This is a genomic window from Phenylobacterium sp. Root1290 (genome assembly GCF_001425305.1).
Lineage (GTDB): Bacteria > Pseudomonadota > Alphaproteobacteria > Caulobacterales > Caulobacteraceae > Phenylobacterium.
Map to the genome: position 1 here is coordinate 1 of NZ_LMEE01000003.1, position 52,854 is coordinate 52,854.

Below are 52,854 nucleotides of genomic sequence, written 5' to 3' on the forward strand. Positions count from 1 at the left end.
ATACACAATCAACACCCTGACGCGGGGTGGAGCAGCCCGGTAGCTCGTCAGGCTCATAACCTGAAGGTCACAGGTTCAAATCCTGTCCCCGCACCCAAACATCAAGCCCCCTGGCGTCAGCTCGGGGGCTTTCTTTATGCCTGCGTCGGTCCTGAGGGCGCCGTCACGCCGCAAGCGCCGCCGAAGTGATTGGCGGGCGCTCGCTCCGACGGACGTCTTGAGCGCCTAGGACGCGGCCGGCTCCATGCTTGGCCAATCGGGCATGGCGAGCTTGACCGGCCGGCCCGCGAGGGCTCCATCCAGGTGCTGCAGGAAACTGGCGATGCCAGCCGCACCCTGCATGTAGCCCGTCTGCGCCTGAAGGAAATCGGGCCGGTCGCGGTGTTCGGCCTGCCGCCAGAGACGCTGGCCGTCTTGGGCTTCGCTGGCGTCGAGGATCACTTCCGCGCAGCGTTTGGCCAGGTCGAGATAGCCGGCCTCGCCGGTTCGTCGGGCCAGCAGCAGCGCGAACTCGCCGACGCCGGCGTCGCCGCAGCACTGACCGTGATTGTTCCAGAAGCCGGCCGACCTCGCTTCCGGCGCGCCCGCGCCTTCGATACCGGCGACCAGCTGGTCCAGGCCCTCGCGCCAGAGCGCGTCGCCGGTGACAGCGTGCAACTCGAGCAGCAGGCGGCCGGTGCCGGCTGGACCATGGCAGGCGCCGAGATAGAAGATCGGCTTGCGGGTGTCTTCGTTATGGCAGACCAGCCGCCCGCCCTTGTCCCCGACCGGATGGCTGCGGCTCATCGCGTAGCGCGCCGCGTCCTTGGCCGCCTCCAGGTATCGCGGCTCGCCGGTGGCGCGGTGCAATTGCAGCAGGGCGTAACCGACGCCCGCGCCGCCATGCGCGAAGTTGGGCGCCGTGAACTGGAACGGCATGTCGGCCATCATGCGCCAGCGCAGACCGTCGGCAGTCGGCTCGGCCACCTCGAGCAGGCGCTCTCCCGCCGCGATCGCCAGCGGCAGCGCGCCGGCGTCGAGTCCTTCCTGATGCGCATAGAGCAGCGTCAGGATCACGCCCGCCGCGCCGACGGACTGATCGTAGATTTCCCGATCGCCAGTGAAGCCGGTGATGTCGGAAAAGGGCATCGGCTCGATCCAGCCGACCCCGCCGCCCAGTTTCACGGCGCTGTCGGCGATCTTGGCCAGGCAAGCGGCCGCGCCCTCGCGGAAACGTTTCGCGCCGGTCGCCTTGGCAAGCTCTCCCAGTACGAAGACATAGCCGCCCCAACCGGTCGACGAGTTGACCGAGAGGTCCACGAGCGTCGGCAGCAGCGCCAGGATCTCGTCGCCGGCGGCGATCGCCTTCTCCATCAGCGAGGGATCTGCGGAATGGGCGTGCAGTTCCAGCAGCAGCAGGATGACCCCGCCGGCGCCGTGATAGAGCGTGTGGGCGGGGCGCGCCTTCGGGTGGTCGTGGCTGCGCCACACCGCAGCGCCGGGCGCGCGCTGCGCCTCGATGAAGTTCAGCGCTTCGAGAGCCGCTTGCCCGTACCTGGTCATCCACCCGTCCTCTTTTTTCAGAGGCTAGCGGTCGGCTCGCCTAGAGGCCAGCGCGGAACACCCAGTGCGGCCAGACCTGTTCCGAATGCAGACGGCGTTTCATGACCAACTGTTCGACCGCCTCGGTGGCGCCGATGCAGGACGGCGTGTCGGCGTCGTCGTAGACGACGTAGCCGCCACGCGACATCAGCGGCCAGACAGCATCCTGCGCGTACTTCACGCCCGAATAGATGTCGCAGTCGATGTGCGCGAGCCCGAAGCTGGGGCGATCGCGCTTGATGGCCGGGAAGGTGTCCTGGAAGAGGCCCTTGACCACGACGAGATTGGTCAGGCCCAGCGCGTCGCGGCGCTCGACCAGGGCGTCGTAGGAGCTGTCCCCGAAATCTCCCGGCCCATGCAGGTCGCGACCGGCGTCGGTCGCAGGCATGCCCTCATAGGTGTCGCAGGCATAGACCTTGGCGCCTGGCGCGACGTCCCAGAGGACGCGGGCCATGAACAATGCATTGCCGCCGCGATAGGAGCCGAACTCGATGACGTCCTTGCCGTCCAGCCGGTCGTAGAACGAGGTTAGGATCAGGAACAGGTTCATCCGCTTGGCCTCGACCATCACCGACCAGTGGGCTGAGGCCTCGACGCCGGCCTGATAGAGCGGGTGCCGGGCGACGAGGTCTGCGACGCCGGCGTGCATCAAGCCCCAGCCGCGCTGATAGCCGTCGTGGGCCGAGCGTCCGCCGACGATGGTCTGGGGCGTGCCAATCGCAGGTAGTGAAATGGCTGTCATACGCCCATTGCTAGGGGGCTTCCCGAAGATCGGCAATCGCTGTTCCGTGACTATGCGGTGGCCGTGTCGTAGGTCCGCCAGGCGCTTGAGCAGCGCTTGGCCCTGGAAGCACGGCGCAGGTCGTTCAAGCGCGCTTCCAGCTTGGCCGAGGCGACAGGCGGCGCCGCGCCGAGCGAGGCCGGAAAGAGATAGGCCTGCGCGGTCTCGCCCTCGCGGGCCGACCGCTGGCGTCTGGTCGTCGACATGAAGGCCCGTTCGGTGAGGGCGAGTTCGGCGGCGATCTCCCGACAGGACAGGCGACTATAGTCTGTCCGCGGGCCGGCGACGGCGGCCGTTCGCTCGGGTGTCGTTGTCGTGCAGGCCGACAGCAAAGCTGCAGCGGCGATCAGCAGGACCGCGCCTCTCATCCTGGAGCCCTCCCTGAAGGGTCGTTGTTGAAGAGACTTTGGCATGGCTGCCGCAAATGTCTTCAGGGAACATCCCGGCTGCGATCATTTGCTTGTGCGGCGCGCGCGTCAGCCCGCCAGGTGCTTGAGGATTGTCGTTTTCTTGGGCGCAGAACGGGCCTATATGTGCCTCTGCTTGATTGCACCGCCCGGCCGAAAGGCCGGGCGCCGTCATTTTGGAAAGACCGTCATGACCGAGATTCTGATGCCGAAGGCGACCGCCGTGTGGCTGGTCGACAATACCTCGCTGACCTTCGATCAGATCGCCGACTTTTGCGGCCTCCATCCGCTGGAAGTGAAGGGCATCGCCGACGGCGAAGTGGCGCGCGACATCCGCGGCGCCGACCCGATCGCCAACGGCCAGCTCTCGCGCGAGGAACTGGATAAGGCCCAGGGCAACGACAAGTATCGAATGAAGGCTCAGAAGAGCCGTCACGCCGAACTGCTGAAGCCGGTGAAGAAGGCCCCGCGCTACACTCCGGTGTCGCGCCGCCAGGATCGTCCGGACGCCATCGCCTGGTTCATCCGCAACCACCCGGAAGTCGCCGACAGCCAGGTCGCCCGTCTGCTGGGCACCACCAAGGCGACAATCGACCAGGTCCGCAACCGGAGCCACTGGAACTCGACCAACATCAAGCCCGTGGACCCGGTGACTCTGGGCCTGGCGACGCAGATGGAACTCGATGCCGTCGTGAAGAAGGCGGCCGAGAAGAAGGCCAAGGACGACGCCCGCCGCGGCATCGTCGACGGCCCGACCCTGGAGCCGGCGTCCGAGACGGGCGCGGCCAGCCCCATCGAGCAGGACGATCAGCCCTATGAGGCTGAGCCGCCGCACTTCGACGACGAGGACGGCGAAGAGGACTGAGGATCGAACGGGGGCGGGTTTCCGCCCCTTGTTCTATCTGTCGGCAGTAGAGCGGCGCATACGCGCAGGCGACCCTGCCGATCGCCTCCGGGGACCCGTGGAGACGGTCGATCAGGGTCGACTGGCGTCCGGCCCCGCCCCGCGCGGACGAAGAAGGAAGCCGCGGCTTAGTGCGCTTGCGCGCCCAGAGCCTCGATCTCCTCCTTGAGCTTGAGCTTCTTGAGCTTCATTTCCTTCAACTTGGTGGCGTCTGCGGCCGGCCTGTTCGCCTCCTCCTCGATCATCCGCTCCAAATTCTGGTGGCGGGAACCAAGTTCACGGATGCGGGCTTCGACGGCCATGACGTGTCATCTCCTTGTCGAACAACTGTCTCAGAGAGTGAACACCCGCTGGTCTGGCCTGTCAGATCACATATGTTTGCAGTGGGCTGGACGTCGCCCAAGCCTTGAAAGCGACGTTGGAGTGACAAGGGCATGAGCATACCCACGCGCCTCGTAGTCGGCGTTTCCGGCGCCAGCGGCGTGGCCTACGGCCTGCGTGCGCTCGACGCCTGCCGCGAACTGGGCGTGGAAAGCCACCTGATCTTCTCCAAGGCCGCGGCCCTTACGCTGGCCCAGGAAACCTCGCTCAGTCTGGCTGACGTCAACGCCCGCGCCGACGTCGTGCACAAAGTCGGGGATGTCGGGGCCTCGATCTCGTCCGGGTCGTTCCAGACGCTCGGCATGATCATCGCGCCCTGCTCGGTGCGCACGATGAGCGAGATCGCCACGGGCGTGACGTCGTCGCTGCTGACCCGCGCCGCGGACGTGACGCTCAAGGAGCGACGGCCGCTGGTGCTGATGGTGCGCGAGACGCCGCTGCACCTGGGCCACCTGCGCACCATGGTCCGGCTCGCCGAGATGGGCGCTGTGATCGCCCCGCCGCTGCCCGCCTTCTATGCAAAGCCGGCCAGCCTCGAAGAGATGGTCGATCAGTCGGTCGGGCGGGCGTTGGATCTGTTTGGTTTGTCGTGGAAGCCGGTGAAGCGCTGGGGCGAAGACCTCGGCCCGCTGACGGGGGAGGCCTAAGAGCATGTCGTTGTGGGGATGGACGCTGGAGGCCTATGCGCGGCCCGGCGTGGCGGAGACTTGCCTGCTGCTGCAGGACGAGCATGGCCAGAACACCTCGTTCCTGCTCTGGGCCGTTTGGGCCGAAGGGGCGGACGAGGCGGCGCTGCAGGCCGCAGCGCGGTCGGGGAAGGTCTGGGACGCCCAGGTGCTGCAGCCGATCCGGGAGATCCGGCGCACCCTCAAGTCGCCGTTCGACAAGGTCGACGACGGCGCGCGCGAAGGCCTGCGCGAGGACATCAAGGCTGCCGAACTGCGCGCCGAGCGGGTGCTGATGGAGGCCTTCGAGGCGCTGAGCGAGCATCGCCGCGGCGGTCGGCCGGCGCTGGCCGCGCTGCAGGCGGCGTCGCGCGCCTGGGGCGATGCGGCGCCTGACGATGCGCTGGCTCGTCTGGCGAGCGCCCTTAGCTAGGCCGTTAACCGCCGCCATGGCATATGGGTGGCCCGTGGGGCGGGTGAGCGTATGAACGACGACGACAGAAACGATCCGGAGGCGAAGCTGGCCGAACGCCTGCACGCGCTCTCGCAAGAGCACGCCGATCTTGGCGTGGCGGTCGATGCGATCGCCCAGGCGCTGGTGCCCGACATGATGGTCATCGCCCGCCTGAAGCGGAAGAAGCTGGCCCTGAAGGACGAAATCGAGCGTCTGAAGGATGAACAGACGCCCGACATCATCGCCTAGCGAGAACCGGCCCTCGTCACCCCATCTTGAAGGCGCAGAACTTGTTGCCGTCCAAGTCGCGGAAGTAGGCGCCGTAGAAGGTCGGCAAGCGCTTGCCCGGCTGGCCGTCGCACGTGCCGCCGGCGGCCAGAGCCGCGGCGTGGACCTGGTCGACAACCTCGTGCGACGGGCAGGCCAGGGCGACCATCATGCCGTTGCCGATCGTTGCCTGCTCGCCGTCATACGGCTTGCAGACGGCCAGGGCTCCGGCGCCCGGCGCGCCATAGAACTGGATGCGGTCCATGCCGAAGGACCGCGCGACGCCCAGCGGCGCCAGGACGGTGTCGAAGAACGCCTTGGACTTTTCGAAGTCGTTCGCGCCGACAGTGGTGTAGCCGATCATGGTGTTTCCCCTTTGGTAGCTTTCGCTGGCCGCTATCTAGCAACCTGACGCGCGCGTCACCGAAGGGAATATCAGCCCTTAGCGCGGAACGGCGCCGCGGGCCTCGCGCTTGCGGATGAACATCGCCGCGTCGGCTTCGGCGACCAGGGCCTCGGCGTCGAGCTCGGTCGAGATCTCCCGCACGCCGAACGAGATGTGCAGCGGGGCGGTCCATTCGCCGAACCGGATCGGCGTCGCCTCGATCGCCTCGGCCAGCGACAGGGCCTTGGCCTCGGCGGTCTGGCGGTCGGCCTGGGCCAGGATCACCGCGAACTCGTCGCCGCCCATGCGGCCGACGATGTCGCTGTCGCGGACATTGGCCGCCAGCCGCTCGGCGACCGCGCAGAGGCAGGCGTCGCCCGCCGCGTGGCCGTATCGGTCGTTCACCGCCTTGAAGCCGTCGAGGTCGAAGTAGACCAGGCTGGCGGGCGAGCCGTAGCGCTGGGCGAAGGTGCGGATGCGGGCCAGCTCCCGGACGAAGGCGCGGCGGTTCAACAGCGGCGTCAGCGGGTCGCGGTCGGCGAGGCCCTCGACCTCGCGAAGCTTGGCCTTGAGCCGCGACACCTCGCCGCGCAGGTCGTCGATCTCGGTCAGCAGGGTGGTCAGGGCGCCGCGCACGGGCGGCGTCATGTCGGTCTCGCCCAAGCCCAGGAACGCGGTCTGGTCGGTCGGGCCTGCCGCCGCGGCGCTGGACTGCGCGCTGGCGTGAAGCAGCGCTCGCTTGCGGATCGCCGAGAAGGGTTCGGTGCGCGCGCCGGTGATCTTCATAGAGCCTCTCGCCCACCACAGAATCGGCAGGGAACCTTAAGCGTTGAGAATCCTGAACGTCCTTGGTTGCGGGCGCAAGGGCGGCGCCTATACTCCGCGCCTTTCCGAGATAAGGGGCACGTCGGAATGAGCGTAGGCAAGGCGCAGGTCGCCATCATCATGGGCAGCCGGTCGGACTGGCCGACCATGAAGGCCGCCGCCGACAGTCTCGACGCCTTGGGCGTGGCTTACGAGGCCAAGGTGGTCTCCGCCCACCGCACGCCCGACCGGATGTACGCGTTCGCCAAGGGCGCCAAGGCGGCCGGCTTCAAGGTGATCATCGCCGGGGCCGGCGGGGCCGCGCACCTGCCCGGCATGACCGCCTCGCTGACCGAACTGCCGGTGCTGGGCGTGCCGGTGGAATCGAAGGCGCTCAAGGGCATGGATTCGCTGCTGTCGATCGTGCAGATGCCCGGCGGCATCCCGGTCGCCACCCTGGCCATCGGCGAGCCTGGCGCGAAGAACGCCGGCCTTCTTGCCGCCCAGATCCTGGCGCTGTCGGATGAGGCCCTGGCCCAACGGCTGGCCGAACTGCGCGCCCGCAACAGCGCGGCCGTCGCCGAAACCGTCGAAGACTGAGAAAACACATGACCGCCTCTCCTCTGCCCCCCGGCTCGACGATCGGGATTCTCGGCGGGGGTCAGCTTGGCCGCATGCTGGCGCTGGCCGCCGGCCGGCTGGGCTTCGACGTCGCCATTCTGGATCCGGAGCCGAACGGCCCGGCCAGCCGCGTCGCCGCCCACACCATCGTCGGCGCCTATGACGACCCCGTCGCCTTGGCCGAGTTGGCCAAGGTCGCAGACGTCGTCACCTTCGAGTTCGAGAACGTGCCCGCCGCGGCGGTCGAGCAACTGACCGCCCAGGGCGTGCTCGTCGCACCCGGCGCCCGCGCCCTGGCGGTCGCCCAGGACCGCGTGGAAGAGAAGACCTTCCTCAACGGCGCCGGCGCGCCGACCGTCGCCTTCGTGGCCGCCGACGACGCCGAGGCCGCCCGTGAGGCGGTGGCGACGCTGGGCGCGCCCGCGCTGATGAAGACCCGGCGCGAAGGCTATGACGGCAAGGGCCAGATGTGGGTCGAGCATGCCGCCGACGCGCCCGCGGCGTTCAACACCGTCGGCGCCAAGCCGGTGATCCTGGAGGCGCCCGCCGATTTCGTGCGTGAGCTCTCGGTGATCGCCGCCCGCGGCCGCGACGGCGAGATCGCCGTCTATCCGATGGCCGAGAACCATCACGAGAAGGGCGTGCTGCGCCGCTCGTTCGCGCCGGCCGAGGTCGGCCAGGACACCGCAGGGCAGGCCGAGCGCATCGCCGCGCAGGTGCTGACCGCCCTCGACTATGTCGGGGTCATCGGCATCGAGCTGTTCGAGCTGAAGGACGGCAAGCTGCTGGTCAACGAGATCGCCCCGCGTGTGCACAACACCGGGCACTGGACCATGGACGGCTGCGAGGTCGACCAGTTCGAGCAGCACATCCGCGCCGTGGCTGGATGGCCTCTGGGCCCGACCCACGCCCACGCCAGGGTCGAGATGCTGAACCTGCTGGGTAAGGAGGCCGACGCCTGGGCCAAGCTGGCCGGCGAGCCGGAGACCCGCGTGCACCTCTACGGCAAGCGCGACGCCAAGCCGGGCCGCAAGATGGGCCACGTAAACCGGCTTCGGCCGCTTTGATCGGTTAGAGCCCGGTCGTCCCCGCGAAGGCGAGGACGAGCGTTACGCCTCGGCCGGGATCGCCGAGAGCGCTTCTTCCAGTTCCAGGAAGCTCGGCTGCGCGCCCGACGGGACGCTGCCACGGCCGATTTCGACCGAGATCTGCGCGGCGTTGCCGTGCAGGTGGGCGACCAGCACCGACTGGATGATCTTGTAGAAGGAGCCTTCCTCCTCGATGATTTCCTTCAGCCGGGCCGCGAAGGGGCCGACCAGGCCATAGGCCAGGAACACGCCGAGGAAGGTGCCGACCAGCGCGCCGCCGATCATGCCGCCCAGGACTTCCGGCGGCTCGGTGATCGAGCCCATGGTCTTGATGACCCCGAGAACGGCCGCGACGATGCCCAGGGCGGGCAGGGCGTCGGCGAGGTTCTGCAGGGCGCCGGCCGGGGCCAGCGCCTCGTGGTGGTGCTTCTCCAGCTGCTTTTCCATGGCGTCCTCGACCTGGTGCGGGTCTTCGAGGTTCATGGTCATCATCCGCAGGGTGTCGCAGATGAAGTCGATGGCGAAGTGGTCCTTCATGATCTTCGGGAAGCGCGAGAAGATCGTGCTCTCCTTCGGATTTTCGATGTGGCTCTCCAGGGCGATGACGCCCTTGGACTTCATGGTCTTGGTCAGCAGGAACAGCAGCGACAGCAGGTCGCGATAGTCCGAGGCCTTCCACTTGGGGCCGGCGAACACCTTGCCGAAGCCGCCCAGCGACGCCTTGATGACAGGAACGGAGTTGGAAATCAGGAAAGCCGCGACGCCCGCGCCCCCGATCGCCATCATTTCATGGGGCAGGGCGTGCATGATCACGCCCATGTTGCCGCCCGAGATGATGTAGCTCCCGAACACCAGCGCGAAGAGCAGCACGATGCCGATAATCTGAAACATTGGAAGTGGCCGTCCCCGCGGAATTCACGGCGGAGCATGGCTGTTAATGCTTAATGCCCGGTGTGCGCGGCCCTTGTGCGCTTTGAGGTTTGCGCATCCTGTCGGCGCGGCTTAACAGCCCTTTCATGCCCAAGTCCGCCGAAGAGCAGGAAGGCCTGCCCAAGAAGACGTTCGCCATCATCTTCGGCGTGTCGCTGGTGACCGCCATGGGAAATACCGGGATGATCTCGGTGCTCCCGGCGATCGGACGATCGATCGGCATTCCCGATCCGATGGTGGCCGCGATCTTCTCCCTCTCGGCGCTGCTCTGGGCCTTCTCGTCGCCCTGGTGGGCGCGGGCCTCCGATCGCCATGGGCGTAAGCCCTTGATGCTGATCGGACTCTCGGGCTTCATGTTCTCGATGATCGCCTGCGCCCTGGTGGTGATGGCCGGGCTGCACAAGCTCGCCGCGCCGATGGTGATCTTCGTGCTCTTCCTGTTCGCCCGGGCGCTGTTCGGCCTGTTCGGGGCCGCATCCAACCCGGCGACCCAGGCCTATGTGGCCGAGCACACGCCCCCGGAAAAGCGCACCCAGTCGATGTCCAGCCTGGCTGGCGCGTTCGGCCTGGGCACCGTCATCGGGCCGTTCATCGCGCCGCTGTTCGTACTGCCTTTCGTCGGGCTGTCGGGGCCGATGCTCGGCTTCGCCGTGCTGGCGGGCGCCATGCTCTTCGTGGTCTGGAAGTTCCTGCCGGAAAGCAAGCATATGCCGGTCGCGCCGGTGAAGGCCGAGATCGCCAAGGACGCCACCGGCGGCGACGCGACCAAGGAAAAGCCGATGTGGCGCGATCCGCGCGTCACGCCGTTCCTGATCTACGGGTTCATCGTCGCGGTCTGCCAGACCGCCCAGGGCCAGACCCTCGGCTTCCTGATCATCGACAAGCTCCAGCTGTCGCCGCTCCAGGCGCAGGGCTTCATCGCCATCGCCATGATGTTCGGCGCCATGGCCGGACTGCTCGCCCAGTGGGGCATCATCCGGATGTTCGAGATGACCCCGCGCCAGCTGCTGCGCTGGGGCGTGGCCGTCGCCGCACTCGGCAACGTCATCGTCGCGTTTCAGCCGACCTACGGCGCTGTGGTGGCCGGCTATGCGATCTCGAGCCTAGGTTTTGGCCTGGCGCGGCCGGGCTTCACGGCCGGCTCCTCGCTGGCGGTCGGCATGCACGAGCAGGCCCGCGTCGCCGGCGCGATCGCCGCGGTGAATGGCGTCAACGTGGTGCTCGCCCCGTTCTTCGTCTGGCTCTACGAGCGGATCGCCCCGGCGCCGTTCGTGCTCTGCGGCGTGCTGATGGTGCTGATGTTGATCTACGCCTTCCGCAATCCGCAGCTGCGCAACGCCCACCCGCAGCCGGCGACCCGCGCCGACGCGGCCATGGCGACGTTGGAAAAGAGCGACGAGGGCGGCGTCTAGGCCGCCCCTCAGTTCGGCAGCGCGCCAGCCTCGACGTTCAGGCGCCGCACCATGTCCATCGACAGATAGCCGTCGGCGATCAGGCCGCGCGACTTTTGCCACGCCCGCAACGCGGTGCGCGTGTTGACCCCGACCACGCCGTCCGGGGCGCCGGGGCTGAAGCCCAACTTGGCCAGGGCGGTTTGCGCGCCGATGCGGTCGCCGATCGCCAGCGGCGTCTCCACGGGCCAGGGCCTTACCAGCGGCGCGCCGCCCGCGAAGGCGTCGGCCAGCAGCCCGATGCCGAGCGCGTAGGCGGTGGAGTTGTTGTACTTGCGGATCGCGAAGTGGTTCGGGAACAGCAGGAAGATCGGCCCGCCCGCGCCGGCCGGGGCGACCAGCATGGCGGGGGCCTGCTCTGCGGGCGTCCAGGGGCGTCCGTCGGCGGCCTTGACCCCCAGGCCCTCCCAATACGGCGGCGGCTCCTTGGGGCCTTCCGTCAGGCTGTAGTCGAAGCCGGCCGGCAGGGTCACTTCGCGCGCCCAGGACTGGCCGCTCACCCACCCGCCCTTGGCCAGCAGGTTGGCGGCTGAGGCCAGGGCGTCGTTCGGCGAGCCCCAGATGTCGCGTTTGCCGTCGCCGTCGCCGTCCACGGCGGTCGAGATGTAGTTCGATGGCAGGAACTGGGTCTGGCCCATCGCCCCGGCCCACGAGCCCTTCAACTGGGCGCGGCCGACCTCGCCCGACGAAATGATCTTGAGGGTGGCGATCAACTCGCCTTCCGCCCAAGCTCTGCGGCGGCCGTGATAGGCGAGGCTGGCCATCGAGCGGACCACGTCGAAGTCGCCCTGCACGGCGCCGAAAGCGCTTTCCATGGCCCAGACCGCGATCAGGATGTCGCGGGGCACGCCGAAGCGCTGCTCGATACCGGGCCAGAACGGCAGGTCGGCGCGGTAGCGCTGGCCGCGGGCGATGCGGTCGGCGCTGATCACGCCTTTTACATAGTCGCCGATCGGCTTGGAGAACTCCGGCTGGGCGGAGTCCAGGCTGATGACCCGCGGATTGGGCGTCAGCCCCGCGAGTTCGCGGTCGATAAGCTCGCCGGACAGGCCCGCGGCCACGGCCCGGCCGCGGAACTCCGCACGCCAGGCGTCATAGCCCGCGTCGCCCGTCGTCGGGGGCGGCGCGGGGACTTGTGGCGGCGGCGTGGGCGTTGGAGCTGGCGCAGGGCCGCTCACGGGCGGGGGAGGGGCGGGGCCGGCGCAGCCGGCGAGGAGCAAGACAAGAAACAGGCGACGGTCCATAAGGAGCAGCCTAGCCGTGCCCCGGCCGACCCTCAATCACAAGGCCGCGAGGGGGGCGTAACCACTTCAGCACGGCTGCGGCGTTGACTCTTCCAGCCCCGACCCGTATACGCGCCCGCTCTGTAGAAACCCCGCCGGACCCCGTCCGGAACCTTGAGATAGGTCCATGAAGGTCAGAAGCTCGCTTAAGTCGCTCAAGACTCGCCACCGCGACTGCAAGCTCGTGCGTCGCAAGGGCGTGGTCTACGTCATCAACAAGACCGACCCCCGCTTCAAAGCCAAACAAGGCTGAGGCGACGAGGATGGCTCCCAAGGCCGTCCTCTGGGACATCGGTAATGTGATCGTGCGCTGGAATCCGCGCACGCTTTACCAAGAGATTTTCAAGGAACCGGCCGAATGCGACCGGTTCCTTTCTCATGTCTGCAACATGGTCTGGCACGTCGCCCACGACCTCGGCGTGACCTTTGCGGACAACCGCGCACCGCTGCTGGAGCGCTTTCCCGAGTACGCCGACGAGATCCACGCCTGGGAGACCCGGTGGTGGGACATGTTCTCCGGCCCGATTCCCGAAACCGAGGCCGCCATCGAGGCGCTGCACGAGGCCGGGGTGCCGCAGTTCGGCGTGACCAACATGTCCCATGAGACCTTCCCCGGCACGATCGCCATGAGTCCGGCCTTCGCGCGCCTTTCGGACTATCTGGTCTCGGCCGATGTTGGGCTGATCAAGCCGGACCCGGCGTTCTACGCCCTGGCCTGCGAACGCTTCGGCCTGAAGCCGGCCGACGTCCTGTTCTTCGACGACTCGGCCGCCAACATCGCAGCGGCCCGCGACTTCGGCTTCGACGTCCATCACTTCACCGACCCCGCAGACGTCCGGCCCGCCCTGGAGACGCGCGGACTTCTCTGACCCTCGGACGCTCTAGGGCCAACAGCCTCTTGCCAAAGATATGAATGTTAGTTCACATTTGTATCAATCAAGGGGCCAGCAGGGCTCTGGGAACAAGGGGAAGGCGATGTCGAAGTTGGTTGCGGCGGGTGTGTTGGCGCTTGTCTTGGCGGGAGGCGCCAGCGCGCAGGAACAGGTGGGCGTGCGCGGAACCTGGGGCGCTCCGGATAATGCGCCAGGGGCGTTCCACAACATGGAAGAACTGTTCCCCTCGCGGCGGATCGCTCCGGCCGCTGTGGCGCTGCCGCTGAAGGAGCCTGCGGGGCCCCTCGGCTTCACCTACAGCTACAACGGCAAGACCAAGAACCTTGAGGACTTCGCGGCCGACACCCGCAGCAGCGGACTGCTGATCCTGCATGGCGACCAGATCCTGCACGAGCGCTATTACATGGGCGCTGCGCCCGACAGCCGGTTCGTGTCGTTCTCGGTCGGCAAGTCCTTCGTTTCGACCCTGATCGGCATCGCCCTGGCCGAAGGCAAGATCCGCAGCCTCGACGACCGCATGATCGACTATCTGCCGGAGCTCAAAGGCGGGGCATACGAAAAGACGACCATCAAGGACGTGCTCGAAATGTCGTCGGGCACGGAGTTCGACGAGGAGTACACCAGCCCAAAGTCGGGCATCGCCGGCTTCCTCGGCCGGTTCGACGCCAATCAGGGCGGCCTCTACGACTTCTCCCGCCAGTTCAAGTCGGCGCACGCACCGGGCGCCAGGTTCAACTACGCGAGCGCCGACACCGAGATCCTCGGCGCCTTGCTGGCCAAGGCCACGGGGGCGCGGCCGGCCGACTACATGGCCGAGAAGCTCTGGAAGCCGATGGGCGCGGAGTCCGAGGCGCGCTGGATCCTCGACCAGCCCGGCGATGCGGGGCGCGAAGTCGCCGCTGGCGGTCTGCTGATCCGGCTGCGCGACTATGCCCGCTTCGGCTATCTCGCCGCCCACGACGGCATGGTGGATGGCCGCCAGGTCCTGCCCAAGGGCTGGATCGCGCTCGCCACCCAGCCTCAGCGCGCGCAGGTGCAGTACGGCAAGCTCGGCGACGGGCCGCTGGGTTACGGCTACCAATGGTGGCTGATCCCGGGGCCGGACCGCGCCTTCACGGGCGAAGGCATCTACGGGCAGTTCCTGATGGTCAATCCTGAGCTCGACCTGGTGGTGGTCAAGACCAGCGCCTGGACCGCCGCCTGGGACGATCCGATGGCGCTCGAGACATTCGCGATGTTCGACGCCCTGAGCGCACAGGTCCGCGCCGGCAAGCGGTGAAGGGCGACGACTCCATGCTAGGAGAGGGGTGATGAGCGCGATCCTCACCCCTCGCAAGCTGCCGACCCAGGCGCGGGCCAAGGCCAAGATCCAGCGGGTGCTGGACGCCACCCAGGCGATCCTCAACCGCGACGGGCCGGCCGCCCTGACCACTCCGGCCATCGCCGCCGAATCCGGCGTTTCGGTGGGCTCGATCTACCAGTACTTCCCGAACAAGGAAGCCATCGTCCTGGCGCTCTACGAGGCGCGGCTCGCCGAGATCCGCGGCGAGGCCGGGGAGGCGCGGGACGACGGCGAGGCCGACTGGCGTGCGTTCTTCCGCAAGTGGATCCGGCAGATCAAGGAACGTGAGAACGCCGTCGGCTACGGCCTCTCCATGAGCGCGGCCTTCGAGCACTTTCCACGGCTGGCCGAGGTCGAGCCGCTCCACGCCGAGCAGATGGCCGATCGGGTGGTGGCGCAGCTCAAGCGGTTCGGCTCGACCTGGCCCGACGAGGCGCTCTTCGACCTGGCGATCTACGCCTACTACCTGGACGCCACCACCTGGCGGTACTGGACGCTGGCGCAGGCGCGGCTGCCGCAAGGTGTCGACCGGCTGGTGGAGACCGTGATCGCGCTGCTGGCGCCGGCGCTGGAGGGCGGATCGCCGCCGCCTCCGCCCTACGCGCCGCGGCGCGGGTTCAGCCGTTCCTGACGAACTCCAGGAATTCCTGGCGGGTGCGGGAATCGTCGCGGATCTCGCCGGTCAGGCTGCTGGTCGTCAGGCGCGAGCCGGGCGTGTTCACCCCGCGCATGGTCATGCAGCTGTGCTCGGAGACGATGACCACGCCGACGCCCTTGGGCTGCAGGATGTCGTGGATCGCGCCGGCGATCTCGGAGGTCAGCTTCTCCTGGATCTGCAGCCGCCGCGAAAAGCCCTGCACCACACGGGCCAGCTTGGAGATCCCCACCACGCGGTTCGACGGCAGGTAGCCGACATGCGCCTTGCCCAGGAACGGCAGCATGTGGTGCTCGCAGAAGCTCACCACCCGGATGTCGCGCAGCACCACCAGCTCGTCATATCCGGCGACCTCCTCGAAGGTCCGTTCGAGGTACTCGCGCGGGTCGCTGCCATAGCCCGCGAACAGCTCCTCATAGGCGCGGACCACGCGGCCGGGCGTGTCCAGCAGGCCCTCGCGGTCGGGGTCGTCGCCCGCCCACTCGATGAGGGTGCGCACCGCGGCCTCGGCCTCGCTGCGGCTCGGACGGGTACGGGAATGGGTCATGGCGATAGCTCCGCGTCGATCCGTCTCAACGGTCGGCCAAGGCGAAGGTTCAGTACGGCGGATGACAGCGGCCGGTCTCGCCGCTAGTTTCCGCCGCCTTTCCGCAACCCTCGAGCTGTGAGACGCTTAACGCCATGTCCGACGACAATTCCCACGGCGACATTCTGAACCAGGCCGCCCAGGGCCAGCTCAAGAGCATCATCGAACGCATCGAACGCCTTGAGCAGGAGAAGTCGGAGATCGCCGAGCAGATCAAAGAAGTCTTCGCCGAAGCCAAGGGCAACGGCTTCGACGTCAAGATCCTGCGCAAGGTGGTCCGCATCCGCAAACAGGACCGCGCCAAGCGGCTCGAGGAGGAAGCGATCCTCGACCTCTACCTCTCGGCGATGGGAGAGATTTGAAGCGAACCCCGCCAGACCGGAAGGCGCAGGCCAAGCGGGCCGCGCTGAACGCACTGAAGCGCGTCCGCCGCCAGGCGGACCGCGCCGAGGTGAAGCTTTCCGACTGGGAGGGGGAGTTCCTCGGTTCCATCGAGGACCGCGTGAAGACCTACGGCCGCGCCTTCGGCGACCCTGAGAAGGGCGGCGCGGGCGAGGCGCTCTCGGTCATGCAGACCGTGAAGCTCAAAGAGATCGCCGCCAAGGCCAAGGGCGAGAAGAAGCCCTTCAAACGGCGGCCGAAACCATACTCGGAAGACTAGCGCCCCTCTCCAAACGGGGAAGAGAGGCCGGTCCCGCTACGCCACCGCGCTCGCGTCGTCCTCGCCGCCGGCGCCCTTGACGGCGTCTTCCAGCCCCTGCTCGCGGACCTTTCGGTAGAGGGTCGAGCGGCCGATGCCGAGGCGGCGGGCCACCTCGCTCATGTGGCCGGCATAGATCTCGATGGCCAGCGCGATCAGGTCGCGCTCGATCTCTTCCAGCGTGCGCAGATGGCCGCGGTGGTCGAGGATCCGCACCGGCGCGTCGGCCGGCATTTCGGCGACCAGTTCCTCGGCCGTCGGCAGGGTCATGGGCCGCTGGCTGGCGACCGCCTCCAGCGCTTCCGGCGGCGGCGCGGCGACACCCGAAATGGCCGGGAAGTCGAACGGCTGCAGATACGGCGCGTCGGCCAGCACGATGGCGCGATAGACCGCGTTCTCCAGCTGCCGCACGTTGCCCGGCCAGTCGTAGTTGGTCAGGAACACCAGGGTTTCGGCGGAGGCGCCGACCACGGTCTTGCCCTCCTCGACGTTGAAGCGGCGGATGAAGTGGTCGACCAGGGCCGGAATGTCCTCGCGCCGCTCGCGCAGAGGCGGGGCCTCGATCGGGAAAACGTTGAGGCGATAGAACAGGTCCTCGCGGAACAGGCCTTCCTTCACCGCTTGTGCGGGATCGCGGTTAGTCGCCGAGACGATCCGCACGTCGACCTTGACCGAGCGCTTGGAGCCGACCGGATCGATCTCGCTTTCCTGCAGCGCGCGCAGCAGCTTGACCTGCATGTCCAGCGGCAGCTCGCCGACCTCGTCCAGGAACAGGGTCCCGCCGTTGGCCTCCTGGAACTTGCCCAGGTGCTTGTCGGTGGCGCCCGTGAAGCTGCCCTTCTCATGGCCGAACAGGATCGACTCGACCAGGTTCTCGGGCAGGGCGCCGCAGTTCACCGCCACGAACGGCTTGCCGGCGCGCTCGGATGAGCCGTGCACGGCGCGTGCGATCACTTCCTTGCCGACCCCGCTCTCGCCGGTGATCAGGATCGGGATCGAGGACTTCGCAGCCCGCTCGCCCATGCGCTTGACCATGGTCATGGCCGGGGAGTTCCCGACCATGTCGGCGAAGCTGGTGCGGCCGGCGGCGTGCTTCTTCAGCCGGTCCACCTCGCCCTTCAGCGCGCCCATGGACAGCGCGTTGCGGATCGAGACGATGATCCGCTCCGGGCTCGCCGGCTTGATGAAGAAGTCGCTGGCTCCGGCCTGCATGGCCTGGACGACGGTGTCGATCCCGCCGGTGGCGGTCAGCACGATCACCGGCTGGGAGAAGTTGCGCGCGCGCATCTCCTTCAGCGTGTCCTGGCCCGACATTCCGGGCATGACGAGGTCGAGCAGCACGATGTCCGTCGAGGCGCCCGACTGCAGGCGCGTGATCGCCGCATCGCCGTTCTCGGCGTGGGCGACGGCGAAGCCTTCACGCTCGAGCACGGCCTGGATCAACCGGCGCTGAGTCGGGTCGTCATCGACGACGAGGACCGTCTTGGTCATTTGAAACACCCACACCTGAATCGGACGCTCGTTTCGCCGATAACCTGGTCGAACGAGGCTCTTGTTGGCTCGGATTGATACATGGGCGGGGTAAAGGCGGGGTTTCGGACTCCTGAGTCGGGGGTTAACGCGTCGCCGCATCGACTCTGCTCGACAACTGTCGAAGAACGCGGTTCTTCATTTGGCTTCTGCGTGGGGCTGGTCTGGCGCATACTCGCCGGGGCTAGGAGCGGGCTGCCTTGAACCTTCGGCACTTCCTCAACGAGCTTCGGACGCGCAACGTCGTGCGGGTGGCCGGGGTCTACACGGTCACCGCCTGGGGCGTGTTCCAGGTCGCCAGGACGGTCTTCGAGACCCTTGAGCTGCCCAAGTGGCTGTCGGTGACGACCCTGATGCTGCTGGCGGTCGGCCTGCCGCTGACCCTATTGCTGACCTGGGCTTTCGAACTCGGCCCCGACGGCGCGATCCGCCGCACGCGGGCCCTGGGCGAGGACGCGCCCAAGCGCATGAACTGGATGGATTGGACCGCGCTGGCGGCCATCGGCGCGGGCGTGGTGATCTTCGTCGCCACCGCGGTCGGCCTGACTGGGTCGCTGCGCGGCGACGCCGGCCCCAACCTGCTGTCGGCCCCCAGCAAGTCCGTCGCGGTGCTGCCCTTCGCCAATTTCAGCGCCGCCAAGGACTCCGAGTATTTCGCCGACGGACTGACTGAGGAGGTCACCAACAGCCTGGCCCAGGTGCCTGACCTCAAGGTCGCGGGCCGGACCTCGGCCTTCTACTTCAAGGGCAAGAACGAGGACGTCCGCGAGATCGGCAAGAAGCTGAATGTCGCCCACGTGGTCGAGGGCAGCGTGCGGCGCTCGGGCGACCGCCTGCGGGTCACCTGCCAACTGGTCAGCGTCAAGAACGGCTTCCACCTGTGGTCGGAGACCTACGACCGGCACATGGACGACGCCTTCGCCATCCAGACCGAGATCGCCGACGGAGTGGCCACCGCGCTGAAGGCCGAGCTGAGCGCCGGCGGCGGCGAAGCGGCGGCCAGGCGGGCGCCGCGCGACCCGGAGGCTTACCGTTTGGAGGTGGTCGCCAAGGGCCAGATGCGCCGCAAGGGCAAGGCCCAGGTGATGGCGGCCCAGGCGATCTACCGCCGCCTTATCGACATGGAGCCGGACAACGCCGAGGTCCGCGCCGCCTACGCCTACGCGACCGCCTATCTCGCGCAGAACCATCTCGAGGGCGACTTCACGCCCGCGGTGCAAAGCGCCGAGACCCAGATCGCCAAGGCGCTGGAGCTCGATCCGAAATCGTCATCGGCCTATATCGCCAAGGGCTTCGTCTCGGCGATCCGCTTCATCCGCGAGGGTTCGGCCGACGCCGAGCTGGAGGCCGAGAGCGCCTACAAGCGCGCCGTCGACCTGGCCCCGCGCGACCCGGAGGCGCTGAGCCTCTATGGCGATTACATCGCCGCCCGCCGCCCGACCGAGGCGGTGACCTATCTGCGCCGCGCGCTGGAGATCGATCCCCTCGACCGCATCGCCAACAACGCCCTGGCCGGCTCCCTGGCGGCGACGGGCAAGCTGGACGAGGCGGCCCAGCGCCTGCGGACCAACATCGAGCTGTTTCCGGAGTTCATCGATTCCAAGGAGCAGCTTGGCGACATCATGATCGAACAGGGGCGGCTGGATCAGGCGGTGATCTGGTATCGCATGGCCGCCGAGCCGCAGACCGACCCCTCCGCGTCGATCCAGCTCGCCAATCTCTACTACAATCTCGGTCTCCCGGCGGAGGCGGAACGCACGCTCGCGCCATGGGCCGGGCATCCGGTGGTGGGGCCGGTCGCGACGGCGGTGCAGATGCTGGTCGCGGGCGACTTCGACGGCCTCGGGACGCTCTCTCGCGGCAAACTGGCCGAGGCCGAGCCCGACCCCCTCTGGCATAGCGGCATGGCCGTCGCCGCCACCGAGCTCGGCCAGTACGACCTGGCCCGCGGCGAGTGGCTGGTGATGTCGCCAGAGCTCTTCGAGCCGGCTCCCAAGGTCTCCACCCGACTGGCCAACGAGGCGGTCAGCGCCGCCTATGTCATCGACCAGACCGGCGACAAGGGCCAGGCTCGGCGTATCCTCCAGGCGGTGCTCGCGGCGACCGAGCCACAGGCGGGGATGCGCCAACCGAACGCGCGGAAGATCGCGCGCGTGAAGGCCTTCGCGATGCTCGGCGACAACGAACGCGCCCTGGCCGAACTGCGCTCGGCCGTGGATGCCGGCTATCGCGTCCTCTACGACATCGACCTGTTCATGCGCCTGGACACCTATCCGATGATGGCGCCGCTGCGCGCCGATCCACGCTTCCGGGCGATGATCCGCCAGGTCGAGACGGACAATCGCGAGATGCGCGAGGCGCTGCTGTCGCGTGCGCCGCCGGCCGGGGCGCCGCCGCGTCGGTCGTGATCAGGTCCGGATGCGGTCCAGCAGCGCGCGCAGGGCTTCGACCTCCGCCCCGGTGAAGCCGTGGGTCAGGTCGCGGTCGTGGTCGCGCACCTGCTGGGTGATCTGCGGCAGCCGCGCCTCGCCGTGGGCGGTCAGGAACAGCGCCTGCGCGCGTCCGTCGTCCGGCGCCGCCCGCCGCTCGATCAGGCCCTGGCCGGCCAGGGCGTCGACGATCGCCAGTACCCCGGACCGGGCGATGCCCATGATGGTCGCCAGCTCGGTCTGCTTGAGGCCGGGGTTCTGCGCGATCAGCACCAGGGCCGAGAACCTCTGGGTCGTGACCCCCTCGGCGCCCAGTCGGGCGTCGAACGCCTCGGTCATGCGGATCTGCGCCCGGCGCAGGGCGTAGCCGACCAGCTCGTCAAGGACGCCATAGTCCACGCCGGGCCGGCGGGGATCGAACCGATCGCTCATCGCGCCCCACTCCTCCGTGCTCGCCCTGCGTTCATCGCCGTTCGCGGCGGGCCATTGAAGTCCAAATCTAGATTGTTATGGTGCATAACAAAGTGCGCCATAAGGGAGGGCGACGATGAAAGTGATCGTGGCCGGAGCCGGCATCGGCGGCCTGACCGCTGCGCTGACGCTCCACGCGGCCGGGCATGACGTCGTCGTCTTCGAGGCCGTCCCGCAGATCCTGCCGCTCGGCGTCGGCATCAATCTGCTCCCTCACGCGGGCGAGGTGCTCGCCGAACTCGGCCTCATGGACGAGTTGGCCGCCCAGGCCGTGGCGACCCGCGAGCTGGTCTACTTCAATCACAAGGGGCAGCGGATCTGGGGCGAGCCGCGCGGCCGCTATGCCGGTCATGCCTCGCCGCAGCTGTCCCTGCCGCGCGGCGTCCTGCAGTCGGTGCTGCTGGAGGCGGTGGGCTCGCGCCTGGGCCCTGAGCGCGTGGTCTGCGACCGCCGCCTAGTCGGTTTCAGCCAGGACGGGGGGCAGGTCTCCGCCGCCTTCGCATCCGCGGCTGGCGAGGAGGTTGTGGCGCGGGCCGACATCCTGGTGGCCGCCGACGGGATCCATTCTGCGGCGCGCGCGACGTTCTTCCCTGACGAAGGGCCGCCGGTCTATTCGGGCCGCACGCTTTGGCGCGCCACCACCCTGGCCGCGCCGTTCCTCAGCGGCGCCAGCATGATCATGGCCGGCTGGCAGGACCAGAAGTTCGTCGCCTATCCCATCGGCCCCGTGCGGCCGGACGGCCGTCAGCAGATCAACTGGATCGCCGAGCTCAGTCTGCCCGAACGCCTGCGTCGCGAGGATTGGAATCGCCGCGGCGCGCTCGATGATTTCCTGCCGCGGTTCGAGGACTGGCGCTTCGACTGGCTGGACGTGCCCGGCCTGATCACCGGTGCGCAGACGACCTACGAGTACCCGATGGTCGATCGCGACCCGCTGCCGCGCTGGAGCCACGGGGCGGTGACCCTGCTCGGCGACGCCGCCCACCCAATGTATCCGATCGGCTCAAATGGGGCGAGCCAGGCGATCCTCGACGCCCGCGCCCTGGCCCAGGCGCTGGCCGCGGCGACGGACGCTGCGAGCGGTCTGGCCGCCTATGAGCAGGCGCGCCTGGGTCCGACCGCCGCCATCGTCGTCGCCAATCGCGGCAACGGCCCTGAGCAGTGCATGCAGTTGGCTCACGAGCGCGCGCCGCAGGGCTTCGCCCGCATCGAGGACGTGTTCGCAGCCGGCGAGCTGGAGGCCATCGCCGCCCGCTACAAGGTGCTGACCGGACTGCGCCCGAAGGAAACGCAAGCATGACCCCGGAACTCTCGCCGCTGATGACCCTCGAGGTCCTGGTCGGCCCGCCGGTGCAGGTCGATGCTTCGGCGCACGGACGCCGATTCATCCCGATCATTGGCGGGATCGTTGGCGGCGGCCTGGACGGGGTGGTGCTGCCAGGCGGCGGCGACTGGCAGACCCTGTGGCCCGACGGGCGCATGGATATCGCCGCCCACTATGTCCTCGACATCGTCGGGCAGGGAACGGTCGAGGTCCGCTCCGAAGGCCTGCGGCACGGCCCGCCGGACGTACTGGCGGCGCTGGCGCGCGGCGAGGCGGTGGATCCGGCGAGCTATTACTTCCGCACCTCGGTGCGGCTGCGCACCGCCGCGCCGGGACTGCAGCGGTTGAACCGGCTGTTGGCGCTGGCGGTCGGCGAACGGGCCGCCGACCGGGTGCGCCTGCGTGTCTTTGAGATCGGGTGAGGGGAACGAAAATGGGCGAGCGGTTTGAGACTTCAGACGGCGTCGGGATCGTCTGGCATGAATGGGGCGCGGAGCTGCCCGGGCCGCCGGTGGTGCTGCACCACGGCTTCGGGGCCAACGCCAAGCTCAACTGGCTGGGCGCCGGCGTCATCGCGGCCCTGACCGCGGCCGGCCGGCGGGTGATCGCCGTCGATGCGCGCGGCCACGGCGAGTCCGACAAGCCGCACGATCCGGCCTTCTATGGCGAGGACCGGATGGCCCGCGACGTCTCCGAGCTGATCGATCGGCTGGGCTTCGAGACCTTCGACCTCGTCGGCTACTCGATGGGCGCCATCGTCTCGCTGATCGCCGGCGCGCGCGAACCGCGTATCCGTCGTCTCGTCATCGGCGGGGTCGGCGACGGCATCCTGGCCCAGGGCGGCGTCGACACTCGCGTGGTCGACAACCAGGACATCGTCAAAGCCCTGCTGGCCGATGACCCGGCCGACATTCCGCCCGCGGCGCGCGGCTTCCGCCAACTGGCCGACGCCACCGGCGCCGACCGCAAGGCCCTGGCCGCCCAGGCTCAGGTCGTCCACGCCAGCCGCATCCCGCTGGAGGACATCAAGGCCCAGACCCTGGTGCTGGCCGGCGACGCCGATCCGCTGGCCGCCCGGCCCGAGCGGCTGGCCGCCGCGATCGCGGGCGCCCAGGTGCGGATCGCGCCAGGCGACCACCGCAGCGTCGTAGCCGCCCCGCAGTTCGCCGCGGCGCTGGTGGAGTTCCTCGCCTAGCCGATTTCCGAATGGCTGGGGTTCGGATTTGGGTGGTTGCGCGAAGCGCCGCCAAGCTCGACCTTGGCGGCCTGGTCCATCGGAGCCATGCGCCATGTTCGTCGGCCACTACGCTGCTTCCCTCGCCGCCAAGGCCATCGAGCCCCGCGCGCCCCTCTGGACCTACGTGATCGCCGCCCAGGCCATCGACATCGGCTGGGGCGCGCTGGTGATGGCGGGCGTCGAGAAGGTGCGCATCGATCCCAGCCTGCCGGGCAGCGCGCTCGACCTCTACCACATGCCCTTCACGCACAGCCTGCCGGCGGTGGTGCTGTGGTCGCTCGCGGGCCTGCTGCTGGCGCGGGCCGCGCGCCTGCCCTGGGGCGCGGCGATCGCCATCGCCCTGGTGGTCTTCTCGCACTGGCTGACCGACCTGCTGGTGCACCGGCCCGACCTTGAGCTCTGGTTCGGCGGGACCAAGGTCGGCTTCGGCCTCTGGAACTATCCGCTGCCCGAACAGGCGGTCGAGATCGGCCTGCTGGGTCTGGGGGCGGCGGCCTGGGCGTTCGTGCGCGGACGGCAGGGGCGCTCGCTGTGGCCGGTGCTGGTCTTCATGACCATTCTGGTCGCCGTGCAGATCATCGCCATGGTCATGCCGGGCGATGGCGATGCGGCCCGATTGGGCGGCACGGCCCTGGCCGTCTACCTGGTTCTGGGGCTGATCGCGTTCGTCCTGGACCGGCCGCGCAAGGTGACCTAGCGGCGCCCTTGCCCTCTAAAATCAGCGGCGCATAGTCCTCCCAACGGCCGCGTGATGACGGCTGCTGGGAGGCGCATCCATGAAGAGCTTGAAGCTGGCGGCGGTCATCGCCGTGGCGGCGGTCTTGGCCGCATGCAGTCAGAAGGCCGAGACGGCCAAGTCCGGCAATGTCGATGGCGACCGCATCGCCGCGGCGGCCGGCAACGGCGAATGGCTCTCCTACGGCCGGACCTATGACGAGCAGCGTCACAGCCCGCTCGACAAGATCAACGCCAGCAACGTCGGCCAGCTGGGCCTGGCCTGGATGTACGAATTCGACACCGACCGCGGCCAGGAGGCGACGCCGATCGTGGTCGACGGCACGCTCTACACCACCACCTCGTGGTCAAAGGTCTTCGCGTTCGACGCCAAGACCGGGGCGCTGAAGTGGTCGTTCGATCCCAAGGTCGACGGCAAGAAAGGCTTCGACGCCTGCTGCGACGTGGTCAACCGCGGCGTCGCGGTCTGGAAGGGCAGGGTCTATGTCGGCGCGCTCGACGGCCGGCTGATCGCCCTCGACGCGGCCACTGGCAAGCAGGTCTGGTCGGTGCAGACCACCGATACTTCGCGTCCCTATACGATCACCGGCGCGCCGCGGGTCATCAAGGACAAGGTCCTGATCGGCAACGGCGGCGGCGAGTACGGCGTGCGCGGCTACCTGTCGGCCTACGACGTCAACGACGGCAAGCTGGTCTGGCGCTTCTTCACCACGCCCAATCCCAACGGCCAGCCGGACAACGCCGCCTCCGACAAGGTCATGAAGGAGAAGGGCGCGGCCACCTGGTTCGGCGAGGGCTGGAAGGAGACCGGCGGCGGCGGCACCGTCTGGGACGCCATGGCCTACGACCCGGAGCTGGACATCCTCTATGCGGGCGTCGGCAACGGCTCGCCCTGGAATCACGTGAAGCGCTCGGACGGCAAGGGCGACAACCTCTTCCTGTCTTCGATCCTGGCGCTGAAGCCCGACACCGGCGAGTACGTCTGGCACTATCAGACCACGCCGGGCGAGAGCTGGGACTACACCGCCACCCAGCACATCATCCTGGCTGACATGAATGTGGGAGGTACGCCGCGAAAGGTGCTGATGCAGGCGCCCAAGAACGGCTTCTTCTACGTCCTCGACCGCACCAACGGCCAGCTGATCTCGGCCAAGCCCTACGTGCCGATCACCTGGGCAAAGGGGGTGGACCCCTCCACCGGCCGGCCGATCGAGAACCCCGGCGTCCGCTATGAAAACGCCCCGTCGCTGCAGGTGCCGGCGCCGTTCGGCGCCCACAACTGGCACCCGATGGCCTTCAACCCCAAGGAAAACCTGGTCTACATCCCGGCCCAGGTGATCCCCTTCGCCTACACGCCGGACAAGGGCTACGCCTACCGCGCCGGCGCCTGGAACGTCGGCACCGATTTCCTCGCCAACGCCCTGCCCACCGACAAGGCCCAGATCGCCGCCCTCAAGGCGATGGTGAAGGGCGAGTTGATCGCCTGGGACCCCGTCGCCCAGAAGGCCCGCTTCACGATCCAGCACCCCTACTTCTGGAACGCCGGCATCCTCTCGACCGGCGGCGGACTGATCTTCCAGGGCGCCGCCCAGGGCGAGTTCGCCGCCTATGGCGCCGCCGACGGCAAGAAACTGTGGTCCTACAAGACCGACAACGGCGTCATCGCCGCGCCGATGACCTATGAGATCGACGGCGAGCAGTACGTCGCGCAGATGGTCGGCTATGGCGGGGCCGGGGCGCTGTCGGCCCCGTTCATCCTGCCCGACCGTCCCCGCCTGCCGGGCCGGCTGCTGGTCTTCAAGCTCGGCGGCAAGGCGACGGCTCCGGCCTATGTCCGGCCAGAAAAGTTCGAGATCGACCTCACCGGCGTGACCTCGACCGGCGACGCCAAGCGCGGCTTCGCCCTGTTCCACCAGAACTGCCAGGTCTGCCACGGCCCCAATGCGACCGGGACCTATCTGCCGGACCTGCGCCGTTCGCAGATGCTGCTCTCGTCCGACAGCTGGAAGTCGGTGGTGATCGACGGGGCCCTGGCCGAACGCGGCATGGCCAGCTTCAGCCGCTTCATCGACGCTCAAGGCGCCGAGGACCTGCGCGCCTACGTGCTCACCGAGGCGCGGGCCGTGCAGGCCGAGGCAAAATCTGCAACGTCTCCGGCCAAGGGAGCGCCGGCGCCGAAGAGCTAGGTCGCTGATGGGCGCGCGTCTCAGAGCGCGCGCCCGCTAGCGACTGCGCCGCCAAGGGTCTATCTCTGAGCGCATGAACGCTCCCGTGAAACTGGACACCCTGCCTGAGTGGAATCTCGCCGACCTCTATGCGGGGCGCGACGATCCGAAGATCGAGGCCGACCTGACCGCCGCCAAGGCGGCCAATGACGAGTTGGTCAAGCTGAAGGGCCGCTTCACGACCCTGCGCGGCGATCCGCTGCGGCTGGGCGAAGTGCTCGACCATGGGATCCAGCTCTACGAGAGCGCCACCAACGGCCTGTGGGCCGTCGGCGCCTATGCCGCGCTGTCGGCGACCGTCGCGCGCGACGATCCGGCCTGGGCCAAGTTCGAGGCCGACCTTCGCGCCCGCTCCTCGCAGATCGCCGCCGACAGCCTGTTCTTTACGCTGGAGCTCAACCAGCTTGAGGACAACGAGATCGAGATGGCCTTCAAGGCTCATCCGCCCGCCGCCCGCTGGCGGCCGTGGATGCGTCGGGTGAGGCTGTCGCGCCCGCACGAATTGACCGCCGACTTGGAGCGCCTGCTGATCGACCGGGCGCCCGCCGTGGCCAACTGGACGCGGCTGTTTGACGAGACCCTGGCGCGGCTGACGGCCAAGGTGGGCCGCGAGACCCTGACCCTTCCCGAGGCGTTGAACCGGCTGTCCGATCCGGATGGCGCGCGCCGCAAGCAGGCCGCCCAAGGCCTGGCCAAGGCGCTGGAGGAGCGCACCCCGATCCTGGCGCTGTCGATGAACACCCTGGCCTTCGAGAAGCAGGTCGAGGACCGCTGGCGCAAGTACCCGGATCCGGCCGCCTCGCGGCATCTGGCCAACGAGGTCGACGCCGACGCGGTCCAGGCGCTGGAAGCGGCGGTGGTCGAGGCCTATCCCTCGGTGAGTCACCGCTACTATGCGCTGAAGGCCAAGGTCATGGGCCGCAAGACCCTGGACTACTGGGACCGCAACGCCCCGCTCGACACCGCCGCCCCGCGCACCTACGGCTGGGAAGAGGCCAAGGGCATGGTGCTGGAGAGCTTCTCCGACCTCGCGCCCAAGTTCGCCGACACGGCCCAGACCTTCTTCACCCATCCCTGGATCGACGCGCGGCCGCGGACCGGCAAGCAGTCGGGCGCCTATTCGCACCCGGTCACCGCCAACCGGCACCCCTATGTGTTCATGAACTACATGGGCGAGCGGCGGGACGTGCTGACCCTGGCGCATGAGCTCGGACACGCCGTGCACCAGACCCTCTGCGCGCCGCTGGGCACCCTGCTGGCCGACACGCCGCTGACCCTGGCCGAGACCGCCTCGATCTTCGGCGAGGGGCTGGTGTTCGAGCGGCTGCTGGCCGGCGCCTCCAAGCAGGAGCGCCTGGGTCTGCTGGCCGGCAAGATCGAGGACGGCCTCAACACGGTCGTTCGTCAGATCGCCTTCCACCGCTTCGAGACCCAGTTCCACGCCATGCGCCAGGAGGGCGAACTGGCCCCCGAGGACATCAGCGCGCTGTGGCTGGAGGTCATGGCCGAGAGCCTCGGCCCGGCGGTGAAGCTCAACCCTGGCTACGAGCACTATTGGGCCTATGTCAGCCACTTCGTGCACGCGCCCTTCTACGTCTACGCCTACGCCTTCGGAGATCTGCTGGTGCGCGGGCTGATGGAGAAGCGGCGCGAGGATCCGAAGACCTTCGCGCCGCTCTATGAGGATCTGCTCGCCGCCGGCGGAACCCGGACCTATGTCGAGGCGCTAAAGCCGTTCGGGCTGAACCCGCGCGAGAAGGCCTTCTGGGCCGCGGGGATGAGCCAACTGGAGCGGTTGGTCGACGAGTTCGACGACCTGGTGTGAAGGAAGCGGGCATGGCCGAGGCGACTTCCAACCCTTGGCCGGCCCTCGACTACGCGCAGGACCGCGGGACCTTCGAGACCCTGCACCTGATGAGCCAGATCGTCGGCAAGGCGCGCACCGCCCGCGCGCCTTGGGTCAATCACGGCTGGCAGGTGGCGCTCTACATTTCGCCGCGCGGCTTCACCACATCGCCGGTGCCGAACGCTCACGGCCTGTTCGACCTGGAATTCGACTTCGTCGAGCATCTGCTGCGCTGCCGGGCCAGCAACGGCTTCCTGGGTGAGATCCCGTTGGCGGGGCAGACCATCGCCAGCTTCTACGCGGCGGTCGAGGAGCAGCTGTCGCGAACCGGTGCGCCGGTTCGTATCAACGGCGTGCCCAACGAGATCGCCGACCCGATCCCATTTGCACAGGACACCGCGCCGCGCGTCTATGACCGCGACGCCGCCTGGCGACTGTGGCAGGCGCTGATCCAGATCGAGCGGGTGTTCCAGGCGTTCCGCACCGGCTACCTGGGCAAGGTCAGCCCTGTGCATCTGTTCTGGGGCAGCTTTGACCTGGCGGTGACCCGCTTTTCCGGGCGCACGGCCCCGCCGCATCCAGGCGGCGTGCCGCACCTGCCTGACGCCGTGGCGCGCGAAGCCTATTCGCACGAGGTCTCCAGCGCCGGCTTCTGGCCCGGCGGCGGGCTGGTCGACTATCCGGCCTTCTATTCCTACGCCTACCCCGAGCCGGAGGGCTTCCGCGCCGCGTCCGTTCGGCCGGGCGCGGCGTCGTTCCATGAGGGATTGGGCGAGTTCGTGCTGCCCTACGAGGCGGTGCGGGGCGCAGCCGATCCCGACGCGGCGCTGGCTGACTTCCTGCTCTCGACCTACGTCGCGGCGGCCGACGCCGGCGATTGGCCGCGCGCCGACCTGGAATGCGACTTCGGCGCGCCCGGCGTTCCGCGAAGGTGCTAGGCGCGCACCTCGCGCACGAACGCCTCGAACCCGGTCAGATAGTTCTTCAGCGCCGCCTCGATCGCCGGGTCGAGGATCGCGCCGGACTCGTCGAACACCTTGTGGGCGCGCGAGACCATGAGACGGCCGCCGAACCAGGGTTGGGTTCCCAGGGTGCGCAGCACCGGCAGCCAGGCGTCCTGGCTGAGGATGGTGCCAAAGCCGCCGGGCGAGGCGCCGATGAAGGCGACCGGCTTGCCGCCGAACACCCGCGGGATGTCGCTGGCCGGGCGGGTGAGCCAGTCGATGGCGTTCTTGAACACGCCCGGGATCGAGTTGTTGTACTCCGGCGTCACCAGGAACAGGGCGTCAGCGGCGGCGATCTTGTCCTTGAGTTCGGTGACCCGAGCGGGGATGCCTTCGGCCGCCTCCACGTCGCCGTCGTAGAGCGGCACGCCGCGGATGGTTTCGACCTCGATCTCCATGCCTGCCGGCGCGACGCGCGCCGCCGCCCGCAGCAGATGGGCGTTGAACGAGCCGGAGCGAAGGCTGCCGGATAGTCCGACGATGCGGAGCGGTTGGGTCATGGGATTTCCTTGCAGAGGTGACGCTCGGTTATCCCCGATTTGCCGCGCCTTGACGACCGCTCGGCCCCCGACTATCGCAGAACCACGGTCTGCAGTTCACCGAGGCATCGCCGCCCGCGAGGGTACGCTAAACCTGCATCTGACTTGATCGACCTGACACATCTTCCCGTGCCAGATCGGAATGGCGATCACCGCTCACCTCGGCACGCGAGGGTAGATCATGTCGAAAACCATCATTCCGTTCCGAGCCGACGACGTTTCCAGCCTGGCCAAGTCGCTGCGGGCGCAGCTTCAGGCGCGCGAGACCACGCCCGGTCATGTCGAGCTGCTGAACATGCTGGCCCGCGCTGTCGGCCGCCGGAACTTCCAGCAGCTGCGCGCCGAGGCCGAAGACGTTCCGACCACGCCGCCGCCGCTTGAGACGCCTCCGATCGATGAGCGCCGCATCGAGCGGGTTGAGCGCTGTTTCGGCGGCGGCCGGCTGGCGCGCTGGCCCGCCAGGCGCGAGGACCAGGTGCTGGCGCTCTGGGGTCTGTGGTCGAAGCTGCCGGCCGGTCAGACCTTCGGAGAGCGCGATATCAGTCAGCTCATCGGCAAGCTGCACGACTTTGGCGACCACGCCCTGCTGCGGCGCGAGCTGGTGATCTCCCGCCTGGTCGAGCGCAATGCGGAAGGCAGCGTCTACCGGCGGGTCGAACGGCCGCCGCCGCCAGATGCGGCCCGGCTGATCGGGCGCATCTGACGGGGCGGGCTAGGCCTAGAGCAGGTCGCCGCCGGCCGCCGAGGCGGTGGTGCCGTGCTGCTGGTAGGCCTTGATGACGTTGCGGCCGACCGTCCAGCGGTGCACCTCGTCCGGCCCGTCGACCAGGCGCTGGGAGCGGATGTGGGTGTACCAGCTGGCCAGCGGCGTATCCTGGCTGTAGCCGAGCGCGCCGTGCAGCTGGATCGCGGTGTCGACCACCTTGTGCACCATGTGGGCGAGGAAGACCTTGGCGATGGAGTTCTCCTGCCGCAGGTCCATGCCGCGCTCGGCCTTGTAGGCGATGTGGAGCAGCATCAGGCGAGCCATGTAGAGCTCGCTGGCGCATTCGGCGAGCATGAACTGGACGGCCTGGCGTTCGGCCAGCGGCTTGCCGAAGGTCGAGCGCTGGGTGACATGGGCCGTGGCCATGTCGAGCGCGCGCTGGGCCATGGCGACGTTGTGCATGCCATGCCGCAGGCGGCCGTAGGCCAGGCGGTGCTGGCCCATGTTGAAGCCCTGGCCCTCGCCGCCCAGCAGGTTCTCGGCCGGGATCACAAGGTCCTTGATCTCGATCTCGGAGTGGCCGCCGCCCATGATGTGCGACAGCGGTCCCTCGACGGCCATGGTCTTGATGTCGCGCTTTATGACGTAGCCGGGATTGGGCAGCTCGACGATGAAGGTCGAGAACTGCTGGTGGCGCGGGGCGTCCGGATCGGTGCGGGCCATGACCACGGCCAGATCGGCGGCGCTGGCGGCCGACGAGAACCACTTCTCGCCGTTGAGCACGTAGTTCTCGTTGCCGTCCTTGACCGCGGTGGTGCGCATGCCGGTGGCGTCGGCGCCGGAGGCCTTCTCGGTCATCGAGTAGCAGACTCGCTTGTCGCCGTTTAGCAGCGGCTTGAGGAACTTCTCCTTCTGGTGCTCGGTGCCGTGCGCCAGCAGGGTCAGCATGGTGGCGTCGTCGGGGCCCTGGCTGTTCATCGACAGCGCGCCGAGGTGGCTGCGGCCCAGCTCCATCTGCACCAGGGCGTTGGCCAGCGGGCCCAGGCCCATGCCGCCGTATTCTGTGGGGATGAAGGGCAGCCACAGGCCCTGGGCGCGGGCCTTGGCGCGCAATTCGGCCAGGACGGTCTTGAACGTCTCCTTGTCCTTCAGCCGGGCCTCGGCGGGGATGCACTCGGTCTCGACCCATTCGCGGACACGTGCACGAACGGCCTTTGCGTCTTCCGGAATTTCAAAATCGATCGCCACGGCGCCTATCTCCCTTTTTTGTCTCTTGCGTTCCGCAGCGTCGGCGCTTGTCGTGTCGTAAGGCAAGTCCCGCCGTCCGCCTCGACGCGGACGGCGAACAAAGAATTGGGGAGTCCATGCACTATCGAGAGCTGAAGCAGGCCTGGTCCGAACTGACGGCGCCCGGCGCCCCGTTCGAGATCGCCGAGATCCCGGTGCGCGGGAACACCATCCGCAGCTACAAGAACGCGCCGCCCTCGGTGCGCGAGCTCTGGCTCTCCACCGCCGCCTATGGCGACCGGGATTACCTGGTCTACGAGAACGACCGGCTGACCTACGCCCAGGCCCACGCCCAGGTGAACGCCATCGCCGCGTGGATGTTCGCGCAGGGCGTCCAGCCGGGGGACCGGGTGGCGATCGCCATGCGCAACTATCCCGAATGGATGCTGATCTACTGGGCCTGTCTCTCCACCGGCGTCGCCGCGGTCGGCATGAACGCCTGGTGGGTGACCGACGAGATGGAGTACGCGATCAAGGACTCCGCGCCGAAGGTGATCTTCGCGGACGCCGAGCGTCTGGCCCGCATCCAGGAGCGTCCGGCGATGACCGCGGGCGCCAAGGTGGTCGCGGTGCGCACAGATCCGCCGGCGGGCGCGATCGCCTATGCCGACGTCATCGCCGACGGCGGGGAGATGCCGCAGGTCAGCGTCGATCCCGACGCCGACGCCTGCATCTTCTACACCTCGGGCACGACCGGCTTCCCGAAGGGCGCGCAACTCACCCATCGCGGCTGCGTGGCCAACCTCATGAACATCGGCTTCTCGGGCCAGGTCCAGGCGCTGGCTACGGCGCGTGCGACGGGCGTGGCGATCGATCCGGCCGCCCCGCCGCCGATCCCGGTGGCGCTGGTCACCACCCCCCTGTTCCATGTCACCGCCAACAACTGCGGGGCCTATGCCGTCACCGCCGCCGGCGGCAAGCTGGTCCTGATGTACCGCTGGGATGCGGGCGAAGCGCTGCGCCTGATCGAGGCCGAGAAGGTCTCGGCGATGAGCGGCGTTCCGACCATGGCGCGCGAACTGATCAACCATCCCGATTTCGAGAAGACCGACACCTCCAGCCTGTTGAGCCTCGGCGGCGGCGGGGCGCAGCTGCCGCCCGACCTGGTCGGCAAGATCGACGGAGCGGTGAAGACCGCGCGGCCGAACACCGGCTACGGCATGACCGAGACCTGCGGGATCATCACCGCGGTGTCGGCCGACTTCTTCATCGACAAGCCCGACAGCTGCGGTCCGGCCATGCCCTCGTTCGAGGCCAAGTGCGTGGACGACGACGGCAATGCGGTCCCCGCCGGCCAGGTCGGCGAGCTGTGGGTCAAGGGCGCGCCGGTCATCAAGGGCTACATCAATCGGCCAGAGGCGACGGCGGAGTCGATCACCGACGGCTGGCTGCACACCGGCGATGTGGCCCGCATCGACGAGGACGGCTTCATCTTCATCGTCGACCGCAAGAAGGACATGGTCCTGCGCGGCGGCGAGAACGTCTATTGCGCCGAGGTCGAGGCCGGCATCTTCCGCCACCCGGCGGTGGCCGAGGTGACCGTCTTCGGCGTGCCGGACGAGCGGCTGGGCGAGGAGGTCGGGGCCGCCGTGCTGCTGCGGCCTGGCGCGATGGTCTCGCCCGCCGAGCTGCGAGAGCACCTGTCCAGCCTCATGGCCAAGCACAAGATCCCCCGCTTCCTGTGGTTCATGAACGACCCGCTGCCGCGCAACGCCAGTGGGAAGTTCCTCAAGCGCCAGCTGCGCGAGACGTTGAGCCCCGAGAAGGCGCTCTAGCGGCAGGTTTTCTTCGCCGGCCTCCTGAAAGCTGCCGTTGCGCAGGATGCGGTCCCGTTTGGGCGCTTGAGCAACATCGTCCACCGGAGCCGGCGAAGCCTTGTCGACAAAGGGGTTTCCGGCCTCGGCTACGACGATGGCGCCAAGGCGGCTCAGAATGCCGCCGAGGCGCTATCGTCACGCTCAAGAATGCCGATGGCGCGCTGCCGATAGATTCCACAAACCGGCGGAGCCGCGTCAGCGCCGCTCGCTGTCGAGCATGGCCATCTGTTCGCGGTTGTAGCGTTCGCCGGCGGCGGCGCCCTTGGGGACGATCTGTTCGAGTTCGGCGAGGTCGGCCGCGGTCAGGATGAGGTTCGCCGCGCCCAAGGATTCGGCGAGACGTTCGGGGCGGCGCGCGCCGATCAGCGGGACGATGTCGTCGCCCTGGGCCGCGACCCAGGCGATGGCGACCTGGGCCGGGGTGACGTTCCGGGCCGAGGCGAAGGCGCGCAGCTTTTCGACCAGACCCAGATTGTGCTGCAGGGCCTCGCCCTGGAAGCGCGGGCCGTGGGAGCGGAAGTCGGTGGGGCCCGAGCCCGTCGACCAGTGGCCGCTGATCAGCCCGCGCGAGAGCACGCCGTAGGCGGTGATCCCGATCCCCAGCTCGCGGCAGGTCTGCAGCACGCCGTCCTCGATGCCGCGCGAGATCAGCGAATACTCGATCTGCAGGTCGCTGATCGGGTGGACGGCGGCGGCGCGGCGCAGGGTTTCGGAGCCGACTTCGGAGAGGCCGATGTGGCGGACGTAGCCGGCCTGCACCAGCTCGGCGATGGCGCCGATGGTGTCCTCGATCGGAACGTTGGGGTCGAGGCGGGCGGGGCGGTAGATATCGACATAGTCGGTCCCCAGCCGCCTGAGGCTGTAGGCGAGCGCGCTTTTCACCGCGACGGGACGGGCGTCATAGCCGAGCCAGGCGCCGTCGGGACCGCGCTGGGCGCCGAACTTGACGCTGACGATGGCCTGGTCGCGCGGCGCCTGGGCCAGGGCCTCGCCGACCAGTATCTCGTTGTCGCCCATACCGTAGAAGTCGCCGGTGTCGAGCAGGGTGATCCCCGCCGCGCGGGCGTCGGCCAGGGTCGCCAGGGCCTGGCCGCGGTCGGCGGGGCCATAGAGGTCGGACATGCCCATGCAGCCGAGGCCGAGGGCGGAGGTGGTCGGGCCGGTGCGGCCGAGCTGACGGGTGTTCATGTGCGGGCTCCTTAGGTTGACCCCAGACTAGGCCCGCGCCATTCCTGCGATAATCCGCTCATCACCTGACGGGCCGTACGGAATTACGCACAATGCGAAACGTGAACCTGGCCGATCTCGACGCCTTCGCGGCCGTTGCCCGCGAGCGCAGTTTCCGCCGGGCGGCGACGCTGCGCGGGGTGTCGGCCTCGACCCTGAGCCAGGCCGTTCGCGACCTGGAGGCGGCGCTGGACCTGCGGCTGCTGAACCGCACGACCCGCAGCGTGTCTCCAACCCAGGCCGGCCTTCGGCTGTTGGAACGCCTGGCGCCGGCCTTGGGCGAAATCAATTCGGCGGTGGAGAGCGTGCACGAGAGCGCCGGGACCGCGGCGGGGCTGCTGCGCATCAATGCGCCGGAGCCGGCGGTCGAGCTGGTGCTGGCGCCGCTGGTCGCGCGATTCCTCGAGCAGCATCCGCGCGTGCGCCTGGAGATCGTCGGGGAGTCGAGCCGCATCGACATCGTCGCCGAGGGCTTCGACGCCGGGGTCCGCTGGGACGAGCACCTGGACCAGGACATGATCGCGGTCCCCTTCGGCGGCGAGCAGCGCTTCGTCCTGGTGGCGTCGCCGGAGTTGATCGCCGCGCATGGGCGGCCGCAGACGCCGCAGGAGCTGGTCGGCCTGCCGGCGATCCGCCAGCGCTTCGCCAGCGGGGTGATGTTCCCCTGGGAGTTCGAGAAGGACGGCCAGGTGTTGCGGATGGACCCGTCGCCGCGGCTGGTCTCGACCCAGGTCGCGCTGCAGCGGCGGGCCGCCCTGGACGGGGTGGGGTTCTGGGCCGCGTTCGAGGGCTATGTCCGCGCCGACATCGACCAGGGGCGGCTGGTCAGCCTGCTGGAGGACTGGCTGCCGAGCTTCCCGGGGCCGTCGCTCTACTATCCGAGCCGCCGCCATGTGCCGCCGCCGTTGCGGGCGTTCATCGACTTCATCCAGGCCGAGCGGGGGCGGGGGTAGGGGCGCCCGAGTGTCATCCCGGTTTCTGGCTCGGCGCAAATGGGTCCCGGACAAGCGCTGGCGCGCTTTCCGGGATGACACCTATTGTTTCGGATAGGCGACCGGATAGGGCCCCGAGAGGTCCTTGTAGCGGTCGCGCAGTTCGATCTGGCGGGAGGTCAGGGGCTGGGCCTCGCCGCGGATGAAGATGGCGGTCGGCTGGCTCAGCGGTTCGAAGGGGTCGGCGGTCCAGATCACCACGTCGGCGTCCTTGCCCGGCTCCAGCGAGCCGACCTGAGCATCGACGCCGAACACGCGGGCCGGGTTGATGGTCATCGCCGCCAGGGCCGCCTGGTAGGGCATGCCGTGGGCGACGGCGTTGCCGGCGTTGTAGCGCAGCTCGCGAATGCGGTGGGCGCCGCCGCTGCCCTGCAGGATCACGGTCACCCCGGCCGCATGCAGCTTGCCGGCGTTCTCGAGGCTGGCGCCCAGGGTCTGGAAGGTGTCGGGCCGGTTCGACAGCGGGTCGATGATCACCGGCGCGCCGGCGGCGGCGATCTCGCGGGCGGCCATCCAGCCCTCCTCGGCGCCGGAGAGGATCACCTTGATCTTTTCCTCGCGGGCGAACTTCAGCACCGCGCGGATGTCGGAGGCCTTGTGGACCACGGCGATGATCGGCATGCGGCCCTCGACCACGGGGATCAGGGCTTCGAGGTCGGTCTTGGACAGCGCCAGCTCGCGGACGCCGGCGCGGTCGTAGGCGGCTCTGTTGCGCATGTAGTCGCGCACGTCGCGGAAGGCGGTCTTCAGGGCGACGATCTCGGCCCCGCGCGCGCCGCCGGCGACATTGGCGCCGCCGTCGCCGAACGGCACGACCATGCCGACCTTGGGCTTCACGAGGATCTCGGTCGCCTCGCCCAGATGGATGACGGCGGCCTGGCCGGCGAACAGGGCGGCGGACTTCGTGCCGCCGCCGCCGCCCGCGGTCATCAGCTCTTCGCCGTCGTCGGAATGGAAGTCGGCCCCGCCGCCGCCGGCGCCGGCCGAGATCGGGGTGACGATGGCCCGGGTGATGCCGGCCATGCGCGCGACCGGGATCAGGGTCGAGGCCGGGTTCAGCGCGTACTGGACGTCGAAGGCCGCGCCGATGTCCGGATTGTTGGCGACGACGTCGTCGCCGAGCGAGCGCACCTCGACCGCCCCGAGCATGGCGTTGGGCGCGATGAAGCCGGGCGTGACGACGCCGCCCTTGGCGTCGATCACCTGCGTGCCCGGCGCGAACGCCAATCGGACGGTCCTCTGATCCAGGACGGCGGTGATCTTGCCCTTGTCGATCATCACCAGGCCGTGCTCGATCTCGCCCGCCGGACCGGCGGTGAGGACGCGGGCGTTGGTGATAACCACGGACTGCGCGAGCGCAGGGCCGGCGAGGGCGGCGGCCAGCGCCGCCAGGCTTACGACTAGCTTACGCATCAGCGGCCCGCTCCCTGGCCGAGTTCGAAGTCCGACTTGGGCTGGTAGCGCGGGTCGCGCCGGTCATAGGCGACGGCGCCATCCAGATAGACGCGCTCGGCCTTGGCGTAGATCGAGAAGGGGTTCTTGTCCCACAGCACCACGTCGGCGCGCTTGCCGGGCTCCAGGCTGCCGGTCTCCTTGTCCAGGCCGATGGCCTTGGCCGGGTTGAGGGTGATCCACTTCATCGCCTCGCCCTCGGTGATCTGGTAGCCGGCGGCGCGGCCGGCGGCGAGCGCCTCGGCGGCCTCCTGGTTGAGGCGCTGGATCACGTCGGGGTCGTCGGACTTGATGATCGCGCAGCCGCCGGCCGCGTGGATCATCGGGGCGTTGGCCTCGACCGCGTCCCAGGCCTCCAGCTTCGAGCCCCACCAGTTCGCCCAGGTGGCGACGCAGATGTCCTCCTTGGCGAGGATGTCGGCGATCTTGTAGGCCTCCAGCGCGTGGTGGAAGGCGGTGATCTTGTAGCCGAACTCGCTTGCGATCCCGATCATCTGGACCATCTCGTCGGCCCGGTAGCAGTGGTTCTCGACCAGGATCTCGCCCTTGAGCACGCCGGCCAGGGTTTCGAGCTGCAGGTCGCGCTTGGGCGGATCGGCCTTTTCGCCGCGATCGGCCTTGGCGCGGTAGTCGTCCCACTTGCGGGCGTAGTCGGCGGCGTTGATCCAGGCGGTGCGATAGCCGGCGACATTGCCCATGCGGGTGGACGGTGCGCGGTTGCGGCTGCCGTAGACGCGCTTGGGGTTCTCGCCGCAGGCCATCTTCAGGCCGTAGGGCGCGTTCGGGAACTTCATCTCCTGGACCGTGCGGGCGGGCACGTTGCGCAGGGTGACCGAGCGGCCGCCGATCAGGTTGCCCGAGCCGGGCAGCACCAGCAGCGTGGTGACGCCGCCGGCGCGGGCGAGGTTGAAGCCGGGGTCCTGCGGCCAGACCGAGTGCTCGGCCCAGACGCCGGCGGTGTTGGGGTCGGTCAGTTCGTTGCCGTCGGAGTGGGCGGGCACGGCGGGCGAGGGATAGACGCCCAGGTGCGAGTGGGCGTCGATCAGGCCGGGGGTGATGAACTTGCCGTTGGCGTCGACCATGTCGTAGCTGGCCGGGGGCACGATGTTGGCGCCGACCGCTTCGATCTTGCCGTCGCGGATCAGCACCACGCCGCGCTCGATGCGCTCGCCGGTCCCGGTGAAGATGGTCGCGTCGACCAGGGCGGTCGCACGGCTGGGCAAGGGGCGGTAGGTCGAGGCGTAGGCGTCCTCGCTGCGCCCGGAATCGAGCCCCTTGGGCAGCGGCTTGGCCTTGGCGCTCTGGGCGCCGCCCGATTGGCTGGAAGTCGCCGCCGTCGTGGCGCAACCGCTGAGGGCCGCGGCCGCGAACACCGCAACCGCCGTCGTCAGAACTCTCATCTTCAGGAACCATCCCCTACGAACAGGGGCGGACGATAGGACGGAACCTCCGCCATGGGGAAGGCGGCGCAGGCGGTTTTGCGACCAAGCCGGACGGGGAAGGGTTGGTTTTTTCCTTCCGCCAGTGTCATCCCGGTCTTGCTTCGCAAACCGGGATGACACTTTCAGCGTGTCGTGGCCTCAGCAGTCGCCGAGGCGTTCGGCGGTCATCTTCATGGTGGTCTGCTTCATGGTCGGGGTCGGGGCCGGGTCCATGACGGTGGTGGCGTCCACCGTGTAGCGGTTGTTGAAGTCGCCGGAGATGCGGCTGTCGGTGGTGATCTTCATGCCGCCCTGGATGGTGCAGACTGTGTGGCCGACGATGTCGGCGCCGTCGCGGCGATAGGTCTGCTCGGCGCAGGTGACGCCGGCCTGTTGCTTGGCCGCCTCCATGTCCTTGAAGCTGGTCTGGGCGACGCAGCTTTCGACCACGACCGGCTTGGGCGCGGCCGACAGCACGGTGGTGAGCCGCCACTTGCCGGGCTTGGGGCCGTCGAGGTCGGCGGGAGATACGACCGGACCGGTCGCGGCGGGGGCGGCGGCTTCCGGCTTGGCCGGTTCGATCTTGGCGGTCTCTTCCTTCTTGGAGCAGGCGGCGGCCAGGACGGCGACCAGGGCGAGGCTGACGGCGATACGCATGGGTTCCTCCACGTGTTGGTCCGACCACCCCCCAGGGCGCATCGGTGAAGCCAGAACGCGCGAAGCGGCGCCATGGGGCCAAGCAATGTGCGGCGTCGCGTCGAGCATCTCGTGGAGCGACTGGGGCGCATCGGCGCTTGCCATTTTTCAAACGCCCGTTCATCAGCAACGCACGATGTCCGACGATCTGACCGAAGTGCAGGCCGCCGTCGTTCCCGACGGCTTTGTAATCAACCTCTGGCAGCGCGGCTTTGGCCGCACGGTCGGCCCATTCTATTCCAAGCGCGACCTCGCCACGAACGACGAGATCATGGCGTTCCGGGTCGAGGAGCACCACGCCAACGGCATGGGCAACTGCCACGGCGGCATGCTGATGAGCTTCGCCGACATGGCCTGGGGCCGGGTGATCTCCAACCAGCGCGAGATCGGCTGGGTGACGGTGCGGCTGACCACGGACTTCCTCTCCGGCGCCCATATGGGCGAATGGATCGAGGGCTCCAGCGAGATCATCGCCGAACAGGACGACGTGTTCACCGTCCGCGGCCGCATCTGGTGCGCCGAGCGCACGCTGATGACCGGCACCGGCGTCTACAAGGGCATCCGCTCGATCCAGCGCAAGGCTGGCGAGCGCGAGAAGAGGGGCGCGTAAGCCATGGCGATGGATCCCGCGATCAAGGAAGGCGCGCCGGTCGGCTACTATGACGACGACCGCCCGGTCCCGAGCGAACCCGGCAGTTTGCCGCCGGAAGTCCAGGCGCCGCTGCTGCCGTTCCGCGGCCGCGAGCCGGACGCCCCGGCCTGGTTCCTCGACGCCATCGCCCAGGAGCCGGAGCGCAGCTTCGTCACCTCCAAGGGCAGCAAGCTCGAGCTGCTGACCTGGGGCGAGGTCGGCAAGCCGGGCCTGCTGCTGGTGCACGGCAATTCGGCCCACGCCGATTGGTGGAGCTTCATCGCGCCGTATCTGGCCAAGGACTACCGCGTCGCCTCGATGTCGCTGGCCGGCATGGGCGCCTCGGACTGGCGCGAGACCTACGCCTTCCAGGACTTCGCCGAGGACGCCGAGGCCTGCGCCCAGGCGGCCGGGCTCTATGCGGCCGGCAAGCCGGTCTATGTCGGCCACTCGTTCGGCGGCAGTCAGGTGTTCTTCGCCGCGGCCGCGCATCCCGAGCGCATGAAGGGCGCGATCATGGTCGACGTCGGCTTCGGCGGCCCGCCGCCCGACAGCCCCGAAGGCAAGCGCATGCTGGAGGAGCAGGCCAAGCGGGTGGCCAACATTCCCACCGCCGACCGCGCCCAGAAGGTCTATCCGACCATCGAGGCGGCGCTGGCGCGCTTCCGGTTCATGCCGCCGCAGGTGGCCGGCAACCTGTTCATCGCCGACTTCATCGCCCGCCGCTCGCTGAAGCGCGCGCCGCTGGAGGACGGATCGGGCGAAGGCTGGACCTGGCGGTTCGATCCCAACATGTGGAACAAGCTCGACCGCACGGCGATGAACAACATGATGGTCGGCGGCAAGCCGAAGGTCGACGTGCCGCTGGCGCATATCTTCGGCGACCGCTCGGTGATCATCACCCGCCGGACCGAAGGGCAGACGACTCCGCTGCCTGACGACATCCTGGAAATCGCCATTCCGGACTCCGCCCACCACGTCATGGTCGATCAGCCGCTGGCCCTGGTGGCGTTGTTGCGATCGCTGCTGGCGGTGTGGCCGCACTGACCCTTGAGGCCGGCCTGCGGTTCGTGTAGGTCCGGCGGCAACAGATTTTTCGAAGAGAGAGACGGCTCCGCCATGGCTTCCGAATACCACCGCGGCGAGATGGAAATCCAAGAGCAGACCTCGACCTACCACCTGTTCGTCATGCTGACGAAGTGGGGCTCGCTGGCGCTGACGGCGCTGCTGGTGTTCCTGGTGCTGGCGTTCTGCACGCCGACCAGCTTCTTCGGCAGCCTGGCGGTCGGCGTGATCATCGCCGTCGGCGGCTACTTCGTGCTGCGCGAGCACGGCGGCGACGACGCCCACTAAGGGCGACGACTCACCTGCAGAGTTTCAAGAGGCGGGCGCCGGCGACGGCGCCCGCCTTTTCGCGTTCTAGTCCAGCATCGCCTGGATCGAGGCCAGGTCGAGCTCGGAGGCGGCGGCCTTGAGCTTGGGCTCCAGGATCTTGTGGCCGTGGCCGCCGCCCAGGGGCGTGGAGATCGCCACCAGCTGGATGGCGCCCTTGCGCGCGCCCTTGTCGAAGTAGTCCGGGTTGAGCCGGACGATCGGGATCGCATCGGACTTCGAGCAGTCGCCGAACAGTTCGCGCAGGCGCGAGCTGGCGCAGGCCGGCGCTGCGCGTTGCTGCGGCGTCAGCGTGGCCTGGGCCTCGGCCAGACGGGCGTCGTCCGGGATCTCCTTGGCCATCCATTGCAGATACTCGCCCTTGGTCATCGGCCTGTAGGGCTGGCGGCCCGGCTTGGCGATCAGGATCACCTGGCGGATGCCGACCTGGAAGACCGGGAAGCCCTGGATCGAGGCCATCTTCAGCGGCAGGTCGCGCGGCTGGTCGATGCGGTCGCCGTTGTCGTTGGCGTAGAGCGCCGCCAGGGTGTTGAACCGGATCTGGAAGGTCGGACCCTCCAGGCGGCCCATATAGGCGCCGGCGGCGTCGGGCTTGGCCCCGGCCTCCAGGTCGATCATCTGCGGGATCATGGTCGCGCGGCCGAGGAACGGCTGGCCCTGCGGCTGATCGCTGGGCGGGCTGTCGATGGTCAGCGAGCGGGTGATCGAAAAGCCGCGCGGCTGGTGCAGGGTCGGGGTGGCCAGCACCTTCTCGACGATGGCCCCGGCCTTGGCGGTGAAGGCCTTCACCTCGGCGGGCGGCAGGGCCCCGATCACCTGGACGTTGAGCGGGGCGATGCGGCCCTTGGCGGCGGCCGAGGCCGGGCTCTGGTCTGCGAGGGCGGGGCTGGCCGCCGCGAGGGCGACTGCGGCCAGGAGCGGCAGGCGCATGGTCAGCAGCCCTTTTCGGTCATCAGGGACCTGACGCGTTCGAGGCGCTGATCCTCCGGTCCGGACGGCGGCGCGGCGCCGCCCTCAGCGGCGGAGGACGCGGCCTGCGAGCCGACCGCCCGCATCGTCTGCTGGGCGAGCAGGGTCCCGTGGCCCGCGTCGGCGCGCGCGATCAGGGCGGGACCTGTGGAGGCGAGGGCCGAGCCGGCGAAGCCCATGAACTTGCGGCCGGCTTCGGCGCGCTGGGCGCGGCGGACCTGGGCGGCCTCCAGCTTCGTGACTTCGGCGGAGAGCGCCTCGCAGGTCAGGGCGTCGTCGCCGGCGCGGACTCCGTCTTGCGCCAGGGCGGGCGAGGCGGCCGCCAGCGTGAGCGCCGCCGAGAGTGCGATTGCAGTTCTGTTCATAGGTCACCGACTTTTTCTGGATTGAGCGGGAGACCGGTGGCGCGGATGAGGTTGCGGGTCAGCAATCGTTCGACGGGCCTCGACCTCGGAGCGACCAGAGGCGACGCACGGTCGACAAACCCTGAAAGCTAAAGGGGTTGATCCTCAAACATTTGTTTGAAAGCTGCCGGCGTCGTCGCTAGACAACGGATCGCGGCGGCCTCTATGGTCGCCCACAGGCAGGGAACGAGTAGGGGGATAAAGGGGCGCATGACGACGATCGCCGTCACCAAGGAACGCCGCGCGGGGGAGACGCGCGTGGCCGCGACCCCCGAGACCGTCAAGAAACTCATCGCAGCCGGATATTCGGTCGTGGTCGAGGCCGGCGCGGGCAAGACCGCAAGCTATCTCGACGCCGACTATGAGGCGGCCGGCGCGACCCTCGCCAAGACCGCGAAGGACGCCATCGGCAAGGCCGACATCCTGTTCAAGGTGCGCGCGCCGGTGGACGAGGAGATCGCGGCGTTGAAGAGCGGCGCCATCGTCGCCGCGACGCTCAACCCCTATGTCGACAAGGACGCGCTGCAGGCGCTGGCCGCCAAGGGCGCGACCGCATTCGCCATGGAGTTCGTGCCGCGGATCACCCGCGCGCAGGTGATGGACGTGCTGTCCTCGCAGGCCAACCTGGCCGGCTATCGCGCCGTGATCGAAGGCGCCGAAGCCTATGGCAAGGCCCTGCCGATGATGATGACCGCGGCCGGCACGGTCGCGGCCGCCAAGGTGTTCATCATGGGGGTCGGCGTCGCCGGCCTGCAGGCGATCGCCACGGCTCGGCGTCTGGGCGCGGTGGTCACCGCCACCGACGTGCGCCCCGCCACCAAGGAGCAGGTCGAGAGCCTGGGCGCCAAGTTCCTGGCCGTCGAGGACGAGGAGTTCAAGAACGCCCAGACCGCCGGCGGCTACGCCAAGGAGATGAGCGCCGAGTACCAGGCCAAGCAGGCCGAGCTGCTCACCAGCCACATCGCCAAGCAGGACATCGTCATCACCACGGCCCTGATCCCCGGCCGCCCGGCTCCCAAGCTGGTCAGCGCCGCGCAGGTCGCGTCGATGAAGCCGGGCTCGGTGCTGGTCGACCTGGCCATCGAGCAGGGCGGCAACGTCGAGGGCGCGAAGCTGAACGAGATCGTCGAGACCGCGAACGGCGCCAAGATCCTCGGCAAGGCCAATCTGCCGGGCCGGATCGCGGCCGACGCCAGCGCGCTCTACGCCCGCAACCTGTTCGCTTTCTCCGGGCTGTTCCTCGACAAGGAGGGCAAGTTCGCGCCCGACTACGAGGACGAGATCCTGAAGGCCGCGCTCGTCACCCAGGGCGGCGCCATCGTCCATCCCAACCTGACCGCCTGACCGGAGCAGCAACCATGGAAGCTGTCGATCCTACCGTCTTCCGCCTGGCGATCTTCGTCCTGGCGATCTTCGTGGGCTACTACGTCGTCTGGAGCGTGACGCCCGCCCTGCACACGCCGCTGATGGCGGTGACCAACGCCATTTCGTCCGTGATCATCGTCGGCGCCCTGCTGGCCGCCGCGGCGAGCGGAACGGACGGCGAGCTGACCCAGAACGTGCTGATCTCCAAGGGGGCCGGCGCCGTCGCCGCAGCCTTCGCGGCGGTGAACATCTTCGGCGGGTTCCTCGTCACCCAGCGCATGCTGGCCATGTACAAAAAGAAGCAAAAGTAGAGGGAGCGGGGGGACATGAACGCTAATCTCGCCGCCATCGCCTACATCGTTTCGGGCGTCCTATTCATCCTGGCCCTGCGCGGGCTGTCGTCGCCGACCACCAGCCAGGCGGGCAACCGCAACGGCATGATCGGCATGGCCATCGCCGTCGGCACGGCGCTGCTGACGCTCTGGGGGCAGGGCAAGCTGGACGCCCTGACCCTGGGTCTGATCCTGGGCGGCATCGCCATCGGCGGCGCAGTCGGGGCGGTCATCGCCCGCAAGGTCGCCATGACCTCGATGCCGCAGCTGGTCGCCGCCTTCCACAGCCTGGTCGGCATGGCCGCCTGTCTGGTGGCGGTCGCCGCGATCCATACGCCGCAGGCCTATGGCATCGCCACGGCCGACGGTCATGTGCACATGACCTCGCTGATCGAGCTGTCGCTGGGCCTGGCCATCGGGGCGATCACGTTCACCGGTTCGGTGATCGCGTTCGCCAAACTGAACGGCAACATGTCGGGCGCGCCGATCCTGCTGCCGGCCCGCCACCTGCTGAACATCCTCATCGCCCTGGCCATCGTCGGCCTGGTGGTGGTGCTGGTGATGAGCGGCGGCCAGGCGATCTGGGCGTTCTGGGCCATCTTCGCCCTGGCGCTGCTGATCGGCGTCACCCTGATCATTCCGATCGGCGGCGCGGACATGCCGGTCGTGGTGTCGATGCTGAACAGCTATTCCGGCTGGGCGGCGGCGGCGCTGGGCTTCACGCTCGAGAACGTCACCCTGATCATCACCGGCGCGCTGGTCGGCTCGTCGGGCGCCATCCTCAGCTACATCATGTGCAAGGGGATGAACCGCAGCTTCATCTCGGTGATCCTGGGCGGCTTCGGCGCCGACGACAGCGCCGCGGCCGGCGCCGGCGGCAAGGTCGAGACCCGGCCCGTCAAGCAGGGCTCGGCCGACGACGCGGCGTTCATCATGAAGAACGCCAGCAAGGTGATCATCGTCCCGGGCTACGGCATGGCGGTCAGCCAGGCGCAGCACGCCCTGCGCGAGATGGCCGACAAGCTGAAGGAAGAGGGCGTCGACGTGAAGTACGCCATCCACCCGGTCGCCGGGCGGATGCCGGGCCACATGAACGTCCTGCTGGCCGAAGCCAACGTCCCCTATGACGAGGTGTTCGAGCTGGAGGACATCAACTCGGAGTTCTCCACCGCCGACGTCGCCTTCGTGATCGGGGCCAACGACGTCACCAATCCGGCCGCCAAGACCGACCCGACCAGCGCCATCTACGGCATGCCGATCCTGGATGTCGAAAAGGCGCGCACGGTGCTGTTCGTGAAGCGCGGCATGTCCTCGGGCTATGCCGGGGTCGAGAACGAGCTCTTCTTCCGCGACAACACGATGATGCTGTTCGGGGACGCCAAGAAGATGGTCGAAGGGATCCTCAAGGGCCTCTGATCGTCGAGCATCAGAGGTCACTGCGGAGGGGGCGCGTCCAGGGCTGGACGCGCCCTTTTCGCTGCGCGGAGCATTCCTACAGTGAAGTTGAGTGTAGGCATAAGTAACGTCGCCACGTCTTGAGCGTGCGGCGGCATGGTTCCGTGGCGCGACAATATGCGCCACATGATGATCGTCATCCCGCCCTGTTTTGGGTTAAAAGACCGGCCATCAGCTTCCCCGCATGTGCGGGGCGTCGTCGCAGCTTGGCCACATAACCTCTAGTGGCCGCGTGTAAAGCTCGACTGTACTGGAAGAGGTCGCTTCTTGAATTCGATGAGCTTGGCCGCGCACAGCGGCATGCGGCATATTTGGGTCGAGGGCCTGTTGGCGGTCGCGCTGACGCTCAGCGTCGTGACCGCCGCCTATGCCACCACGCAGTTCTCGCCGCCCGCCGTCGAGCAGAAGCCAGCCTACGCCAAGGTGGTCGCCGAGGTTCCGCCTCCGCCGCCCCCGCCGCCCGCCTTCGAGTTCGGGGAGCCGGCGCCCGGCCACAAGATCAATTCGCCGTTCGGCCTGCGCAAGATGCCCTGGGAAAGCCGCGGCCGCCTGCACCAGGGCGTCGACATCGCCGCGCCGTCGGGGACCAAGGTGGTCGCCGTCGAGGACGGGGTCATCGTCGGGGCCGGGAGCAGCCCGTCCTATGGCCGCTATGTCGAGGTCAAGCACGAGAACGGGCTCAGCAGCTTCTATGCGCATCTGGGGCGCATCGATCCGGGCGCGAAGCCCGGCGTCGCCGTGACCGGCGGCGCGGTCATCGGGCGGATCGGATCGAGCGGGGTCTCCACTGGCCCGCACCTGCATTTCGAAATGCGCCGGGGCGACACGCCGCTGAACCCGACCGCCTTCATCGGGCGGCAGTTCGCGACCGCCGAGGACCTGCCGCTGAAGACGGCGGCCTATTATTCCAAGAAGGTCCGCGTCGCGCAGGTTGCGAACGTCCCCGCCTCCAAGCGCCAGAAGGGCGTGCGGACCGAGGGCGGCCGGGTGATGGCCAGCCTGGAAGTCGGCGGCTAGAGCGTCCGGCGCAGGCCGAAGGCGCGATCGGCGACGAAACCGGCGAACAGGATCGCAACGACCGCGCCGGCCGCCATCCATGCCGGGTGCGAGATCGTGGTCATGTTGAACACCGACAGCGCCAGGACGACGAGGGTGACGATGCGCCCGGCCCAGGCGCGGCGGCCGGCGATCAGGTTGCCGGCCGAGGCCCCGCCCAGGGTTCCCAGGAACCAGGCCAGCAGCACGGCGATCTTGGCCGCCAGCGGGATCTTGCCCATGGCGGCGGCGAGCTGAGCCGGGTCGGTGAGGTTCACGCCCGGCGGCGGGGGGAAGATGGTGTGCCCGACGCCCTCGACCGCCAGAATGATGAGCATGCCGACGATCACGCCGAGCACCGCGCCCAGGGCAACCCGCAAGATCGTCCGCAACATTCCAAGCCACTCCTAGTTTGAGCGGCAACCTCGACTAGATTGGAGCGATGCTCAAGGTATGCAGATGACGGCCCAGCGTTTTCACCCGTCCAGGGGCCAATTGGTGGACATCGGCGGCCGCCGGATGCGGGCGGCCCTGGCCGGGCCTGACACCGACCGGCCCCTGATCGTCCTGGAGTGCGGGGCGTTCGGCTGCGCCGCCGACTGGGCGGTGGTTCAGGAGCGACTGGCGGCCCGGGGCCTGCGCAGCCTGGCCTATGACCGGGCGGGCCTGGGATACTCGGACCCGAGCCCCGAGCCGCGGGACGGCCGCGCGATCGCCGCCGACCTGGAGGCGCTGCTCGCGCGGCTCGGGGAGACCGGGCCGATCGTCTATACCGGCCATTCGATGGCCGGGCTGATGGCGCGGGTTTTCGTGCCGCGCAATCGCGAGCGGGTGCTGGGCGTGGTGCTGGTCGACGCGGTGACGCCGGAGATGCTGGACGTGCGCCGCACGGCGGCGGGGATCCATGCCTATCGCGGGGCGATGAAGCTGGTCGGGGCGTGGTCCTCGGCAGGCTTCATGCGGCCGGTCTCGCTGGTGATCGGCGACCTGATCGGCCTGGAGGGCGAGGCGCGCAAGGAGAAGCGCCGCATCTACGGCTCGGCCAGCCACACGCGATGGGCGGCCGAGGAGGTGGTGAACTGGCCGCGCACCTCGGCGCTGGGCTGCGAGGCCGGCGGCTTCGAGCCCGAGCTGCCGGTGGCCGTGGTCACGGCGGGCGGCGCGGAGGTGCAGGCGCGGCTGAAGGCCCTGCAGGTCGTGCCGGCGCAGCGCTCGCAGCGGGGCTATGTCGAGCACGTGAGGGGCGCCAACCACGCCAATCTGCTGGGCAAGGCCTTCGCCGATCCGATCGTCACCGGGGTCGAGCACGTGCTGCGCGCGGCGGAACGGGCCTAGACTTCGCGGTCGATCACGCCGCCGGCGGCCAGCAGCCGCTCGCGCACCAGGCTGGCGGCTTCGACGCCGGGCGTCGGGGCGAGCACCGGGCAATAGGCGTGGCGGCCTTCCAGCATGACCGGCAGGGCGGCGCGGGCGCGGGCCGGGATGGCGCGCAGGGCCTCGCGCTCGGCCGGCGGGAGCTGGGCGGCGTGGCCAGCCAGCGGCGCGATGACCGCGACCCGCTCGGCGGCGATCTCGAAGCGGCCGTCCCAGACGGCGCGCTCGCCGGGCGCGAGCATCAGGTCGGCCAGGCCGGTGCGGATCAGCTCGCCCGGCTCACGCATGAAGAGGACCTGATCGTCGCGCGCCTGGATGCGGGCGCCGGCCAGGGTGGTGGTGAACGGCTCGGGCCGGGCCAGGTGGTCCATGACCCGCGCCAGCCGGTCGGCGCGCGGCGGACGGGCGGTCCCGGCCGCGCAGAGGGCGGCGGCGGCGGCGAGGCGCGCGGGCAGCCCGCTCCGCGGCAGCATGACGACGCCGGCGGCGTCGACCTGGGCGCGAGCGGTCAGCTCGGCGAATTCGGGCGGCGGCGGCTCGGGGGCGGCGGCGTCGCCGGGGGCGGCCGCACGGGCCCTGGCGCGGGCGAAGCGTAGATCGTCATTGGACGGATCATCGATCCAGGTCTCGCCCTCGGCGGCGAGCCAGTGGCGGATCTGCGCGCGGCTGCAGCCCAGCATCGGCCGCAGCAGGAAGACGCCGCGGCCCTCCGGCCAGACCGGCGAGGGCGCCCACTCGCGCGGCGAGGGCGTGGTCGAGCCCTCGGCCCGCATGGCGGCGGCCTCGGCCAGGTCGCTGGCGGTGTGGCCCAGCAGCACGACCCGCGCGCCCAGGCGGCGCGCGGCGTCGGCCAGCAGCCGGTGGCGCGCGAGGCGGGCGGCGGCGGGCACGCCGCTGGCCGGCTTGTCTCCGGTCCAGGCCAGGGCGTGGAACGGCGCCCCGAGCCGCGCGGCCAGTGCGGCGCACTGGGCGGTCCAGGCGGGGCTGTCGGGGTTGAGCCCGTGGTCGACGGTGAGGATCAGCAGCCGCCGGCCGTGGGTCTTGGCCCAGGTGTCGGCGATCAGCGCCAGGGCCCGGGAATCGCCGCCGCCCGAAAGCGCGACGGCGACAGGGGCGGGCGATCGCGCGGCGAGCCTGCGGTCGAGGACGGCGTGGACGCCGGCGACGAGACTCAGGCCGAGCACTTGGCCTGGGTGCGGGCCTGGGCCGCGCGGGTCTGCACGGTGGTCGAGGCCTTCGGGTAGCGGCGGGCGAGCTCGGCCAGGGTCTGGCAGGCGTCGGCGGGCTTGTTCAGGGCGATCAGCGAGCGCGACAGCTCGAGCACGGCGTCGGGCGCCCAGGTGGTGGCGGGCCAGCCGCGGATCGCGGCGATGTACGATCCGGCCGCATCGGCATGGGCGCCGCGCGCGGTCAGGGTCTTGCCCAGCCAGTAGCGGGCCTCGGGCGCCTTGGCGTTGTCGCCATAGGCCGAGACATAGTCGCGGAAGCCGGCTTCGGCGCCGGCATAGTCGCCGGCCAGCATCGCCTGACGCGACTGGCTGAAGGCGTCGTTGGCCGAGAGGCCGGCGGTGGGCGCGGTCGGGGCGGGCCCGCCCGCCAGGCCGCCGGCGGGAGCCGAGCCGGTCGAGGCCAGAGCCCCGCTCTCAAGGTTGGCGATGCGGTCGGACAGCGACCGGTTCTCGCCGCGCAGGGCGTCGGCCTCGCGCTTGGCGAGCTCGGCCTGGCGGTTGGCGTTCTCCAGCTCGCCGGTCATCCGGGTCATGGACTGCTCCATGTCGGCGAGGCGGCGGGTGACCTCCTGGAGCTGGTAGTCGGTCTCGGCCGGCTGCACGACGACGGGCTTTCCGGAGTCACGGCCCTGGAACACGATCGAGCGCAGTTCGCGCATCACCTGCTCCATGCGGTCCAGGCGGCGTGCGTCGCGGGCGTCCAGCGGGTCCATCGGGACCTGGGCGACGGCGGTCGAGGCGATCAGGGCGAGGGCCAGCGGCAGGGCGAGACGGGTAAGCTTCATGGTCGGCATCATCTGCAAAATCGGACGGCCAAATTGGGGCGCTTGGTGGGACATGCAAAGTAGAGCGCAAATGCAAAGAGGGGACCCGAAGGCCCCCTCCCGCAATTCACAAACAACGCGGCTTACTGAGCGCCCGAGGTGATCGCCGTGTGGGCGTTCCGGTTACGCTGGTAGGCCTCGTCATTGGCGCCCGCATCGATCGGACGCTCCTTGCCGTAGGACACGGTCGAGATCCGTGACGGCTGGACGCCGCGCTGGACCAGGTACTCGCGCACCGAGTTGGCGCGGCGCGAACCGAGGGCGAGGTTGTACTCACGGGTGCCGCGTTCGTCGGCGTTGCCTTCGATGCGGACCTGGACGTTCGGATAGCGCACCAGCCAGGCGGCTTGCGCGTCCAGCAGCGGGCCGGCGTCGGCGCGCACGCTGTAGCTGTCGAGGTCGAAATAGACGCGGTCACCGACGTTGACGGCGAAGTCCTGCATCGAGCCCGGGATCACCGACGAGGTCGGCGGCGGCGGGGCGGGCGCGGGCTCCGGAGCAGGCGCGGGGGCCGGCGCGGGCGTCGGTTCCGGCGCGGGGGCCGGCTTCGGGCGCGAGGCGCAGGCGGTGACCGAAATGGCGGCGGCTGCGACCAAGCTCAGTCGAAGGGCGTGCTTGATACTGAAGCTCTGCACGTTGGCTTCTCCTTTTAATAAGTTACGACGACGGCGGGTCCCCACAGCCAGTTCTTTGTTCTACCCGGCTTTGCCGTAGCCGGACATTTCAAAAGACCGTCCGAGGGGAAAATTGCACCTGATAACACTGGTTAATTGAGCAGCGGCGACCAGGCAGGGTCAGATCCGGAGCCTGGATAGGGCGCTGCGCGCTCGATCCGGCCGGTGACGTCCACGGTCCACAAACGCGGAGCTCCACCAGGCGTTTCGCGGCTGAACATCAGCACGCGGCCATTGGGCGCCCAGGTGGGGCCTTCATCGAGGTAGCTGCTGGTCAGGATCCGCTCTTCCGAACCGTCCGGCTTCATGACCCCGATGTGGAACTGGCCGCCGTCCTGCTTGGTGAAGGCGATGTAGTCGCCGGTCGGACTCCAGACCGGCGTGGTGTAGCGGCCGGACCCGAAGGAGATGCGCCGCCCGCCGCCGCCGCTGGCGTCCATGACGTAGAGCTGGGCGCTGCCGCCGCGGTCGGAGTTGTAGACGATGCGCGCGCCGTCCGGCGAGAACGAGGGCGAGGTTTCGATCGACGGGTCGGAGGTCAGGCGTGAGGTCGTGCGGCTGCGCAGGTTCATCACATAGACATCGGTGTTGCCGGCCCGCTCGACCGAGAAGGCCACGCGGCCGCCGTCGGGCGAGAAGCGCGGGGCGAACACCATGCCCGGGAAGTTGCCGAGGGTCTCGCGGCGGCCGCTTTCCAGGTTGAACAGGTAGATCGAGGACCCTTCCGGCCGCAGGGCCATGTAGGTGATCTCCTGGCTGGTCGAGGAGAACCGCGGGGTCATGACGATGTAGGAGCCGTCGGTCAGGTAGGACGGGTTGGCGCCGTCCTGGTCCATGATCGCCAGCTGCTTGCGACGGTTCAGGCGATCGCCGCTCTCGGACACGAAGACCACGCGGGTGTCGAAGTAGCCCTTCTCGCCGGTCAGGCGCTCATAGACGGCGTCGGAGATCTTGTGCGCCACGCGCCGCCAGTTGTCGGGCGTCGAGGTGAACTGAAGGCCCAGCAGCTGCTGCTCGGAATAGATGTCCCACAGGCGGAAGTTCACCGTCAGGCGTCCGCCCTCGACCGTGACCTGGCCGTTCACCAGCGCCTGGGCGTTCAGGGTCTTCCAGTCGGGGAAGCGCGGCTGGACGTTGACGTCCATGGCCGTCTCGATGTGCGCGGCCGGCGGGATCGGCGCGAAAAGGCCCGAGCGTTCCAGGTTGCCGGTGATGACCTGGGCGATCTCGGCGCCTTGGGGGCCGTTGAAGGTCGGGATGGCGATCGGCAGAGGCTTTACGTCGCCGCGATTGATGTCGACTTCGATCTGCGCGTGGGCCGGCGCGGTGATCGCCGCCGATGACAGCAGCGCGGCGACGAGCGCCATGGCCATGGTCCTCAGGCGCATAGGGCGGTTCTCCTTGTTCACGAACAGGCCTCACTGGTCTTGAAGTTCAGGTCGAAGCGCTGGCCGTAGAGCGAGCGGGGCAGCCGGGTGAACGGGGCCGCCGCATAGACCGCCCGGATCGCGCGTTCGGCCGCGGCCCTGACCACCGGATCGGCGGAATTCTCGGCGCCGTGGGCGCCGACCTGGCCGACGACCTGGCCGCCGCCGCCGAGGGTGAACGACACCTTCAGCCGCACGTCGCGTCCGCCCTCGACGTTGCAATTGGGGTTCCAGCGCTTCTGGATCTCATCGCTCATGCCGGCGATCGCGGAGGCGGCCTGGCCCGAGCCGAGGTCGGGCCGCGCCTCGGGCGCGGTCGCCTGGCGCGCCGGACCCTTGGCGGCCGACGAGCGCTGGGCGCCCGGGAGGCTGGCGGCCAGGGCGTCTAGGTCGAGGCCCTTTTCGGCCTTGGGCGCGGGCTTGGCGGGCGCCTTCTGGGCGGGTTTGGCCGGAGCAGGTTTGGGGGTCGGAACCGGTTTAGGCGCGGGCGCCGGCGCGGGCTTGGGCGGGGTTGGGACCGGCTGCGGAGTCGGCGCGGGTGCGGCCGGCGGGGCGGGCGCCTCGGGGACCGGCTCCTCGGTCTGGGCCGGGGCGTCTTCCGGCCCTTGTTCAGCCGGCGCCAGGTCG

At 68.9% G+C, this 52,854-nt stretch carries 57 protein-coding genes and 1 tRNA gene (1 of these 58 only partly in view); 33 read left to right on the plus strand and 25 right to left on the minus strand.

Features of this window, described 5'->3' with window-relative positions; genetic code table 11:
- Positions 1 to 20: 20 nt before the first annotated feature.
- Positions 21 to 97 (plus strand) — tRNA-Met (locus ASC79_RS14705).
- Between the two features lie 128 nt (positions 98 to 225).
- Here the strand turns inward: ASC79_RS14705 and ASC79_RS14710 are convergent.
- Genes ASC79_RS14710 through ASC79_RS14720 form a run of 3 tightly spaced genes read right to left on the minus strand, consistent with a single transcriptional unit; the run spans position 226 to position 2,730 of the window.
- Entirely contained in the window at positions 226 to 1,542 is a 1,317-nt protein-coding gene (locus ASC79_RS14710; protein ID WP_056023049.1) for a lanthionine synthetase LanC family protein, read from the minus strand.
- A gap of 40 nt (positions 1,543 to 1,582) precedes the next feature.
- Positions 1,583 to 2,323, minus strand: coding sequence for a TylF/MycF/NovP-related O-methyltransferase (locus tag ASC79_RS14715; RefSeq protein ID WP_056023045.1), 741 nt, complete (start codon positions 2,321 to 2,323; stop codon positions 1,583 to 1,585).
- A gap of 50 nt (positions 2,324 to 2,373) precedes the next feature.
- Entirely contained in the window at positions 2,374 to 2,730 is a 357-nt protein-coding gene (locus tag ASC79_RS14720) for a hypothetical protein (protein WP_056023042.1), read from the minus strand.
- A gap of 229 nt (positions 2,731 to 2,959) precedes the next feature.
- On the opposite strand from ASC79_RS14720, the gene ASC79_RS14725 reads away from it, so the two are divergent.
- Positions 2,960 to 3,634 carry a DUF1013 domain-containing protein gene (locus ASC79_RS14725; RefSeq protein ID WP_056023039.1) on the plus strand — a complete coding sequence of 225 codons (675 nt, stop codon included), beginning with the start codon at positions 2,960 to 2,962 and terminating at the stop codon, positions 3,632 to 3,634.
- Positions 3,635 to 3,801: 167 nt separating this feature from the next.
- Here ASC79_RS14725 and ASC79_RS14730 read toward each other — a convergent pair whose 3' ends face one another.
- Complete coding sequence (locus ASC79_RS14730) at positions 3,802 to 3,975, minus strand: DUF465 domain-containing protein (protein ID WP_056023036.1); 174 nt, start codon at positions 3,973 to 3,975, stop codon at positions 3,802 to 3,804.
- 132 nt (positions 3,976 to 4,107) lie between these two features.
- Here ASC79_RS14730 and ASC79_RS14735 point away from each other — a divergent pair, with 132 nt between their 5' ends.
- Genes ASC79_RS14735 through ASC79_RS14745 form a run of 3 tightly spaced genes read left to right on the plus strand, consistent with a single transcriptional unit; the run spans position 4,108 to position 5,422 of the window.
- Positions 4,108 to 4,701, plus strand: a complete 594-nt coding sequence (locus tag ASC79_RS14735) for a UbiX family flavin prenyltransferase (RefSeq protein ID WP_056023033.1) — start codon at positions 4,108 to 4,110, stop codon at positions 4,699 to 4,701.
- 4 nt (positions 4,702 to 4,705) lie between these two features.
- Positions 4,706 to 5,152, plus strand: coding sequence for a TIGR02444 family protein (locus ASC79_RS14740; RefSeq protein WP_056023030.1), 447 nt, complete (start codon positions 4,706 to 4,708; stop codon positions 5,150 to 5,152).
- Positions 5,153 to 5,203: 51 nt separating this feature from the next.
- Positions 5,204 to 5,422, plus strand: a complete 219-nt coding sequence (locus ASC79_RS14745; RefSeq protein WP_056023027.1) for a YdcH family protein — start codon at positions 5,204 to 5,206, stop codon at positions 5,420 to 5,422.
- A gap of 16 nt (positions 5,423 to 5,438) precedes the next feature.
- Here the strand turns inward: ASC79_RS14745 and ASC79_RS14750 are convergent, their stop codons facing one another.
- Entirely contained in the window at positions 5,439 to 5,804 is a 366-nt protein-coding gene (locus ASC79_RS14750) for a VOC family protein (protein ID WP_056023024.1), read from the minus strand.
- A gap of 78 nt (positions 5,805 to 5,882) precedes the next feature.
- Positions 5,883 to 6,611, minus strand: a complete 729-nt coding sequence (locus ASC79_RS14755; protein WP_056023021.1) for a GGDEF domain-containing protein — start codon at positions 6,609 to 6,611, stop codon at positions 5,883 to 5,885.
- A gap of 126 nt (positions 6,612 to 6,737) precedes the next feature.
- On the opposite strand from ASC79_RS14755, the gene purE reads away from it, so the two are divergent.
- Together purE and ASC79_RS14765 are read left to right on the plus strand one after the other, a co-directional pair.
- Positions 6,738 to 7,229 (plus strand): 5-(carboxyamino)imidazole ribonucleotide mutase, encoded by a 492-nt coding sequence (gene purE, locus ASC79_RS14760; RefSeq protein ID WP_056023018.1) that lies wholly within the window; start codon positions 6,738 to 6,740, stop codon positions 7,227 to 7,229.
- Positions 7,230 to 7,237: 8 nt separating this feature from the next.
- A complete protein-coding gene (locus tag ASC79_RS14765; protein ID WP_056023015.1) occupies positions 7,238 to 8,317 on the plus strand; it encodes a 5-(carboxyamino)imidazole ribonucleotide synthase in 1,080 nt (359 codons plus the stop codon).
- Positions 8,318 to 8,359: 42 nt separating this feature from the next.
- Here the strand turns inward: ASC79_RS14765 and motA are convergent, their stop codons facing one another.
- Positions 8,360 to 9,229, minus strand: a complete 870-nt coding sequence (gene motA, locus ASC79_RS14770) for a flagellar motor stator protein MotA (RefSeq protein WP_056023012.1) — start codon at positions 9,227 to 9,229, stop codon at positions 8,360 to 8,362.
- Between the two features lie 125 nt (positions 9,230 to 9,354).
- Here motA and ASC79_RS14775 point away from each other — a divergent pair, with 125 nt between their 5' ends.
- A complete protein-coding gene (locus tag ASC79_RS14775) occupies positions 9,355 to 10,680 on the plus strand; it encodes an MFS transporter (protein ID WP_056023700.1) in 1,326 nt (441 codons plus the stop codon).
- 8 nt (positions 10,681 to 10,688) lie between these two features.
- Here the strand turns inward: ASC79_RS14775 and ASC79_RS14780 are convergent, their stop codons facing one another.
- Positions 10,689 to 11,963, minus strand: a complete 1,275-nt coding sequence (locus ASC79_RS14780) for a lytic murein transglycosylase (protein WP_056023009.1) — start codon at positions 11,961 to 11,963, stop codon at positions 10,689 to 10,691.
- 166 nt (positions 11,964 to 12,129) lie between these two features.
- Between ASC79_RS14780 and ykgO the strand changes: the two genes are divergently transcribed.
- From ykgO to ASC79_RS14800, 4 genes are all read left to right on the plus strand, one after another.
- Positions 12,130 to 12,255, plus strand: coding sequence for a type B 50S ribosomal protein L36 (ykgO, locus tag ASC79_RS14785; RefSeq protein ID WP_056023006.1), 126 nt, complete (start codon positions 12,130 to 12,132; stop codon positions 12,253 to 12,255).
- A 10-nt stretch (positions 12,256 to 12,265) separates the two neighbouring features.
- Positions 12,266 to 12,871, plus strand: coding sequence for an HAD family phosphatase (locus tag ASC79_RS14790; protein WP_056023003.1), 606 nt, complete (start codon positions 12,266 to 12,268; stop codon positions 12,869 to 12,871).
- 106 nt (positions 12,872 to 12,977) lie between these two features.
- A complete protein-coding gene (locus ASC79_RS14795) occupies positions 12,978 to 14,174 on the plus strand; it encodes a serine hydrolase (protein WP_056106291.1) in 1,197 nt (398 codons plus the stop codon).
- A 31-nt stretch (positions 14,175 to 14,205) separates the two neighbouring features.
- Positions 14,206 to 14,868, plus strand: a complete 663-nt coding sequence (locus ASC79_RS14800) for a TetR/AcrR family transcriptional regulator (RefSeq protein WP_056022997.1) — start codon at positions 14,206 to 14,208, stop codon at positions 14,866 to 14,868.
- On the opposite strand, the gene folE is transcribed toward ASC79_RS14800, so the two are convergent.
- On the minus strand, positions 14,855 to 15,439 hold the full coding sequence (gene folE, locus ASC79_RS14805; RefSeq protein WP_056022994.1) for a GTP cyclohydrolase I FolE: 585 nt from the start codon (positions 15,437 to 15,439) through the stop codon (positions 14,855 to 14,857). The genes ASC79_RS14800 and folE overlap by 14 nt on opposite strands.
- Positions 15,440 to 15,573: 134 nt before the next feature.
- On the opposite strand from folE, the gene ASC79_RS14810 reads away from it, so the two are divergent.
- A complete protein-coding gene (locus ASC79_RS14810; RefSeq protein ID WP_056022991.1) occupies positions 15,574 to 15,840 on the plus strand; it encodes a DUF2312 domain-containing protein in 267 nt (88 codons plus the stop codon).
- Positions 15,837 to 16,139, plus strand: coding sequence for a hypothetical protein (locus ASC79_RS14815; RefSeq protein WP_056022987.1), 303 nt, complete (start codon positions 15,837 to 15,839; stop codon positions 16,137 to 16,139). Before ASC79_RS14810 ends, ASC79_RS14815 begins: the two co-directional genes overlap by 4 nt.
- Positions 16,140 to 16,175: 36 nt before the next feature.
- On the opposite strand, the gene ASC79_RS14820 is transcribed toward ASC79_RS14815, so the two are convergent.
- Complete coding sequence (locus ASC79_RS14820) at positions 16,176 to 17,669, minus strand: sigma-54 dependent transcriptional regulator (protein WP_056022984.1); 1,494 nt, start codon at positions 17,667 to 17,669, stop codon at positions 16,176 to 16,178.
- A 239-nt stretch (positions 17,670 to 17,908) separates the two neighbouring features.
- Here ASC79_RS14820 and ASC79_RS14825 point away from each other — a divergent pair, with 239 nt between their 5' ends.
- A complete protein-coding gene (locus ASC79_RS14825) occupies positions 17,909 to 20,116 on the plus strand; it encodes a tetratricopeptide repeat protein (protein WP_056022981.1) in 2,208 nt (735 codons plus the stop codon).
- Here ASC79_RS14825 and ASC79_RS14830 read toward each other — a convergent pair whose 3' ends face one another.
- Positions 20,117 to 20,569 (minus strand): MarR family winged helix-turn-helix transcriptional regulator, encoded by a 453-nt coding sequence (locus tag ASC79_RS14830; RefSeq protein ID WP_056022978.1) that lies wholly within the window; start codon positions 20,567 to 20,569, stop codon positions 20,117 to 20,119.
- Between the two features lie 115 nt (positions 20,570 to 20,684).
- Between ASC79_RS14830 and ASC79_RS14835 the strand changes: the two genes are divergently transcribed.
- The 7 genes from ASC79_RS14835 to ASC79_RS14865 all read left to right on the plus strand — a co-directional run bounded on the left by ASC79_RS14835 (position 20,685) and on the right by ASC79_RS14865 (position 28,913).
- A complete protein-coding gene (locus ASC79_RS14835) occupies positions 20,685 to 21,908 on the plus strand; it encodes a flavin-dependent oxidoreductase (RefSeq protein WP_056022975.1) in 1,224 nt (407 codons plus the stop codon).
- On the plus strand, positions 21,905 to 22,354 hold the full coding sequence (locus ASC79_RS14840; protein ID WP_056022972.1) for a DUF3237 family protein: 450 nt from the start codon (positions 21,905 to 21,907) through the stop codon (positions 22,352 to 22,354). The genes ASC79_RS14835 and ASC79_RS14840 overlap by 4 nt, the downstream gene beginning before the upstream one ends.
- 11 nt (positions 22,355 to 22,365) lie before the next feature.
- Complete coding sequence (locus ASC79_RS14845; protein ID WP_056022969.1) at positions 22,366 to 23,127, plus strand: alpha/beta fold hydrolase; 762 nt, start codon at positions 22,366 to 22,368, stop codon at positions 23,125 to 23,127.
- 94 nt (positions 23,128 to 23,221) lie between these two features.
- Positions 23,222 to 23,866 (plus strand): metal-dependent hydrolase, encoded by a 645-nt coding sequence (locus ASC79_RS14850; RefSeq protein ID WP_056022966.1) that lies wholly within the window; start codon positions 23,222 to 23,224, stop codon positions 23,864 to 23,866.
- Positions 23,867 to 23,945: 79 nt separating this feature from the next.
- Positions 23,946 to 26,090 carry a PQQ-dependent dehydrogenase, methanol/ethanol family gene (locus ASC79_RS14855; RefSeq protein WP_056022963.1) on the plus strand — a complete coding sequence of 715 codons (2,145 nt, stop codon included), beginning with the start codon at positions 23,946 to 23,948 and terminating at the stop codon, positions 26,088 to 26,090.
- A 73-nt stretch (positions 26,091 to 26,163) separates the two neighbouring features.
- Entirely contained in the window at positions 26,164 to 27,954 is a 1,791-nt protein-coding gene (locus tag ASC79_RS14860; protein ID WP_056022959.1) for a M3 family oligoendopeptidase, read from the plus strand.
- Between the two features lie 11 nt (positions 27,955 to 27,965).
- Positions 27,966 to 28,913, plus strand: a complete 948-nt coding sequence (locus tag ASC79_RS14865; RefSeq protein WP_056023697.1) for a DUF5996 family protein — start codon at positions 27,966 to 27,968, stop codon at positions 28,911 to 28,913.
- On the opposite strand, the gene ASC79_RS14870 is transcribed toward ASC79_RS14865, so the two are convergent.
- Positions 28,910 to 29,479 carry an NADPH-dependent FMN reductase gene (locus ASC79_RS14870; RefSeq protein WP_056022956.1) on the minus strand — a complete coding sequence of 190 codons (570 nt, stop codon included), beginning with the start codon at positions 29,477 to 29,479 and terminating at the stop codon, positions 28,910 to 28,912. The two genes, ASC79_RS14865 and ASC79_RS14870, sit on opposite strands and share 4 nt — an antisense overlap.
- A 220-nt stretch (positions 29,480 to 29,699) precedes the next feature.
- Here ASC79_RS14870 and ASC79_RS14875 point away from each other — a divergent pair, with 220 nt between their 5' ends.
- Positions 29,700 to 30,221, plus strand: coding sequence for a DUF2087 domain-containing protein (locus tag ASC79_RS14875; RefSeq protein ID WP_056022953.1), 522 nt, complete (start codon positions 29,700 to 29,702; stop codon positions 30,219 to 30,221).
- A gap of 15 nt (positions 30,222 to 30,236) precedes the next feature.
- Here ASC79_RS14875 and ASC79_RS14880 read toward each other — a convergent pair whose 3' ends face one another.
- A complete protein-coding gene (locus tag ASC79_RS14880) occupies positions 30,237 to 31,472 on the minus strand; it encodes an acyl-CoA dehydrogenase family protein (RefSeq protein ID WP_056022950.1) in 1,236 nt (411 codons plus the stop codon).
- 116 nt (positions 31,473 to 31,588) lie between these two features.
- Between ASC79_RS14880 and ASC79_RS14885 the strand changes: the two genes are divergently transcribed.
- Positions 31,589 to 33,286 (plus strand): class I adenylate-forming enzyme family protein, encoded by a 1,698-nt coding sequence (locus ASC79_RS14885; RefSeq protein WP_056022947.1) that lies wholly within the window; start codon positions 31,589 to 31,591, stop codon positions 33,284 to 33,286.
- A gap of 237 nt (positions 33,287 to 33,523) precedes the next feature.
- On the opposite strand, the gene ASC79_RS14890 is transcribed toward ASC79_RS14885, so the two are convergent.
- Positions 33,524 to 34,516, minus strand: coding sequence for an aldo/keto reductase (locus ASC79_RS14890; RefSeq protein WP_056022944.1), 993 nt, complete (start codon positions 34,514 to 34,516; stop codon positions 33,524 to 33,526).
- A gap of 92 nt (positions 34,517 to 34,608) precedes the next feature.
- On the opposite strand from ASC79_RS14890, the gene ASC79_RS14895 reads away from it, so the two are divergent.
- Positions 34,609 to 35,508 carry a LysR family transcriptional regulator gene (locus tag ASC79_RS14895; RefSeq protein WP_056022941.1) on the plus strand — a complete coding sequence of 300 codons (900 nt, stop codon included), beginning with the start codon at positions 34,609 to 34,611 and terminating at the stop codon, positions 35,506 to 35,508.
- An 81-nt stretch (positions 35,509 to 35,589) separates the two neighbouring features.
- On the opposite strand, the gene ASC79_RS14900 is transcribed toward ASC79_RS14895, so the two are convergent.
- From ASC79_RS14900 to ASC79_RS14910, 3 genes are all read right to left on the minus strand, one after another.
- A complete protein-coding gene (locus ASC79_RS14900) occupies positions 35,590 to 36,960 on the minus strand; it encodes an amidohydrolase family protein (protein WP_056022938.1) in 1,371 nt (456 codons plus the stop codon).
- Positions 36,960 to 38,399, minus strand: coding sequence for an amidohydrolase (locus tag ASC79_RS14905; RefSeq protein WP_056022935.1), 1,440 nt, complete (start codon positions 38,397 to 38,399; stop codon positions 36,960 to 36,962). The genes ASC79_RS14900 and ASC79_RS14905 overlap by 1 nt, the downstream gene beginning before the upstream one ends.
- A gap of 180 nt (positions 38,400 to 38,579) precedes the next feature.
- Positions 38,580 to 39,077 (minus strand): DUF3617 family protein, encoded by a 498-nt coding sequence (locus ASC79_RS14910; protein ID WP_056022932.1) that lies wholly within the window; start codon positions 39,075 to 39,077, stop codon positions 38,580 to 38,582.
- A 175-nt stretch (positions 39,078 to 39,252) separates the two neighbouring features.
- Here ASC79_RS14910 and ASC79_RS14915 point away from each other — a divergent pair, with 175 nt between their 5' ends.
- The 3 genes from ASC79_RS14915 (at position 39,253) to ASC79_RS14925 (ending at position 41,100) form a co-directional block, all read left to right on the plus strand.
- Positions 39,253 to 39,726: a PaaI family thioesterase gene (locus tag ASC79_RS14915; RefSeq protein WP_056022929.1), complete on the plus strand. Its 474-nt coding sequence runs from the start codon at positions 39,253 to 39,255 to the stop codon at positions 39,724 to 39,726.
- A 3-nt stretch (positions 39,727 to 39,729) separates the two neighbouring features.
- The gene (locus ASC79_RS14920) at positions 39,730 to 40,794 is read left to right on the plus strand and encodes an alpha/beta fold hydrolase (RefSeq protein ID WP_235528771.1); all 1,065 of its coding nucleotides are present in this window, start codon (positions 39,730 to 39,732) and stop codon (positions 40,792 to 40,794) included.
- A gap of 72 nt (positions 40,795 to 40,866) precedes the next feature.
- Entirely contained in the window at positions 40,867 to 41,100 is a 234-nt protein-coding gene (locus tag ASC79_RS14925) for an aa3-type cytochrome c oxidase subunit IV (RefSeq protein WP_056022925.1), read from the plus strand.
- Positions 41,101 to 41,166: 66 nt separating this feature from the next.
- On the opposite strand, the gene ASC79_RS14930 is transcribed toward ASC79_RS14925, so the two are convergent.
- Both ASC79_RS14930 and ASC79_RS14935 read right to left on the minus strand, forming a co-directional pair.
- Entirely contained in the window at positions 41,167 to 42,069 is a 903-nt protein-coding gene (locus ASC79_RS14930; RefSeq protein WP_056022918.1) for a hypothetical protein, read from the minus strand.
- A gap of 2 nt (positions 42,070 to 42,071) precedes the next feature.
- Entirely contained in the window at positions 42,072 to 42,473 is a 402-nt protein-coding gene (locus ASC79_RS14935) for a hypothetical protein (RefSeq protein ID WP_056022915.1), read from the minus strand.
- A 249-nt stretch (positions 42,474 to 42,722) separates the two neighbouring features.
- Here ASC79_RS14935 and ASC79_RS14940 point away from each other — a divergent pair, with 249 nt between their 5' ends.
- From ASC79_RS14940 to ASC79_RS14955, 4 genes are all read left to right on the plus strand, one after another.
- Positions 42,723 to 43,856: a Re/Si-specific NAD(P)(+) transhydrogenase subunit alpha gene (locus ASC79_RS14940; RefSeq protein WP_056022912.1), complete on the plus strand. Its 1,134-nt coding sequence runs from the start codon at positions 42,723 to 42,725 to the stop codon at positions 43,854 to 43,856.
- Positions 43,857 to 43,870: 14 nt separating this feature from the next.
- Positions 43,871 to 44,188, plus strand: coding sequence for a proton-translocating transhydrogenase family protein (locus ASC79_RS14945; RefSeq protein ID WP_056022909.1), 318 nt, complete (start codon positions 43,871 to 43,873; stop codon positions 44,186 to 44,188).
- 15 nt (positions 44,189 to 44,203) lie between these two features.
- Positions 44,204 to 45,625: an NAD(P)(+) transhydrogenase (Re/Si-specific) subunit beta gene (locus ASC79_RS14950; RefSeq protein ID WP_056022906.1), complete on the plus strand. Its 1,422-nt coding sequence runs from the start codon at positions 44,204 to 44,206 to the stop codon at positions 45,623 to 45,625.
- Positions 45,626 to 45,940: 315 nt separating this feature from the next.
- The gene (locus tag ASC79_RS14955) at positions 45,941 to 46,681 is read left to right on the plus strand and encodes a M23 family metallopeptidase (RefSeq protein ID WP_056022903.1); all 741 of its coding nucleotides are present in this window, start codon (positions 45,941 to 45,943) and stop codon (positions 46,679 to 46,681) included.
- Here the strand turns inward: ASC79_RS14955 and ASC79_RS14960 are convergent.
- Positions 46,678 to 47,094 (minus strand): hypothetical protein, encoded by a 417-nt coding sequence (locus tag ASC79_RS14960; protein ID WP_056022899.1) that lies wholly within the window; start codon positions 47,092 to 47,094, stop codon positions 46,678 to 46,680. The two genes, ASC79_RS14955 and ASC79_RS14960, sit on opposite strands and share 4 nt — an antisense overlap.
- A gap of 58 nt (positions 47,095 to 47,152) precedes the next feature.
- Between ASC79_RS14960 and ASC79_RS14965 the strand changes: the two genes are divergently transcribed.
- On the plus strand, positions 47,153 to 48,034 hold the full coding sequence (locus ASC79_RS14965) for an alpha/beta fold hydrolase (RefSeq protein ID WP_056022896.1): 882 nt from the start codon (positions 47,153 to 47,155) through the stop codon (positions 48,032 to 48,034).
- Here the strand turns inward: ASC79_RS14965 and tilS are convergent.
- The 5 genes from tilS to ASC79_RS14990 form a co-directional block, all read right to left on the minus strand.
- Entirely contained in the window at positions 48,031 to 49,248 is a 1,218-nt protein-coding gene (gene tilS / locus ASC79_RS14970; protein WP_056023691.1) for a tRNA lysidine(34) synthetase TilS, read from the minus strand. The genes ASC79_RS14965 and tilS overlap by 4 nt on opposite strands.
- Entirely contained in the window at positions 49,245 to 50,087 is an 843-nt protein-coding gene (ybgF, locus tag ASC79_RS14975; RefSeq protein WP_056023688.1) for a tol-pal system protein YbgF, read from the minus strand. The genes tilS and ybgF overlap by 4 nt, the downstream gene beginning before the upstream one ends.
- A 122-nt stretch (positions 50,088 to 50,209) precedes the next feature.
- Positions 50,210 to 50,761, minus strand: a complete 552-nt coding sequence (pal, locus tag ASC79_RS14980) for a peptidoglycan-associated lipoprotein Pal (RefSeq protein WP_056022892.1) — start codon at positions 50,759 to 50,761, stop codon at positions 50,210 to 50,212.
- Positions 50,762 to 50,892: 131 nt separating this feature from the next.
- Positions 50,893 to 52,188: a Tol-Pal system beta propeller repeat protein TolB gene (gene tolB / locus ASC79_RS14985; RefSeq protein ID WP_056022890.1), complete on the minus strand. Its 1,296-nt coding sequence runs from the start codon at positions 52,186 to 52,188 to the stop codon at positions 50,893 to 50,895.
- Positions 52,189 to 52,205: 17 nt separating this feature from the next.
- A protein-coding gene (locus ASC79_RS14990) for a hypothetical protein (protein ID WP_056022887.1) crosses the window boundary here: on the minus strand, positions 52,206 to 52,854 show its 3' portion. Its footprint extends 158 nt past the window's final position; only the last 649 of its 807 coding nucleotides appear in the window; its start codon lies beyond the right edge, outside the window — the gene reads right to left on this strand; the stop codon is at positions 52,206 to 52,208.

What these genes read in the sequence shown, in the direction of transcription:
- ASC79_RS14755 (WP_056023021.1), bottom strand. Translation starts at nt 6,611, where the DNA reads ATGAAGATCACCGGCGCGCGCACCGAACCCTTCTCGGCGATCCGCAAG.
- ASC79_RS14895 (WP_056022941.1), top strand. Translation starts at nt 34,609, where the DNA reads ATGCGAAACGTGAACCTGGCCGATCTCGACGCCTTCGCGGCCGTTGCC.
- ASC79_RS14745 (WP_056023027.1), top strand. Translation starts at nt 5,204, where the DNA reads ATGAACGACGACGACAGAAACGATCCGGAGGCGAAGCTGGCCGAACGC.
- ASC79_RS14945 (WP_056022909.1), top strand. Translation starts at nt 43,871, where the DNA reads ATGGAAGCTGTCGATCCTACCGTCTTCCGCCTGGCGATCTTCGTCCTG.
- ASC79_RS14965 (WP_056022896.1), top strand. Translation starts at nt 47,153, where the DNA reads ATGCAGATGACGGCCCAGCGTTTTCACCCGTCCAGGGGCCAATTGGTG.
- ASC79_RS14930 (WP_056022918.1), bottom strand. Translation starts at nt 42,069, where the DNA reads ATGCGCCTGCCGCTCCTGGCCGCAGTCGCCCTCGCGGCGGCCAGCCCC.
- ASC79_RS14810 (WP_056022991.1), top strand. Translation starts at nt 15,574, where the DNA reads ATGTCCGACGACAATTCCCACGGCGACATTCTGAACCAGGCCGCCCAG.
- motA (WP_056023012.1), bottom strand. Translation starts at nt 9,229, where the DNA reads ATGTTTCAGATTATCGGCATCGTGCTGCTCTTCGCGCTGGTGTTCGGG.
- ASC79_RS14920 (WP_235528771.1), top strand. Translation starts at nt 39,730, where the DNA reads ATGGCGATGGATCCCGCGATCAAGGAAGGCGCGCCGGTCGGCTACTAT.
- ASC79_RS14820 (WP_056022984.1), bottom strand. Translation starts at nt 17,669, where the DNA reads ATGACCAAGACGGTCCTCGTCGTCGATGACGACCCGACTCAGCGCCGG.
- folE (WP_056022994.1), bottom strand. Translation starts at nt 15,439, where the DNA reads ATGACCCATTCCCGTACCCGTCCGAGCCGCAGCGAGGCCGAGGCCGCG.
- ASC79_RS14720 (WP_056023042.1), bottom strand. Translation starts at nt 2,730, where the DNA reads ATGAGAGGCGCGGTCCTGCTGATCGCCGCTGCAGCTTTGCTGTCGGCC.
- ASC79_RS14800 (WP_056022997.1), top strand. Translation starts at nt 14,206, where the DNA reads ATGAGCGCGATCCTCACCCCTCGCAAGCTGCCGACCCAGGCGCGGGCC.
- ASC79_RS14790 (WP_056023003.1), top strand. Translation starts at nt 12,266, where the DNA reads ATGGCTCCCAAGGCCGTCCTCTGGGACATCGGTAATGTGATCGTGCGC.
- ASC79_RS14780 (WP_056023009.1), bottom strand. Translation starts at nt 11,963, where the DNA reads ATGGACCGTCGCCTGTTTCTTGTCTTGCTCCTCGCCGGCTGCGCCGGC.
- ASC79_RS14865 (WP_056023697.1), top strand. Translation starts at nt 27,966, where the DNA reads ATGGCCGAGGCGACTTCCAACCCTTGGCCGGCCCTCGACTACGCGCAG.
- ASC79_RS14740 (WP_056023030.1), top strand. Translation starts at nt 4,706, where the DNA reads ATGTCGTTGTGGGGATGGACGCTGGAGGCCTATGCGCGGCCCGGCGTG.
- ASC79_RS14795 (WP_056106291.1), top strand. Translation starts at nt 12,978, where the DNA reads ATGTCGAAGTTGGTTGCGGCGGGTGTGTTGGCGCTTGTCTTGGCGGGA.
- ASC79_RS14885 (WP_056022947.1), top strand. Translation starts at nt 31,589, where the DNA reads ATGCACTATCGAGAGCTGAAGCAGGCCTGGTCCGAACTGACGGCGCCC.
- ASC79_RS14925 (WP_056022925.1), top strand. Translation starts at nt 40,867, where the DNA reads ATGGCTTCCGAATACCACCGCGGCGAGATGGAAATCCAAGAGCAGACC.
- ASC79_RS14725 (WP_056023039.1), top strand. Translation starts at nt 2,960, where the DNA reads ATGACCGAGATTCTGATGCCGAAGGCGACCGCCGTGTGGCTGGTCGAC.
- ASC79_RS14935 (WP_056022915.1), bottom strand. Translation starts at nt 42,473, where the DNA reads ATGAACAGAACTGCAATCGCACTCTCGGCGGCGCTCACGCTGGCGGCC.
- ASC79_RS14750 (WP_056023024.1), bottom strand. Translation starts at nt 5,804, where the DNA reads ATGATCGGCTACACCACTGTCGGCGCGAACGACTTCGAAAAGTCCAAG.
- ASC79_RS14850 (WP_056022966.1), top strand. Translation starts at nt 23,222, where the DNA reads ATGTTCGTCGGCCACTACGCTGCTTCCCTCGCCGCCAAGGCCATCGAG.
- ASC79_RS14910 (WP_056022932.1), bottom strand. Translation starts at nt 39,077, where the DNA reads ATGCGTATCGCCGTCAGCCTCGCCCTGGTCGCCGTCCTGGCCGCCGCC.
- ASC79_RS14960 (WP_056022899.1), bottom strand. Translation starts at nt 47,094, where the DNA reads ATGTTGCGGACGATCTTGCGGGTTGCCCTGGGCGCGGTGCTCGGCGTG.
- ASC79_RS14915 (WP_056022929.1), top strand. Translation starts at nt 39,253, where the DNA reads ATGTCCGACGATCTGACCGAAGTGCAGGCCGCCGTCGTTCCCGACGGC.
- tolB (WP_056022890.1), bottom strand. Translation starts at nt 52,188, where the DNA reads ATGCGCCTGAGGACCATGGCCATGGCGCTCGTCGCCGCGCTGCTGTCA.
- ykgO (WP_056023006.1), top strand. Translation starts at nt 12,130, where the DNA reads ATGAAGGTCAGAAGCTCGCTTAAGTCGCTCAAGACTCGCCACCGCGAC.
- ASC79_RS14735 (WP_056023033.1), top strand. Translation starts at nt 4,108, where the DNA reads ATGAGCATACCCACGCGCCTCGTAGTCGGCGTTTCCGGCGCCAGCGGC.
- ASC79_RS14840 (WP_056022972.1), top strand. Translation starts at nt 21,905, where the DNA reads ATGACCCCGGAACTCTCGCCGCTGATGACCCTCGAGGTCCTGGTCGGC.
- ASC79_RS14765 (WP_056023015.1), top strand. Translation starts at nt 7,238, where the DNA reads ATGACCGCCTCTCCTCTGCCCCCCGGCTCGACGATCGGGATTCTCGGC.
- ybgF (WP_056023688.1), bottom strand. Translation starts at nt 50,087, where the DNA reads ATGAAGCTTACCCGTCTCGCCCTGCCGCTGGCCCTCGCCCTGATCGCC.
- ASC79_RS14855 (WP_056022963.1), top strand. Translation starts at nt 23,946, where the DNA reads ATGAAGAGCTTGAAGCTGGCGGCGGTCATCGCCGTGGCGGCGGTCTTG.
- ASC79_RS14875 (WP_056022953.1), top strand. Translation starts at nt 29,700, where the DNA reads ATGTCGAAAACCATCATTCCGTTCCGAGCCGACGACGTTTCCAGCCTG.
- purE (WP_056023018.1), top strand. Translation starts at nt 6,738, where the DNA reads ATGAGCGTAGGCAAGGCGCAGGTCGCCATCATCATGGGCAGCCGGTCG.
- ASC79_RS14730 (WP_056023036.1), bottom strand. Translation starts at nt 3,975, where the DNA reads ATGGCCGTCGAAGCCCGCATCCGTGAACTTGGTTCCCGCCACCAGAAT.
- ASC79_RS14940 (WP_056022912.1), top strand. Translation starts at nt 42,723, where the DNA reads ATGACGACGATCGCCGTCACCAAGGAACGCCGCGCGGGGGAGACGCGC.
- ASC79_RS14715 (WP_056023045.1), bottom strand. Translation starts at nt 2,323, where the DNA reads ATGACAGCCATTTCACTACCTGCGATTGGCACGCCCCAGACCATCGTC.
- ASC79_RS14890 (WP_056022944.1), bottom strand. Translation starts at nt 34,516, where the DNA reads ATGAACACCCGTCAGCTCGGCCGCACCGGCCCGACCACCTCCGCCCTC.
- ASC79_RS14860 (WP_056022959.1), top strand. Translation starts at nt 26,164, where the DNA reads ATGAACGCTCCCGTGAAACTGGACACCCTGCCTGAGTGGAATCTCGCC.
- ASC79_RS14950 (WP_056022906.1), top strand. Translation starts at nt 44,204, where the DNA reads ATGAACGCTAATCTCGCCGCCATCGCCTACATCGTTTCGGGCGTCCTA.
- ASC79_RS14775 (WP_056023700.1), top strand. Translation starts at nt 9,355, where the DNA reads ATGCCCAAGTCCGCCGAAGAGCAGGAAGGCCTGCCCAAGAAGACGTTC.
- ASC79_RS14905 (WP_056022935.1), bottom strand. Translation starts at nt 38,399, where the DNA reads ATGAGAGTTCTGACGACGGCGGTTGCGGTGTTCGCGGCCGCGGCCCTC.
- ASC79_RS14955 (WP_056022903.1), top strand. Translation starts at nt 45,941, where the DNA reads ATGAGCTTGGCCGCGCACAGCGGCATGCGGCATATTTGGGTCGAGGGC.
- ASC79_RS14900 (WP_056022938.1), bottom strand. Translation starts at nt 36,960, where the DNA reads ATGCGTAAGCTAGTCGTAAGCCTGGCGGCGCTGGCCGCCGCCCTCGCC.
- ASC79_RS14710 (WP_056023049.1), bottom strand. Translation starts at nt 1,542, where the DNA reads ATGACCAGGTACGGGCAAGCGGCTCTCGAAGCGCTGAACTTCATCGAG.
- ASC79_RS14835 (WP_056022975.1), top strand. Translation starts at nt 20,685, where the DNA reads ATGAAAGTGATCGTGGCCGGAGCCGGCATCGGCGGCCTGACCGCTGCG.
- ASC79_RS14830 (WP_056022978.1), bottom strand. Translation starts at nt 20,569, where the DNA reads ATGAGCGATCGGTTCGATCCCCGCCGGCCCGGCGTGGACTATGGCGTC.
- ASC79_RS14845 (WP_056022969.1), top strand. Translation starts at nt 22,366, where the DNA reads ATGGGCGAGCGGTTTGAGACTTCAGACGGCGTCGGGATCGTCTGGCAT.
- ASC79_RS14870 (WP_056022956.1), bottom strand. Translation starts at nt 29,479, where the DNA reads ATGACCCAACCGCTCCGCATCGTCGGACTATCCGGCAGCCTTCGCTCC.